Source organism: Tropicimonas sp. S265A (assembly GCF_049800835.1).
GTDB lineage: Bacteria > Pseudomonadota > Alphaproteobacteria > Rhodobacterales > Rhodobacteraceae > Dinoroseobacter.
On sequence record NZ_JBNAFU010000002.1, the window covers coordinates 327,907 to 380,939 of the forward strand.

General features: G+C 63.8%; 67 protein-coding genes (2 of these 67 only partly in view). 60 read left to right on the forward strand and 7 right to left on the reverse strand.

Annotated elements, in window-relative coordinates:
• The 6 genes from mgtE to ACP15N_RS09290 all read left to right on the forward strand — a co-directional run.
• Positions 1–1,157, forward strand: the 3' portion of a protein-coding gene (gene mgtE, locus ACP15N_RS09265; RefSeq protein WP_425091954.1) for a magnesium transporter. The gene continues 226 nt to the left of window position 1, outside the view; the window shows 1,157 of its 1,383 coding nt (coding positions 227–1,383); the start codon falls outside the window, past its left edge; it ends in the stop codon at positions 1,155–1,157.
• Positions 1,154–1,744 (forward strand): 5-formyltetrahydrofolate cyclo-ligase, encoded by a 591-nt coding sequence (locus tag ACP15N_RS09270; RefSeq protein ID WP_425091955.1) that lies wholly within the window; start codon positions 1,154–1,156, stop codon positions 1,742–1,744. The genes mgtE and ACP15N_RS09270 overlap by 4 nt, the downstream gene beginning before the upstream one ends.
• A gap of 124 nt (positions 1,745–1,868) precedes the next feature.
• Positions 1,869–2,684, forward strand: a complete 816-nt coding sequence (locus tag ACP15N_RS09275; RefSeq protein ID WP_425091956.1) for a TIGR00282 family metallophosphoesterase — start codon at positions 1,869–1,871, stop codon at positions 2,682–2,684.
• The gene (locus ACP15N_RS09280; protein ID WP_425091957.1) at positions 2,681–3,619 is read left to right on the forward strand and encodes a DMT family transporter; all 939 of its coding nucleotides are present in this window, start codon (positions 2,681–2,683) and stop codon (positions 3,617–3,619) included. Before ACP15N_RS09275 ends, ACP15N_RS09280 begins: the two co-directional genes overlap by 4 nt.
• A gap of 22 nt (positions 3,620–3,641) precedes the next feature.
• On the forward strand, positions 3,642–5,444 hold the full coding sequence (locus ACP15N_RS09285; protein ID WP_425091958.1) for an SLC13 family permease: 1,803 nt from the start codon (positions 3,642–3,644) through the stop codon (positions 5,442–5,444).
• 208 nt (positions 5,445–5,652) lie between these two features.
• Entirely contained in the window at positions 5,653–6,561 is a 909-nt protein-coding gene (locus tag ACP15N_RS09290; protein ID WP_425091959.1) for a homocysteine S-methyltransferase family protein, read from the forward strand.
• A 55-nt stretch (positions 6,562–6,616) separates the two neighbouring features.
• Here the strand turns inward: ACP15N_RS09290 and ACP15N_RS09295 are convergent, their stop codons facing one another.
• Together ACP15N_RS09295 and ACP15N_RS09300 are read right to left on the reverse strand one after the other, a co-directional pair.
• Positions 6,617–7,357, reverse strand: a complete 741-nt coding sequence (locus tag ACP15N_RS09295; RefSeq protein WP_425091960.1) for a YebC/PmpR family DNA-binding transcriptional regulator — start codon at positions 7,355–7,357, stop codon at positions 6,617–6,619.
• 144 nt (positions 7,358–7,501) lie between these two features.
• Positions 7,502–7,933, reverse strand: coding sequence for a YHS domain-containing (seleno)protein (locus ACP15N_RS09300; protein ID WP_425091961.1), 432 nt, complete (start codon positions 7,931–7,933; stop codon positions 7,502–7,504).
• Positions 7,934–8,125: 192 nt separating this feature from the next.
• Here ACP15N_RS09300 and ACP15N_RS09305 point away from each other — a divergent pair, with 192 nt between their 5' ends.
• Together ACP15N_RS09305 and ACP15N_RS09310 are read left to right on the forward strand one after the other, a co-directional pair.
• A complete protein-coding gene (locus ACP15N_RS09305) occupies positions 8,126–9,904 on the forward strand; it encodes an SLC13 family permease (RefSeq protein ID WP_425092120.1) in 1,779 nt (592 codons plus the stop codon).
• Between the two features lie 66 nt (positions 9,905–9,970).
• Positions 9,971–10,630: a DUF2306 domain-containing protein gene (locus ACP15N_RS09310; RefSeq protein WP_425091962.1), complete on the forward strand. Its 660-nt coding sequence runs from the start codon at positions 9,971–9,973 to the stop codon at positions 10,628–10,630.
• Here ACP15N_RS09310 and ACP15N_RS09315 read toward each other — a convergent pair.
• Positions 10,627–11,523 (reverse strand): LysR family transcriptional regulator ArgP, encoded by an 897-nt coding sequence (locus ACP15N_RS09315; RefSeq protein ID WP_425091963.1) that lies wholly within the window; start codon positions 11,521–11,523, stop codon positions 10,627–10,629. The two genes, ACP15N_RS09310 and ACP15N_RS09315, sit on opposite strands and share 4 nt — an antisense overlap.
• A 95-nt stretch (positions 11,524–11,618) precedes the next feature.
• On the opposite strand from ACP15N_RS09315, the gene ACP15N_RS09320 reads away from it, so the two are divergent.
• The 3 genes from ACP15N_RS09320 (at position 11,619) to ACP15N_RS09330 (ending at position 13,590) form a co-directional block, all read left to right on the forward strand.
• Positions 11,619–12,248: a LysE/ArgO family amino acid transporter gene (locus ACP15N_RS09320; protein ID WP_425091964.1), complete on the forward strand. Its 630-nt coding sequence runs from the start codon at positions 11,619–11,621 to the stop codon at positions 12,246–12,248.
• A gap of 42 nt (positions 12,249–12,290) precedes the next feature.
• Positions 12,291–13,193, forward strand: coding sequence for a DMT family transporter (locus tag ACP15N_RS09325; RefSeq protein ID WP_425091965.1), 903 nt, complete (start codon positions 12,291–12,293; stop codon positions 13,191–13,193).
• 148 nt (positions 13,194–13,341) lie between these two features.
• Positions 13,342–13,590, forward strand: coding sequence for a YdcH family protein (locus ACP15N_RS09330; protein ID WP_425091966.1), 249 nt, complete (start codon positions 13,342–13,344; stop codon positions 13,588–13,590).
• 93 nt (positions 13,591–13,683) lie between these two features.
• On the opposite strand, the gene ACP15N_RS09335 is transcribed toward ACP15N_RS09330, so the two are convergent.
• Positions 13,684–15,078 carry a helix-turn-helix domain-containing protein gene (locus ACP15N_RS09335; RefSeq protein WP_425091967.1) on the reverse strand — a complete coding sequence of 465 codons (1,395 nt, stop codon included), beginning with the start codon at positions 15,076–15,078 and terminating at the stop codon, positions 13,684–13,686.
• A gap of 45 nt (positions 15,079–15,123) precedes the next feature.
• Between ACP15N_RS09335 and ACP15N_RS09340 the strand changes: the two genes are divergently transcribed.
• The gene (locus ACP15N_RS09340) at positions 15,124–16,128 is read left to right on the forward strand and encodes an HNH endonuclease (protein WP_425091968.1); all 1,005 of its coding nucleotides are present in this window, start codon (positions 15,124–15,126) and stop codon (positions 16,126–16,128) included.
• A 50-nt stretch (positions 16,129–16,178) separates the two neighbouring features.
• On the opposite strand, the gene ACP15N_RS09345 is transcribed toward ACP15N_RS09340, so the two are convergent.
• A complete protein-coding gene (locus ACP15N_RS09345) occupies positions 16,179–17,432 on the reverse strand; it encodes a multidrug effflux MFS transporter (protein WP_425092121.1) in 1,254 nt (417 codons plus the stop codon).
• Between the two features lie 495 nt (positions 17,433–17,927).
• Positions 17,928–19,073 (reverse strand): XRE family transcriptional regulator, encoded by a 1,146-nt coding sequence (locus tag ACP15N_RS09350; protein WP_425091969.1) that lies wholly within the window; start codon positions 19,071–19,073, stop codon positions 17,928–17,930.
• Positions 19,074–19,137: 64 nt separating this feature from the next.
• Here ACP15N_RS09350 and ACP15N_RS09355 point away from each other — a divergent pair, with 64 nt between their 5' ends.
• From ACP15N_RS09355 to ACP15N_RS09420, 14 genes are all read left to right on the forward strand, one after another.
• The gene (locus tag ACP15N_RS09355) at positions 19,138–19,386 is read left to right on the forward strand and encodes a hypothetical protein (protein WP_425091970.1); all 249 of its coding nucleotides are present in this window, start codon (positions 19,138–19,140) and stop codon (positions 19,384–19,386) included.
• Positions 19,383–19,931 (forward strand): hypothetical protein, encoded by a 549-nt coding sequence (locus ACP15N_RS09360; protein ID WP_425091971.1) that lies wholly within the window; start codon positions 19,383–19,385, stop codon positions 19,929–19,931. Before ACP15N_RS09355 ends, ACP15N_RS09360 begins: the two co-directional genes overlap by 4 nt.
• Complete coding sequence (locus ACP15N_RS09365) at positions 19,928–20,230, forward strand: hypothetical protein (protein WP_425091972.1); 303 nt, start codon at positions 19,928–19,930, stop codon at positions 20,228–20,230. Before ACP15N_RS09360 ends, ACP15N_RS09365 begins: the two co-directional genes overlap by 4 nt.
• Before the next feature lie 3 nt (positions 20,231–20,233).
• A complete protein-coding gene (locus tag ACP15N_RS09370) occupies positions 20,234–20,488 on the forward strand; it encodes a hypothetical protein (RefSeq protein WP_425091973.1) in 255 nt (84 codons plus the stop codon).
• The gene (locus tag ACP15N_RS09375; protein WP_425091974.1) at positions 20,466–21,308 is read left to right on the forward strand and encodes a ParB N-terminal domain-containing protein; all 843 of its coding nucleotides are present in this window, start codon (positions 20,466–20,468) and stop codon (positions 21,306–21,308) included. The genes ACP15N_RS09370 and ACP15N_RS09375 overlap by 23 nt, the downstream gene beginning before the upstream one ends.
• The gene (locus ACP15N_RS09380; RefSeq protein WP_425091975.1) at positions 21,305–23,428 is read left to right on the forward strand and encodes a transposase domain-containing protein; all 2,124 of its coding nucleotides are present in this window, start codon (positions 21,305–21,307) and stop codon (positions 23,426–23,428) included. The genes ACP15N_RS09375 and ACP15N_RS09380 overlap by 4 nt, the downstream gene beginning before the upstream one ends.
• A gap of 97 nt (positions 23,429–23,525) precedes the next feature.
• Positions 23,526–24,257, forward strand: a complete 732-nt coding sequence (locus ACP15N_RS09385) for an AAA family ATPase (RefSeq protein WP_425091976.1) — start codon at positions 23,526–23,528, stop codon at positions 24,255–24,257.
• Entirely contained in the window at positions 24,254–24,790 is a 537-nt protein-coding gene (locus ACP15N_RS09390) for a DeoR family transcriptional regulator (protein ID WP_425091977.1), read from the forward strand. Before ACP15N_RS09385 ends, ACP15N_RS09390 begins: the two co-directional genes overlap by 4 nt.
• Positions 24,787–25,173 carry a hypothetical protein gene (locus ACP15N_RS09395; RefSeq protein WP_425091978.1) on the forward strand — a complete coding sequence of 129 codons (387 nt, stop codon included), beginning with the start codon at positions 24,787–24,789 and terminating at the stop codon, positions 25,171–25,173. Before ACP15N_RS09390 ends, ACP15N_RS09395 begins: the two co-directional genes overlap by 4 nt.
• Positions 25,160–25,411, forward strand: a complete 252-nt coding sequence (locus ACP15N_RS09400; RefSeq protein WP_425091979.1) for a hypothetical protein — start codon at positions 25,160–25,162, stop codon at positions 25,409–25,411. Before ACP15N_RS09395 ends, ACP15N_RS09400 begins: the two co-directional genes overlap by 14 nt.
• Positions 25,408–25,731 (forward strand): hypothetical protein, encoded by a 324-nt coding sequence (locus tag ACP15N_RS09405; RefSeq protein ID WP_425091980.1) that lies wholly within the window; start codon positions 25,408–25,410, stop codon positions 25,729–25,731. Before ACP15N_RS09400 ends, ACP15N_RS09405 begins: the two co-directional genes overlap by 4 nt.
• On the forward strand, positions 25,728–25,943 hold the full coding sequence (locus ACP15N_RS09410; protein WP_425091981.1) for a hypothetical protein: 216 nt from the start codon (positions 25,728–25,730) through the stop codon (positions 25,941–25,943). Before ACP15N_RS09405 ends, ACP15N_RS09410 begins: the two co-directional genes overlap by 4 nt.
• Positions 25,936–26,583, forward strand: a complete 648-nt coding sequence (locus tag ACP15N_RS09415) for a DUF3164 family protein (RefSeq protein ID WP_425091982.1) — start codon at positions 25,936–25,938, stop codon at positions 26,581–26,583. The genes ACP15N_RS09410 and ACP15N_RS09415 overlap by 8 nt, the downstream gene beginning before the upstream one ends.
• Entirely contained in the window at positions 26,580–27,314 is a 735-nt protein-coding gene (locus tag ACP15N_RS09420; protein WP_425091983.1) for a hypothetical protein, read from the forward strand. Before ACP15N_RS09415 ends, ACP15N_RS09420 begins: the two co-directional genes overlap by 4 nt.
• Positions 27,315–27,325: 11 nt before the next feature.
• Here ACP15N_RS09420 and ACP15N_RS09425 read toward each other — a convergent pair whose 3' ends face one another.
• Positions 27,326–27,619: a hypothetical protein gene (locus tag ACP15N_RS09425; protein WP_425091984.1), complete on the reverse strand. Its 294-nt coding sequence runs from the start codon at positions 27,617–27,619 to the stop codon at positions 27,326–27,328.
• Between the two features lie 68 nt (positions 27,620–27,687).
• Here ACP15N_RS09425 and ACP15N_RS09430 point away from each other — a divergent pair, with 68 nt between their 5' ends.
• The 34 genes from ACP15N_RS09430 to ACP15N_RS09595 all read left to right on the forward strand — a co-directional run.
• The gene (locus ACP15N_RS09430) at positions 27,688–28,140 is read left to right on the forward strand and encodes a gp16 family protein (RefSeq protein WP_425091985.1); all 453 of its coding nucleotides are present in this window, start codon (positions 27,688–27,690) and stop codon (positions 28,138–28,140) included.
• The gene (locus tag ACP15N_RS09435) at positions 28,137–28,397 is read left to right on the forward strand and encodes a hypothetical protein (protein WP_425091986.1); all 261 of its coding nucleotides are present in this window, start codon (positions 28,137–28,139) and stop codon (positions 28,395–28,397) included. Before ACP15N_RS09430 ends, ACP15N_RS09435 begins: the two co-directional genes overlap by 4 nt.
• Positions 28,390–28,767 carry a hypothetical protein gene (locus ACP15N_RS09440; protein WP_425091987.1) on the forward strand — a complete coding sequence of 126 codons (378 nt, stop codon included), beginning with the start codon at positions 28,390–28,392 and terminating at the stop codon, positions 28,765–28,767. Before ACP15N_RS09435 ends, ACP15N_RS09440 begins: the two co-directional genes overlap by 8 nt.
• 66 nt (positions 28,768–28,833) lie before the next feature.
• Positions 28,834–29,742 carry an N-acetylmuramoyl-L-alanine amidase gene (locus tag ACP15N_RS09445; RefSeq protein ID WP_425091988.1) on the forward strand — a complete coding sequence of 303 codons (909 nt, stop codon included), beginning with the start codon at positions 28,834–28,836 and terminating at the stop codon, positions 29,740–29,742.
• 124 nt (positions 29,743–29,866) lie between these two features.
• Positions 29,867–30,397 carry a hypothetical protein gene (locus ACP15N_RS09450; RefSeq protein WP_425091989.1) on the forward strand — a complete coding sequence of 177 codons (531 nt, stop codon included), beginning with the start codon at positions 29,867–29,869 and terminating at the stop codon, positions 30,395–30,397.
• Complete coding sequence (locus ACP15N_RS09455) at positions 30,394–30,717, forward strand: hypothetical protein (protein ID WP_425091990.1); 324 nt, start codon at positions 30,394–30,396, stop codon at positions 30,715–30,717. Before ACP15N_RS09450 ends, ACP15N_RS09455 begins: the two co-directional genes overlap by 4 nt.
• On the forward strand, positions 30,717–31,121 hold the full coding sequence (locus ACP15N_RS09460) for a hypothetical protein (RefSeq protein ID WP_425091991.1): 405 nt from the start codon (positions 30,717–30,719) through the stop codon (positions 31,119–31,121). Before ACP15N_RS09455 ends, ACP15N_RS09460 begins: the two co-directional genes overlap by 1 nt.
• Positions 31,121–31,549 carry a DUF2730 family protein gene (locus ACP15N_RS09465; RefSeq protein ID WP_425091992.1) on the forward strand — a complete coding sequence of 143 codons (429 nt, stop codon included), beginning with the start codon at positions 31,121–31,123 and terminating at the stop codon, positions 31,547–31,549. The genes ACP15N_RS09460 and ACP15N_RS09465 overlap by 1 nt, the downstream gene beginning before the upstream one ends.
• A complete protein-coding gene (locus ACP15N_RS09470; RefSeq protein WP_425091993.1) occupies positions 31,546–31,848 on the forward strand; it encodes a hypothetical protein in 303 nt (100 codons plus the stop codon). Before ACP15N_RS09465 ends, ACP15N_RS09470 begins: the two co-directional genes overlap by 4 nt.
• Position 31,849: 1 nt before the next feature.
• Positions 31,850–32,401, forward strand: a complete 552-nt coding sequence (locus ACP15N_RS09475) for a phage protein Gp27 family protein (RefSeq protein WP_425091994.1) — start codon at positions 31,850–31,852, stop codon at positions 32,399–32,401.
• Positions 32,402–32,633: 232 nt separating this feature from the next.
• Positions 32,634–34,244, forward strand: coding sequence for a terminase large subunit domain-containing protein (locus ACP15N_RS09480; protein ID WP_425091995.1), 1,611 nt, complete (start codon positions 32,634–32,636; stop codon positions 34,242–34,244).
• Entirely contained in the window at positions 34,238–35,788 is a 1,551-nt protein-coding gene (locus ACP15N_RS09485; RefSeq protein ID WP_425091996.1) for a DUF935 domain-containing protein, read from the forward strand. The genes ACP15N_RS09480 and ACP15N_RS09485 overlap by 7 nt, the downstream gene beginning before the upstream one ends.
• Complete coding sequence (locus ACP15N_RS09490; protein WP_425091997.1) at positions 35,788–36,084, forward strand: hypothetical protein; 297 nt, start codon at positions 35,788–35,790, stop codon at positions 36,082–36,084. The genes ACP15N_RS09485 and ACP15N_RS09490 overlap by 1 nt, the downstream gene beginning before the upstream one ends.
• Positions 36,077–37,432 carry a phage minor head protein gene (locus tag ACP15N_RS09495; protein WP_425091998.1) on the forward strand — a complete coding sequence of 452 codons (1,356 nt, stop codon included), beginning with the start codon at positions 36,077–36,079 and terminating at the stop codon, positions 37,430–37,432. The genes ACP15N_RS09490 and ACP15N_RS09495 overlap by 8 nt, the downstream gene beginning before the upstream one ends.
• Entirely contained in the window at positions 37,429–37,656 is a 228-nt protein-coding gene (locus ACP15N_RS09500; RefSeq protein WP_425091999.1) for a hypothetical protein, read from the forward strand. The genes ACP15N_RS09495 and ACP15N_RS09500 overlap by 4 nt, the downstream gene beginning before the upstream one ends.
• 320 nt (positions 37,657–37,976) lie before the next feature.
• Positions 37,977–39,056 carry a phage protease gene (locus tag ACP15N_RS09505; protein WP_425092000.1) on the forward strand — a complete coding sequence of 360 codons (1,080 nt, stop codon included), beginning with the start codon at positions 37,977–37,979 and terminating at the stop codon, positions 39,054–39,056.
• 1 nt (position 39,057) lies between these two features.
• Positions 39,058–39,441, forward strand: a complete 384-nt coding sequence (locus ACP15N_RS09510; protein WP_425092001.1) for a DUF2190 family protein — start codon at positions 39,058–39,060, stop codon at positions 39,439–39,441.
• Between the two features lie 10 nt (positions 39,442–39,451).
• Positions 39,452–40,345, forward strand: coding sequence for a Mu-like prophage major head subunit gpT family protein (locus ACP15N_RS09515; RefSeq protein WP_425092002.1), 894 nt, complete (start codon positions 39,452–39,454; stop codon positions 40,343–40,345).
• 11 nt (positions 40,346–40,356) lie between these two features.
• Positions 40,357–40,575 carry a hypothetical protein gene (locus ACP15N_RS09520; protein WP_425092003.1) on the forward strand — a complete coding sequence of 73 codons (219 nt, stop codon included), beginning with the start codon at positions 40,357–40,359 and terminating at the stop codon, positions 40,573–40,575.
• 163 nt (positions 40,576–40,738) lie between these two features.
• Positions 40,739–41,173: a gp436 family protein gene (locus ACP15N_RS09525; RefSeq protein ID WP_425092004.1), complete on the forward strand. Its 435-nt coding sequence runs from the start codon at positions 40,739–40,741 to the stop codon at positions 41,171–41,173.
• Positions 41,173–41,676, forward strand: a complete 504-nt coding sequence (locus tag ACP15N_RS09530) for a phage virion morphogenesis protein (protein ID WP_425092005.1) — start codon at positions 41,173–41,175, stop codon at positions 41,674–41,676. Before ACP15N_RS09525 ends, ACP15N_RS09530 begins: the two co-directional genes overlap by 1 nt.
• On the forward strand, positions 41,673–42,122 hold the full coding sequence (locus ACP15N_RS09535; RefSeq protein ID WP_425092006.1) for a phage tail terminator protein: 450 nt from the start codon (positions 41,673–41,675) through the stop codon (positions 42,120–42,122). Before ACP15N_RS09530 ends, ACP15N_RS09535 begins: the two co-directional genes overlap by 4 nt.
• Positions 42,119–43,051, forward strand: a complete 933-nt coding sequence (locus ACP15N_RS09540) for a phage tail tube protein (protein ID WP_425092007.1) — start codon at positions 42,119–42,121, stop codon at positions 43,049–43,051. Before ACP15N_RS09535 ends, ACP15N_RS09540 begins: the two co-directional genes overlap by 4 nt.
• A gap of 4 nt (positions 43,052–43,055) precedes the next feature.
• A complete protein-coding gene (locus ACP15N_RS09545; protein WP_425092008.1) occupies positions 43,056–43,535 on the forward strand; it encodes a hypothetical protein in 480 nt (159 codons plus the stop codon).
• Positions 43,536–43,558: 23 nt separating this feature from the next.
• The gene (locus ACP15N_RS09550) at positions 43,559–43,798 is read left to right on the forward strand and encodes a hypothetical protein (protein WP_425092009.1); all 240 of its coding nucleotides are present in this window, start codon (positions 43,559–43,561) and stop codon (positions 43,796–43,798) included.
• Positions 43,795–46,020, forward strand: coding sequence for a phage tail tape measure C-terminal domain-containing protein (locus ACP15N_RS09555; RefSeq protein ID WP_425092010.1), 2,226 nt, complete (start codon positions 43,795–43,797; stop codon positions 46,018–46,020). Before ACP15N_RS09550 ends, ACP15N_RS09555 begins: the two co-directional genes overlap by 4 nt.
• Positions 46,017–46,511 (forward strand): hypothetical protein, encoded by a 495-nt coding sequence (locus tag ACP15N_RS09560; RefSeq protein ID WP_425092011.1) that lies wholly within the window; start codon positions 46,017–46,019, stop codon positions 46,509–46,511. The genes ACP15N_RS09555 and ACP15N_RS09560 overlap by 4 nt, the downstream gene beginning before the upstream one ends.
• Complete coding sequence (locus tag ACP15N_RS09565) at positions 46,502–47,008, forward strand: DUF1833 family protein (protein ID WP_425092012.1); 507 nt, start codon at positions 46,502–46,504, stop codon at positions 47,006–47,008. The genes ACP15N_RS09560 and ACP15N_RS09565 overlap by 10 nt, the downstream gene beginning before the upstream one ends.
• Positions 46,977–50,198, forward strand: coding sequence for a host specificity factor TipJ family phage tail protein (locus ACP15N_RS09570; protein WP_425092013.1), 3,222 nt, complete (start codon positions 46,977–46,979; stop codon positions 50,196–50,198). The genes ACP15N_RS09565 and ACP15N_RS09570 overlap by 32 nt, the downstream gene beginning before the upstream one ends.
• A 9-nt stretch (positions 50,199–50,207) precedes the next feature.
• Positions 50,208–51,149, forward strand: a complete 942-nt coding sequence (locus ACP15N_RS09575) for a hypothetical protein (RefSeq protein WP_425092014.1) — start codon at positions 50,208–50,210, stop codon at positions 51,147–51,149.
• A gap of 10 nt (positions 51,150–51,159) precedes the next feature.
• Entirely contained in the window at positions 51,160–51,609 is a 450-nt protein-coding gene (locus tag ACP15N_RS09580; protein WP_425092015.1) for a hypothetical protein, read from the forward strand.
• A gap of 12 nt (positions 51,610–51,621) precedes the next feature.
• Positions 51,622–51,912 (forward strand): hypothetical protein, encoded by a 291-nt coding sequence (locus tag ACP15N_RS09585; RefSeq protein WP_425092016.1) that lies wholly within the window; start codon positions 51,622–51,624, stop codon positions 51,910–51,912.
• Positions 51,905–52,684, forward strand: coding sequence for a hypothetical protein (locus ACP15N_RS09590; RefSeq protein WP_425092017.1), 780 nt, complete (start codon positions 51,905–51,907; stop codon positions 52,682–52,684). The genes ACP15N_RS09585 and ACP15N_RS09590 overlap by 8 nt, the downstream gene beginning before the upstream one ends.
• A gap of 3 nt (positions 52,685–52,687) precedes the next feature.
• Positions 52,688–53,033, forward strand: the 5' portion of a protein-coding gene (locus tag ACP15N_RS09595; RefSeq protein ID WP_425092018.1) for a hypothetical protein. The gene runs 1,115 nt beyond the window's last position; only the first 346 of its 1,461 coding nucleotides appear in the window; it begins with the start codon at positions 52,688–52,690; its stop codon lies beyond the right edge, outside the window.

Here is a 53,033-nt window from a genome sequence, read left to right on the forward strand (position 1 = left end):
AGGTTCTCTCCGAACTGGATGAGAGCCTGCGTGAAGACGTCATCGCCGCACTGGAACCCGAGGCACTGGCCGATGCGGTCCGTGACCTCGACAGCGACGATGTGGTCGATCTGGTCGAAGACCTCGATGCCGCGCAGCAGGATGCGATCCTTCAGGTGCTGGAGGCGCCAGACCGGGTCGCTGTCGAACAATCCCTGCAATACCCCGAAACCTCCGCCGGGCGTCTCATGCAGCGAGAGCTGGTAATGGCCCCGGAACACTGGACCGTGGGCCAGACGATCGACCATATCCGCGCTGCGGATGATCTGCCCGATCAGTTCTACCACGTCATCCTTGTCGACCCGCGCCTGCGTCCCACCGGGTATGTCACCCTGGGCCGGATGCTGGGATCCACACGCGGCACGGCCCTTTCGGATATCACCGAAGACACGTTTCGCACGATCCCGGCCCTGCAGGATGAGGCCGACGTGGCCTATGCGTTCAACCAGTATCACCTGATTTCCGCCCCGGTCGTGGATGAAGAGGATCGGCTCGTGGGCGTGATCACCATCGACGATGCCATGGCTGTGCTCGACGAAGAGCATAACGAGGATATCCTGCGCCTTGCGGGTGTGGGCGACGAATCCGTTTCCGACACCACATGGGCAATCACGCGGCAACGCTTTCCGTGGCTGGCGGTGAACCTGCTGACGGCGATCGTCGCATCGCTGGTCATCTCGATCTTCGAGGAGGTGATCATGCAGGTGGTCGCCCTTGCGGTGCTGATGCCCATCGTGGCGTCCATGGGCGGCAATGCCGGCACCCAGTCGCTCACCGTGGCGGTGCGTGCCATCGCCACCAAGGACCTTACCGGATCGAACGCCTGGCGGGTTCTGCGCCGCGAGGTGACGGCGAGCCTGCTCAACGGTCTGGTTTTCGCGGTGATCATGGGCGGGGTCAGCCTCGTATGGTTCGGGACGCCGGTGCTGGCGCTGGTCATCGGCGCGGCGATGGTGATCAATCTCGGGGTCGCCGGGTTCGCCGGATTGCTGATCCCGCTGGCGCTCGACAAACTCGGGATCGACCCGGCACTGGCCTCTGGCACTTTCGTGACAACGGTGACCGATGTGGTGGGCTTTTTCGCCTTCCTCGGCCTTGCTTCGATGATCCTGTTGTGACGACTGCCAATCGAAAGGCGGCTGCCCGGAAGACGGCGCGCACGCGGCGCGGGATGGCGTTTGACAGCGATGCGCGCCTTGGCCGCGCGGCGGTGGAGGCCGCAACAGATCGCCTGCTCGCTCTCCTGCAGACCCTGCCCGAGGGCCCGGTCGCGGGCTATATGCCGATCCGGTCCGAGCTTGACCCCCTGCCGGCCATGACGGCGCTGGATTGGGCTGGTCGGCCAGTTTGTGTTCCAGTCGTTCAGGACAAGGGCGCAGCGCTGGCCTTTCACAAGTGGTACCCCGGGGCCGAGATGACGGACGGCGCGTACGGGGCGCGGGTGCCACGCAACCCCGTTCCGATGACCCCTCGCATCCTGATCGTGCCGCTGCTGGCCTTTGACGCGCAAGGCATGCGGTTGGGCTATGGCGGCGGATTTTATGACCGAACCCTCGCCTGTCTGCGTGCCGCAGACCCCGACACACATGCCATCGGCTTTGCCTTTGCAGCGCAGGAACAGCCCGGCTTGCCGACAGAGCCGACCGATGCCCGCCTCGATGGGCTTGTGACCGAAGCCGAAACCCTGCTCTGGCCGCGCTCCTGATCTTCATTCCAATCCGCAAGTGTCCTGGCGGCGTAGCCAAAAGCTGCGCTGGCAGAGCCTTCAAACCCGACCAGACGCCTTCCCGCGCTTGCGCCAACCGCAACAAGTGCCTAGGGCATAGAACATGAAATTGCTTTTTCTTGGCGACGTTATGGGCCGCGCAGGCCGCACTGCCATTATCGACCACCTGCCGCGTCTGCGGGCCGAGTGGCGGCTGGATTTCGTGGTCGTCAACGGCGAGAATGCCTCAAACGGCGCTGGCCTCACGCCCGAGCACGCGCGTCTGCTCCTGCAGGCCGGCGCGGATGTGATCACGCTTGGCGATCATGCCTTCGATCAACGCGATATGCTTCAGTTCATCGAAACAGAACCGCGCATCCTGCGCCCGATCAATTTTGCCAAGGACGCGCCCGGCAAAGGTGCGCGCGTCTATGAGGCCCCCGGCGGCAAGAAGATCCTCGTCGCGCAGGTGCTGGGGCAGGTCTTCATGAAACGCCCGTTTTCGGACCCGTTCTCGGCGCTCGATGCGTTGCTGCGCACCCACCCGCGCGGCGGGCTGGTCAACGCCAGCCTCATCGACATCCATTGCGAGGCCACGTCCGAGAAAATGGCCGTCGGCCATTTCTGCGCGGGCAAGGCCAGCGTCGTGGTTGGCACCCATACGCATGTGCCCACGGGGGATGCCCAGATCCTGACCGGCGATACGGCGTTTCAGACCGATGCGGGCATGTGCGGCGACTACAACTCCGTGATCGGGATGGACCCGGAGGAACCCTTGCGCCGGTTCGTGACCGGCATGCCCAAGGGCCGTTTCCAGCCCGCCAAGGGTGCGGCGACGCTGTCGGGTCTCTACGTCGAAACCGATGACCGGACCGGAGCCGCAACCCGGGTGGAAATGGTCCGCCAGGGCGGACGGCTTGCCTCGTCCGGTCCTGCGTGACGGGGCCCGAGCGGGTCCGCCTTACCGCCGTTCTGGTGGCAATCGGGGCGGGATGGGGGATCACCCAACCGCTTTCGAAAATCGCCGTCTCGACCGGGCACCCGCCCTTTGGCCTCGTTTTCTGGCAACTGGCGATCGGAGCGGTCGTGCTTGGCGCGATATGCGTCCTGCGCGGGCGCGGGCTGCCACTCGGGCCTGTCCACCTTCGGCTTTATGGTCTTGTCGCTCTGGTCGGCACATTGATCCCGAACACCGCCAGCTATGCGGCCATCGCGCATCTGCCCTCTGGTATCGTGTCGATCCTGCTGTCCTTGGTGCCGATGCTTGCCTTCCCGATCGCACTGGTCCTCGGGCTTGATCGGTTCTCCGCGCTGCGCCTCGGCGGGCTGGCCTGCGGGCTGGCCGGGGTTGCCCTGATCGTCCTGCCGGGCAGCGGTGCATTGCAGGCCGTCGCGCTTGTCTGGATTCCCGTCGCGCTGATCGCCCCGCTCTTCTACGCGGTCGAGGGCAATATCGTCGCCCGCTGGGGCACCTATGGGCTCGATCCGCTACAGGTGCTCTGGGGGGCCTCGCTCGTCGGGGCTGTCCTCGCCTTGCCCGTCACCCTGATTACGGGCGTCTGGGTGGACCCGCGACCGCCCTGGGGAGGCGCCGAAGCCGCCCTTGTGGCCTCCTCCGTGATCCACGGGCTTGTCTACGCGTCCTATGTCTGGCTCGTAGGGCGGGCGGGACCGGTTTTTGCCGGGCAGGCAGCCTACCTCGTGACTGGGTTCGGACTGATCTGGGCGATGCTGCTGCTGTCGGAACGCTACTCGGGGCCGGTCTGGGCTGCACTCGTGCTGATGTGCGCAGGACTGTTTCTCGTCCAGCCCCGCAGGAATGCCGCGCTTGCAAAGCCTGCGCCACCTGCGCAGACTGCATCCTCGGAACGCTAACCGTACGGACCCCGGCACACCTATGCTCGATCTTGGCCTGACCCCGACGCAGGAGGCCCTGACCACCCTTGCCGTGGTGCTCGGCATGTTCGTGCTGTTCGTCCGTGAGGTTTATCCCGCGGAAGTCACGGCGCTGGCGGGTGCGACCCTGCTACTGGTGCTCGGGCTCTTGCCCTATGACGCTGCCTTGACCGTGTTCTCCAACCCTGCGCCCTGGACGATTGCCGCGATGTTCATCGTGATGGGCGCGCTGGTGCGTACCGGTGCGCTTGACTGGTTCACGTCCTTTGCGCAGGACCGCGCGGCGGGTCGGCCCAAGGTCGCACTCGGCGTGCTGCTGGGCTTCGTCGCGCTGGCCTCGGCGTTCGTCTCGAACACGCCCGTTGTCGTGGTGATGATCCCGGTGTTCGTGCAACTGGCCAAAACCCTTCGCATTCGTGCGTCGAAAATCCTGATCCCGCTCAGCTATGCGGCAATCATGGGCGGCACGCTGACGCTGATCGGCACCTCCACCAACCTGCTCGTCGATGGTGTTGCCCGCGCCAACGGGCTGGAGCCGTTTTCGCTGTTCGAAATCACCCCCGTCGGCATTGCTGTCGTCGCCTGGGGCATGATCTATATCGCTTTCGTCGCCCGCCGCCTGCTGCCCGCGCGCGACAGCATGGCGGAGCTTCTGACCAACAAGTCCCGCATGAAATTCTTTACCGAGGTCGCCATCCCCGAGGACAGCCCCCTCATCGGCCGCCGCGCGCAGGAGGTGGAGATGTTTCGGCGCGATGGCGTCCGCCTGATCGACGTTCTGCGGGGGGACCTGTCCCTGCGCCGCGATATGGGCAGTGTCGTTCTGGAACAGGGCGACCGCGTCGTTCTTCGCACGGAAATGGCAGAGCTTCTGTCGATCAAGTCCAATAAGCTGGTGGAAACCTCCACCGGGCCCGAGGTCGAGGGCATCGACAAACTCAGCTCGGTCCGCACCACGACGGTAGAGGTGCTGATCACCCCGGGCTGTGGCCTTGTCGGGCGCTCGCTTGGCCAGTTGCGCCTGCGCCGTCGCTACGGCGTCTACCCGATCGCCGCGCACCGCCGGAACCAGAATATCGGTCGCCAGCTTGATGATCTGGTCGTCCGCGTTGGCGACACACTCCTGCTGGAGGGCAACCCCGAAGACATCCAGCGCCTCGCCGTCGATCAGGGGCTGGTGGACATCGCGCAACCCTCTGCGCGCGCCTACCGGCGCAGCCACGCGCCCATCGCGCTCGCGGCCATGGCCGGGATCGTTGTGCTCGCCGCGACCGGCCTCGCGCCGATCCTGATGTGCGCGATCCTCGCCGTCGCGGTCGTCCTGCTGACCCGCTGCATAGATGCCGAGGAGGCCTTTTCGTTCATCGAGGGGCGCTTGCTCGCCCTGATCTTCGCCATGCTCGCCATCGGGGCCGCGCTTGAGGCTTCGGGTGCCGTCGCCATGATCGTCGGCTGGATCGCGCCGGGTCTGTCGATGCTGCCGCCCTTCCTGATCATATGGGCGATCTACCTGCTGACATCCGTGCTGACAGAGCTTGTCTCCAACAACGCCGTCGCGGTCGTCGTCACGCCCATCGCCATCGGCCTTGCCACCGCCCTCGGCATCGACCCCCGCGCGCTGGTCGTGGCCGTGATGATCGCCGCCTCGGCCAGCTTCGCCACGCCCATCGGCTACCAGACCAACATGCTCGTCTACGGCCCCGGCGGGTATCGGTTCACGGACTTCATGAAGGTCGGAATCCCGCTGAACCTCAGCACCGGGATCGTGGCCAGTTTGGTTATTCCGCTGGTGTTTCCGCTTTAGGGGGCGAAGGGCGCCGAACCTTTTTCGATGTTTGCTGCATTGAACGAAACGTTTGAACCAAGTCATTTCTACGAAACCAAACGGACATTTGCAGATAGCGGATCTGACGGGTTTCGCTGCGCACCCGGGGAATGTCTTTGTGCCAATGGTTGGTTTTGCTACCGTCAAGAACAAGGGGTGAAGCAAACAAGGGCTTTTCATGAGACGGATGCTACCGGGCGAAAGCGACAAGCCCTACTTGGTTTATGCTGGAACCGGAACAGATCTGATCTTCAATCACGGCGTGGATATGCCGGGTTTTGCCTCGTTCCCGCTTCTGGAGACACAAGAGACCCGTTGTCTCCTCGCGGAGCAGATGGAAGCCTTGGCAAGACTGGCGGGCATCGCGAACATGGGCTGTATTCTCGATACGCCGACTTGGATGGCAAATGCCGACCGCGCAGCACCGCTAGGTTATGGTGTGGACCGGCTTGAGGGCGTGAACAAGGATGCTGCTTCGCTTATGGAGAGCGTGCGCCAGAAAGCCGATCGGAATGACATCCTCCTTTCGGCCTGTATTGGGCCACGCCAGGATCCCTATGCGGAGACCGCTGCGACGTCAGTTTCTGATGCCCGGAAATACCACGCGCAGCAGCTTAATACGTTCAAAGGAACCAGTGTCGATTTTGCAACCGCCTACACGTTCAATCGCATCGATGAAGCGGCTGGCTGCATATTGGCCGCGAAGGATGCTGGCTTGCCGATTGTGATGTCCTTGGTCGTGGAAACAGACGGTCGGCTTGACGACGGCACCCCGTTGCTTGATGCCATCGATCAGATTGATCAGCGGACAGAAAGGGCGGCCGAGTATTTTATGGTGAATTGCGCCCATCCTAGCCATTTTTTCGATGCGCTGGAGGCGCATCCAAGGTTGATGGGTGTCGTGGCAAACGCGTCAACCTGTTCACACGCGGAATTAGACGAGGCGACGACGCTGGATGACGGCGATCCCGAGGCGCTCGGACGAGAGATTGCTGACGTATTTCGGCGCAATCCTGGCCTAAGGGTATTCGGTGGATGCTGCGGGACCGACATGCGCCACATGGCTTCAATCGTGCGTTCCCTGCCCGCGCGCTAGGGATTTCCGGCGCTCGTCTTCGGTTCTGTATTTTCGCGACAGCCGAGAAAACCGCTTACAACTGCTCCATCACCTCATCCGAGGTCTCGAAATTCGCCGTGACCTTCTGGATGTCGTCGTCATCTTCCAAGGCGTCCAGCAGCTTCATAAGCTTCTGCATCTCTTCCAGACCCAGTTCGGTCGTGGTCTGCGGTTTCCAGACCAGGCGTGTCGCTTCGCTTTCGCCCAATTCGGCCTCAAGCGCGTTTGAGACATCGTTCAGGTCCGTGTCGGCGCACCAGATCGTATGCCCATCCTCGGTGCTTTCGACATCTTCCGCGCCCGCTTCGATCGCTGCCATCATGACGGTGTCGGCATCGCCGACCTCCGCCGGATAGACGATCTCGCCTTTGCGGTCGAACATGAAGCTGACCGATCCGGTCTCGCCCAGGTTCCCGCCGTTCTTGGAAAACGTGGACCGGACGGTTGAGGCCGTGCGGTTGCGGTTGTCGGTCATCGCCTCGACGATCACGGCTACGCCGCCGGGGCCGTAGCCCTCGTACCGGATCTCGTCGTAATTCTCGGCCTCACCACCCTGCGATTTCTTGATCGCACGCTCGATCACGTCCTTCGGAACCGATTGCGACTTGGCCTCTTTCACCGCCAGCCGCAGGCGCGGGTTCTTGTCGGGGTCCGGGTCGCCCATCTTGGCCGCCACGGTGATTTCCTTGGCGAGCTTGGAAAACAGCTTGGACCGCGCCTTGTCCTGTCGGCCCTTGCGATGCTGGATGTTTGCCCATTTGGAATGGCCTGCCATGGTATGCTCCCGGAGAAGGTGGGTGTCTTGGTGCGTGCCCAGATAGCGCAACTCGATCACCGGGGGCAATGGGGCGCAGGCGGGATTATCCCGTCGATCATACGCCGGGCCGCCACCCGTTTGGATGGCGACCGGGCGCTGTGCTCAGAACGGGTGGATGCGCGGCCAGTTCTCGTCGCCCGCCACGATATGCGCGGGGATATCGGCCTGCCACAACTCCTGCGCGCGGGGATGGACCTGCACATACAGTGTGTTGTCGACAATCTCCCAAACGTTCGGGTCGCCCGGCGCCTTGTAGCCCTGGCTGGCCGCCCAGGAGCAATAGCCGTCATAGGCCGGGGCGTAACGGTCCGGGTCGGCGGCAAACAGATCGCGGTTCTCGGCAGAGGTGAAATACCAGATCGCGCCATTGTGGAAGTGGTTGAATCGCGCCTCGCCCATGGCCGGTTCGCTGGTGTGGTAGGACACGGTATCATAGCCGCCGATGGCCACGGCCAGTTGGTTTCCGGCAAGCGCCGGACCGGTTGCCACGGCCAAGCCCGCTGCAACAAGGGCAGCTTTCAGAATGTGTTTCACAGAAGTGTCTCCTTTGGGATTGCAGATGCAAGCAGTGCATTGGCCAATGCTGCGGGGAGGCTAGGGGAGCGGGCGCTCACATGCACATGAACAAGCGGTCAGTGCGCGTGATCGAATTCTCACCGTCTGGTCAGCAACGCGTGATCCGCGAAACCCGTTTTCCCTGCCTTGGGTTCTGGGCTAGCGTTGGCCATGACCTCGGACCAGATCCTCCTCTTCAGTCTCTTTGGTGCTGTGTTCGCGCTCCTGCTCTGGGGGCGTATTCGCTATGACATCGTGGCGTTTTCAGCGCTCCTTCTCGCCGTCGTTCTGGGCCTTGTGCCGGCAAAGGACGCCTTTGCCGGGTTCGGGCATCCGGCAACGATTGTTGTCGCCCTCGTGCTTGTGGTCTCGGCCGGGCTGGTCCGCTCCGGCGCGGTACTGCTCATCACGCGCACGCTGGTTGACGCGTCGCGCGGGCTCGGTGCGCATATCGCGATCATGGGCGGTGTCGGGGCGGTCCTGTCGGCCTTCATGAACAATGTCGCAGCCCTTGCGCTCCTGATGCCGGTCGACATCGCCACTGCGCGCAAGGCCGGGCGGGTGGCGGGGCTGACGCTGATGCCGCTCAGTTTCGCGACGATCCTCGGTGGCATGGTCACCCTGATCGGCACACCGCCCAACATCATCATCGCCGCGATCCGTGAGGAGTCGGTGGGCGAACCCTTTGCCATGTTCGACTTCGCGCCCGTGGGCGGGGCAGCAGCCCTTGCAGGCCTTGCCTTCGTCGCGCTCGTCGGCTGGCGGCTGATCCCCAATGGCAGTGATGAGGTGCAGGCGGGCGAGGGGCTGGAGCAGTTTTCCGACTATATTGCCGAGCTCACCGTACCCGAAGGCAGCGCCCATATTGGCGAGCCACTGGAGGTGTTGTTCGAGACGGCTGAGAAAGCCGATGTCGCGATCCTCGGGGTCATCCGCGATGGCAAGCGCCGGTTCTCCGCACGCTACCTCAAGCTTGCGCCGGGTGACGCGCTGGTGCTTGAGGCGCGACCCGAAGCCCTCGATGAATTCCGCGCCGCCGCGAAGCTCGACTTTTCCGATGCCAAACGGGTTGAGGCACTCAAAGAGGCCGGATCGGGCGTCACCTTTGTCGAGGCTGTCGTCACCGACACGAGCCGGGTGAACGGCAAGACGGCGCAGGCCGTGGGCCTCGCGTGGCGGCAGCGCACCGTCCTGATGGGCGTCGCGCGGGAGGGGCGGCGCATCACCAGACAGGTGCGCAAAACCCCGCTGCGGTCGGGCGATATCCTGTTGTTGCTTGTGCCCGAGGAAAGCCGGGACGAGGTGCTCGATTGGCTTGGCGTCTTGCCGCTTGCGGACCGCAACGCGTCTGTCACGCAGGACAACATGACATGGCTTGCCATCGGTATCTTTGCCGCCGCCGTGGCCGCCGCCGCACTTGGGCTCGTCTACCTGCCCGTGGCGCTTGGCATCGTGGCCATGGCCTACGTGCTTCTGAAAATCCTGCCGAAGTCCGAGCTTTACACGCATATCGAATGGCCGGTGGTGGTCCTTCTGGGCTCCATGATCCCGCTCGGAGCCGCGCTTGAGGCATCGGGCGGCACGGAACTGCTGGCGGGCGGGTTGCTGACCCTGACCCAAGGCTGGCCCGCATGGGCTGTGCTGACCGCGCTGATGGTGGTGACGATGACGCTGTCGGATGTGCTGAATAACACCGCCACCACCATCGTTGCCGCCCCCGTCGGGATCGAAATGGCGCGTGTGCTGGGCGTGTCGCCCGACCCGTTCCTGATGGCCGTCGCGGTCGCGGCCTCGGCGGCGTTCCTGACGCCCATCGGGCACAAGAACAACACGCTCATCCTTGGGCCGGGTGGATATAGGTTTGGCGACTACTGGCGCATGGGTCTGCCGCTTGAGGTATTGATCGTTGCGGTATCTATCCCGGTTTTGTTGGTGGTCTGGCCGCTCTAGGTGACGCTGCGCCCTTGGTTTTTGTAGGGATCGAGGTATTTTTACACAAAAGAAACAGAGGCTTGTGTGCGACGAGACAAAATCCTCCGGCGTTTCGGGTTAGGACTGCTTCTGGTGCTGGTATCGCCTTTTGTTCTGTATGCCGTGCAGTTCGGTTGGCGGGGGCTGACGCGCGATCTGAGCGCGGAGACCTATTTGTGGGTTCCCGGTCAGTTGGACGTCACACGCGGCCTGATGGTGCACATGATCGCGGGTGGGTTGATCACGCTTTTCATCCCTGTACAGGCCGCGCTCGGGGCATGGGGGCAGGTGCCCCATCTGCACAGATGGACCGGGCGCGTATTGGTACCGCTCGCACTGATCACAGCGGCAGGCGGGCTCGCCTTCATTGCCTATGTGGGGACGATCGGTGGACGTCTGATGGATGTGGGGTTCACCCTTTACGGCGCGTTGATGCTGCTTTGCGCCTTGAAACTCTGGCAACGCGCGACAGAGAAAAACTGGACGGCGCATTCCGAATGGGCGATGCGACTGGTGGTCCTCGCACTCGCGTCGTGGATTTACCGGGTGCATTACGGGCTTTGGTATCTGTTGACCGATGGCTGGGGGTCGGAGCCGGATTTCAGCGGGCTGTTCGACCAGGTGCAGGTCTTTGCCTTCTATGTTCCGTATCTTCTGGTGCTGGAGCTCTGGTTGCGCCGCCGCCGCCTCCTCCGCGCCGCCTAAGGCTCCAGCAGGCGTGCGCGCGCGGTTTTGCGCAAGGCCAGCGTCAGCGGGGCCAGCAGGTCCGCATGCAGGCGCGAGACATGCCAGTAGAGCCGCGTATCCAGCGGGACGCCGGGCCGGAGTTCAACGAGGTGGCGGTTGCGCAGCGCCTGGGTCACGAGCGGTTCCGGGTTCAGGCCCCACCCCAGCCCGGCGAGACAGGCGTCAACGAACCCGTGGGTCGAAGGCAGTTGATGCGCCGGACCCGGGCGCGCGTGATCACCCAGAGCCAGACGCGCCCATTGCGATTGCAGCGTGTCCTTGGTGTCGAACTGCAGGGAGGGGGCTTTCGCCATCGTCTCGACCGTAACGCCATGGAAAAAATGCGTTTTCATGAAGGCCGGGCTGGCCGTGGCGCGGTAGCGCAAGCGCCCCAGCGCATACCCATCCGTCCCGGTCCCGGGTTTGCGCGTGGCGCTGATCGCCCCCAGAACAGCGCCGCGTGTCAGCCAATTGGCGGAATGGTCCTGATCGTCAACGACCAGATCGAACACCATGCCCTTGATCTGCGCGAGCGCGGGCAGCACCCATGTCGCAAGGCTGTCAGCGTTCACCGCGATCCGGACATGGGGGGTAGCGGCCGGGCCGAGGCTGGGCAGGTCCTGGGCCAGTTCAGCCTCCAGCAGGGCAACGGCATCTGCGTGGCGCAGCAGGCGCAGCCCGGCTTCGGTGCCGGTGCAGGGGCCACGATTGCCGCGGCTGCGGTTGACCAGAAGTGTGCCTGTCCGGTCCTCCAGCGCTTTGAGCCGGATGGAGATCGCGGCGGGGCTGACGCCTTCGTCGCGGGCGGCGGCCTCGAACGAGCCGGTGCGCAAAATGGCGGCGAGCGCGCGAAGGTTGGGATCACTAAACATTAGAATCTCTAATTAACTCTCAAACTCTTTAACTATACTAAACAATTCGAAAGCCCTAGCAGGGGGCGAAACGCGCCGAGGAAGACGCCCCCGATATGGACAGCATGACCGGCCTCTGGACCGCGGCGATTGCCGGTTTCGCGGTGAGCTTGCAACTGATCCTCGCGATCGGGGCGCAGAACGCGTTTGTCCTGCGGCAGGGGTTGCGGCGGGCGCATGTCGGCGCAGTCGTGGCGACCTGTATCGTGTCGGAAATCCTTCTGATCGGGATCGGGGTGACGAGCTTTGCGACGGTCGAGGCGCGCTTCCCGGCGGTAGGTCCGATCCTGCTCTATGGCGGGGCGGCGGTTCTGATCTGGTATGGTATCAGCCACGCACGGGCGGCATGGCGCGGCGGGGACGCGCTGACGCCGGAGGCCGGCGGGCCGGGCAGCTTGCGCGCCGCTGTGCTGACCTGCCTCGCGATCACGTGGGCGAACCCGCATGTGTACCTTGATACAGTCATCCTGCTGGGGGCGCTGTCGCGCGGGTTTCCAGGCGCGGAGGTTGCCTTCGGGATGGGTGCGGCAACTGCCTCGGCGCTGTTTTTCGTGCTGCTCGGCTACGGCGCGCGGCTGCTGGCGCCGATCTTTGCGCGCCCCGCTGCATGGCGGGTGCTGGATGCGGTGATTGCTGTGACCATGTGGGCGATTGCCGCCAAGCTGCTCTATTTCGGGGTGCCGTGATCGGACTTGTCCGTCCCGAGCCGTCGTGTCAGGGCTGAACGCATGAGCGCCCCACCTGCCAAACCCCTTGCCGGGATCCTCTGGATGGTTGTCACCGGCTTCTGTTTTGTCGGCGTCACCGCACTGGTCAAATCCATCGGCGACGCGATCCCGGCGGCGCAATCGGCGTTCCTGCGATATATCCTTGGCCTTGTCTTTCTGATCCCGATTGCCGGGCGCCTGATACAATTGCGCCTGTCGCGTACGGAGATTGGTCTCTTCACGGTGCGCGGCGTGGTCCATAGCGGCGGGGTGATCGCGTGGTTTTACGCGATGACCCAGATCCCCATCGCGGAAGTGACAGCGATGAACTACCTCAGCCCGGTTTACGTCACGCTGGGCGCAGCGCTCTTCATGGGCGAGACTTTGGCGGCGCGCCGGATCGCGGCGATCTGCGTGGCGCTGCTGGGCGCGCTGATCATTCTGCGGCCCGGATTTCGGGACCTGAGCCCCGGCCATATCGCGATGGGGTTCACCGCGCTGAGTTTCGCGGGCAGCTATCTGCTGGCCAAGAGCCTGTCGGATCGCGCCGACCCCAGCGTGGTCGTGGCGGGGCTGTCGATTGTCGTGTCGATCTGCCTTGCACCCTTTGCGCTGGCGGTCTGGGTGCCGGTCACGCCGGGGCAGTTGGGGGTGCTGTTCGGGGTCGCGTGCTTTGCGACCGCGGGGCATTACACCATGACGCTGGCGTTTCAGGCCGCGCCGCTGACGGTGACGCAGCCGGTGACGTTCCTGCAACTGGTCTGGGCCACAGCCCTTGGCGCGGTGGTCTTCGGCGAGGCTGTGGACGCGTTTGTCCTGCTGGGTGGCGGGCTGATCGTGGCGGCGATTTCGTTCATGTCGTGGCGCGAGGCGCAATTGCGCCGCCGCGCGCGCACCCCGTCCGTGCCCGAGACCAAGGGATAGGCGCGAAATCGCGGGGCTGGGATGAAAACGTGCATTTTTGGTACAATTTATGTACCGTGACTCGACGGCTGTTTGACCCGGATCAAGGTCCGCCGCGCCGAGGGGCATAAGAATGCCCCCAAGGACCGCGAACAAAAGGGAGAGAGTCATGTCCAACACGCCCCATGAACTGGCCGAGGAATTTCCGGACAAGGTTGCCGTGATGTCGACGCTGAAGGCCGAGGATGCGCATTTTGCCCGGCTTTTTGACGAGTATCACGAGGTCAACCGGGCCGTTCACCGGGCCGAGACGCGGGTAGAGGCCATTTCGGATGCGGCAGAGGAAGAGCTGCGCCGCACCCGCATGCGCCTGAAGGATGAGATCTGGACGATGATCTGCGCAGCCGAAGCGGCCTGAGGCAGATTTGCCAGTGCACCGGCGGCCCCGGCCGAACGGGGCCGGAACGACCCCCGCCCGGGCCTCGGTCCGGGCGGCGCTACGTTGCCGGGTTCAAACCTCTTCCACGGTATAGGGGAGCACGCCGCGCGTGCCGGGATCAACGCTGAGACGCCGTTCCAGCGGCGGCACGGAGCGTTGGTGGCAGTTGCGCCGTTCGCAAATTCGGCAGGAGATGCCGATCGGCTCGAACCCTTGCGTAAGGTCCAGCCCGTCGGCGTAGACCAGACTGCCGGCATGGCGCACCTCCACGCCCAGACCGATGGCGTAGCGGCGCGTGGGTGCGCCCCAGCTGCGACCTGATTTGGACACCGCGCGGGCCAAGCACAGATACCGGACACCATCGGGGGTTTCGGCAAGCTGGCGCAGGAACCGGCCCGGCGTTTCAAATGCCTGATGGACATTCCACAAGGGGCACGCCCCGCCGAAGCGCGCGAATTGCAGGCGCGTTGCCGAGTGGCGCTTGGTGATCGTACCGGCCTGATCGACCCGGACAAAAAAGAACGGCACGCCCTTCGCCCCGGGGCGTTGCAGGGTCGAGAGGCGATGCGCGACCTGCTCGATCGAGGCTCCGAACCGGTCGGCGAGACGTTCGAGGTCATGCCTGGTTTCGACGGCGGCGTGCTGGAACGCGGTATACGGCAGCAGGGCCGCACCGGCGAAGTAATTGGCCAGCCCGATCTTGGCGATGGCACGCGCCTCGTCGGTACGAAAGCGGGCCAGATCAAGCGTCGCCTCCAGCAGGTCGTTCTGGCCGGCAAGTCCGAGCTGCACCAGGAGCTGGAACCGGCGGGTTTCGGGGGCGGCTCGGGTCGACAGGGTCAACACGCCGGACTTGGCGTTGAACTCGCGGATATCGGCACGGTCGGCGTATTGCACCGCGACCCCGTGGCGGGCCAGCAACTTGCGCGCGCCGGGTTCCAGGTCGCCGTCGATCTGGTTGGCGGTATGCTCCGCTGCGCGGTCCACGGCGTCGATGTAGTTGTCGCAATAGTGGAAGAAATCGCGCACCTCCTCCCAGGCCGAAGGCTGGAGCGTCGCATCTTCCCGCCCCAGTGCCTCGTCCAGCGAGGCGAGGCGTTCGTGGGTTTCGCGGTACGCGTGGTGGAGTTGCAGGAACGCCCGCGCCAGGGCAGGTGCGTTGGAGGCCGCGAGCCGCAGGTCGGCCAGTGGCGGCGCCGCCCCGTCGAAGACCGGATCGGCCAACGCCTCGCGCATATCCGTCACCATCCGCTCGCTCTCGCCCGCGCTCAACTGGGTGACGTCAAATCCGAACTCCTGCGCCAGCGCCAGCAATACCGTGGTGGAGACGGGGCGATTGTTGTTCTCCATCTGGTTGAGGTAGGGCAGGGACACACCGAGCTTGCTGGCGAAGTCCTTCTGCGTGAGGCCAAGGCCCGTGCGCGTCTCGCGCAGCTTGGCCCCGGCATAGAGTTTCTGCGCGGGCATGGCGGCTTTCCAAGTTTGCTGACTTCGGTTTTAGGATTTGCAAACTTGGGCGTAAAGAAAAAGCTCAAGGTTTGTTCATCGACTAAGTTCTTGCGCAAAGCAAAGAAAGAAGTGTTTCGTTTAAGCATGGTAAAGCTGGTTCTTTTGCATAAAGCAGATTCGATTTACGACGATGAACCGGACGTCATCTACGATTTCCCACGAGTTTACCTTCGCGCTGTACAGGCGGCAGTTGGTGACTGGATAGTCTACTATGAACCTGTAAAGGCAGGCCCGCGTGGCTACTATGCGGTCGCCAAGATCTCCAAAGTCATTCCCAAGCCGAATGTTGATGGACGCTTCCTGGCGTTGATCGAGCCGGGTAGCTTTCTGCAATTTGATACAGGAGTTCCGCGCCTGATTGACGGTAGTCCAATAGAGAGCGCTTTGGCCGAAACAGATGGATCGGCAAAAAAGGGCGGAGCCGTGCAGCTTGCTGTTCGAAGACTGCCAGAAAAAGAGTTTGCGCGGATCGTCGACCTTGGTTTGCCTGCCAATCTCGTAGAGACCGAGGCCACTCGATACGACCCTGAGACAAACGCTATGTGGGACAAAAGCGCGACTTTTGAAAGGCCCATAATGGAGCGGCTCACACGTCGACCGTACCGCGATGTCGCGTTTCGCCGAATAGTTAGAGAAGCTTATGGCTATTGCTGTGCCATGTCAGGGCTAATGCTGCGAAATGGAGGTGGAAGACCAGAAGTACAAGCGGCTCACATAAGGCCGGTAGAACACAAGGGAAGTGACTCTGTTAGAAACGGTTTAGCGCTTTCTGGGACACTTCACTGGATGTTCGACCGAGGGCTGATATCTGTGGCTGACGATTGTAAGACACTTCTTGTTTCGCAAAACAAGGTGCCACGCGACGTCATCGAACGTCTGCTGCCTTCGGATGGCAAACTGCTATCGCCTAGTGACCCGCGCAATACGCCCCATCCTGAGAACCTTCGTTGGCATCGCGAGAACGTCTTCGGACAAGTAGATACGAGCGATTTCCTACCCCCACATTAGACCAAGCAAGCTCTATCCAGCAAAAAGTAATGCTTCCTGTTCTGTTCTTGTTATCCGAATGCCAGTTGCCGCTCGCGCCGGATGACGTAGAGGATCGCGCCAACGGACGCGGCGGAGGTGGTCAGCATCAGGGCCTGCAGCGGGTAGGGTCCCGTGCCCGGCCCCAGAACGACCCCTGCCAGCACCGACATCGCAGCCCCGCCGCCGATCATGAACGCCCCGCCAAGCCCCGAGGCGGTGCCGGCAAGATGTGGGCGCACCGACAGCATCCCGGCATTCGCGTTGGGCAGGGCCATGCCGTTGCCGAAGCCGACGGATGCGACGAGGCCAAAGAAGGTCAGCGGGTGTTTCAGGCCGCCCGCGTAGAGCAGGATCGACAGGGCAAGCCCGGCGGTTGTCAGGATCGTCCCCCACAGGATCATCCGGTTCACCCCGATCCGCCGGGAATACCGGCCCGCGATGAAGTTGCCCGCCACATAGCCGAGCGCGGGCGTGGACAGGTAGAGGCCGAGCGTGGCGGGCTCAAGTCCGAAATGCACGGTGCCCAGATACGGCGCGCCCCCGAGGAAGGCGAAAAACGCCCCCGAACAGAACGCGGCACAGGCCACATAGCCCCAGAACCGGCGGGCGCGCAGCAACTCGGGCGTCTCCTGCATCTGGTCGCGGAAGCTGGCCGAGGTGTGGCGCGCCGTCTCGCCCAGATCGGCCCACAGCAGCGCCCACATCCCGAGTGCACAGATCATCAGCAGCGAGAAAGGCGCGCGCCAGCCAAAGGCCTGATCCAGCAGGCCCCCCACCCCCGGCGCGACCAGGGGCACCAGCGCCATGCCCATGGTTACGTAGCCGATCATCGACGCGGCCTCGTCCGTGTCGAACAGATCGCGCACGATGGTCCTGCTGAGCACGAGCCCCGTCGCCACCACGGCCTGCGCCATGCGAAAAACCAGAAAAACCTCTACCGTGGGGGCGAGGAGCGTGCCGAGGGTGGCCAGCGCGAAGAGCGCCGTCGACCAGAGCAGAACCTTGCGGCGGCCGAACCGGTCCGACAGCGGGCCAACGATCAATTGCAATACTGCGACCGCCATCAGGTAGACCGAGACGCTCAGCTGCATCACCGCGTAATCCGTGGCGAAATAGGACGTCATCCCGGGCAGCGAGGGCAGGAAGATGTTCATCGACATCGCCGCCAGCCCCGCCACCAGCACCAGCGTGATCAGGTGCGGGGGCGTTGTGCGGTCCAGAAAACACGCGCGGCCAGAGCACGGCTTGAGATGAGACTGCGAAGGGGGCGGGGCATCGGACATGAGAGCGGCGTACGCCTCCGGCGCGGCCATGACAAGCGCGCCAGCGCGCAAGGGGGTGTGCAGGAGAATGCGGGATGTTACGTGACACTTATTCCTGCAGTGAAGGCGGAAGAGGGCGGGGGATGGCGGAAGAGTGCGGATGAGCCAACAAAAAAAGGGCTCTGCGGAGGGCGATGATGGGTCGTCACGTAGGAGGCACTTGTCCTGCAGTGCGCACGAAAACGGGCTGAATGCAGGGTCGCTGCAAGGTGTGGCCGCGCCTAGACGCCCACGAGGCCAAGCGGGCGCAATCCCCATTTAAATAAGGTTCAAACGGTCTTTGATGGTCGTTTGAACGCGTAAATCGCGCCACATCTCGAGCCGGTAACTGGGACGAAAGCGTCCCAGTTTGTCGTCAGCGTCCCACTTAGACAAATATCACAACAAAATCAGAGGCATGGCGATTTCACCTGGTCGGCATCATCGCCCTCTAAGTGGGACGGTTTGAGCGGCGGATCAGGATGCTCTCGTGTGCCAAACGATGCGGCCGAGGACGGGCAGTTCCTTATGCAATGTCGGCTTCCCGCCATTGGCTGGCTCTATCAGGAAGCCGCCTCCTTCGATCGGAACGACGCGTGCAAGGCGGACACCATCAGTCGTCGGGAGAACGTAGAAGCCGACACGATCCGGTTTGGTCGTGGAGGTATCGAAGAGCGCAGTTGCATGTGCCGGAATGTCGGGGGCGAGGCTGTTGTCCACCACATGGACGAGCTGGCACTTTGCGGCGTCGAGGCCCTGAGAGCGAAGCCAGGCATCGGGAAGGGCCATCGCCGCGATGACGTTGGTGTGAGAGAAGTCAGTCGGTTGCGCGTCCGTCGCCTCGATCATGCGCAAGCCCCGAGCTGCGAGCGCGTCGTCGCTCAGCCCGGTTGTGCGAGGGTCCGGGATGGCCTTGACGGGCCGCTCGTCAAGGTTCGGCTGGCCGTCAAACACTGCAATGATCGGGTGCAGTGACCGGACATACTTGAGCCGTCGCTCTTCGTCATAGCTTTTCTGAGCGCCGCCCTGGTTCGGCATCCACCCGCGCAGGCTAACCCAATCATCGGTTAGCTTGGTGATACGCTTGATCGCGAGCTTTCCTTCGTGGTCCTCGATCCAGACCCGGTCGCCTTCGACTGGCTTGCGACTGGGGGAGACCACGCAGTATGCGCCCGGCGGGATACCCTCGGGCCGCATGCTGTCCCCACGTGCGACCGCATAGAACGCGTCAGGATCGTCGATCCAGTCCGGTGCAGGCAGCGGGTCTCGAATGGCGTCCGTATCGGCCCAGCCCTGGAGCGAGCATTTGGCCAATCCACGGTGGGGAAGGGTTGCCTTGGTGAACTGAAGCTCGCTGAGGGTCGGGCGGCTACGTCTTGGCCCAAAGTAAAACTCGAGGCCTAGCGCCTCGCCTATAGCGGCAAGGTTCTCAGCAGATGGGGAAGATCCCCTTCGGATCGATTGGATCGCGGACGTGTCCTTCCGCTTAAACGCACGCTGGGTCACCTCAGCTTGTGACAAGCCGAGTTCCGCGCGCCGTTCTTCGATGATGGCCAATATGTGTTGGGGGGTCCACATGGTGTAAAAATGCACCGAAAACGAGTGCGACGATAGTACCGACATGAAAAATTCCTAAAAGTGTAAATTTACATTGCTAATACGGTGTAATGACCGTAAGAGTGTAAATATGCACTATTCGGATCAGATCAAGCTCGCTGAAACTTACGTTGCCCACATGGGCGGCAGCACAGCGACCATTTCCAACAAGATCGTTGGGCACGCGCGGCATTTTAAACGCCTTAAGGAGGGCGGCGGCTGCACGCTCACCAACGCGAAGAAAGTCACTGATTGGTTCGACGCGAACTGGCCAGCGGACCTCGAGTGGCCAGAGGGCATCCAGCGGCCCTCGGCCAAGAAGGTGGAGGACGCGGCATGATCAGGCGTTTGTCCACGCAAGAAGCCGTCCTGAAGCTCACAGAAGGGGCGTCCGAAGGCGAGCGTGTCGAGATCGGCCAAATGCTGCTGCTGTCGACGAAGCTACACGAAGCGGTCAAGCCACTGCGCCAGACCCTTCCCGTGATAGAGCGCCACGCTGGCGATATCGAGGACGCGCATTACCGCCACCTCGAAACCGTCCACAGATCCCGCAACCCGAAGAACCCAACTTCATACCCAGATGAAGCCCCTTCGGCGCGGGCAACTCCCCCGGAGGGCACCGCAGAAAGCGGCTTAGCCTCCGGGGCTTTTTCGTCCCGCTCGCCCGCCGTTGTCCCACTCACGGATCACCACCCGGACGGCGAGCCTGCGACCAGAGGGACCATCCTCCCAAGCGGCACCTCCTCCCGCCGCACCTCCCTCTGGTCGCGCTTCTTAACCTGGTCAAACCGGGTCGATCGATCCTGGACGGGATCGGTCTTCGCTGCCGTCTTCTTCTTCGGAGGGTGGGCGGCTCTCTTCATCATCTCAGGAGTTCTTCAATGACCAATGCCCCCACTTTGGACGCCGCTGCAGCGGTGGCCGAGCCCGCGCTGATCGGATGCGATCTCAGCTTCGACGAGCTGTGTGCCCACTACACGACCATGCGCCAGGCGATGACGCGGATGTCCCTGCTGAACCTGCAGCTCCGCCAGAACAACGGCGATGCGCAGGCAGACGAGCTGCTCAACCAGTTTGATCGCGCCTGCGATGACTTTCTGGCGTCAAACGCGCCTCTGGAGATCGCTGGCCTCTGGCGCATGAAGGATGAGGCGTACCTGCGCACGGATCAGGCTGTCACCTGACCCATGAACGCGGCGAGCCTCAAAAGGAGCCCCCGCCTGCAGCGCACCTTGCGTGTGCTTCAGCGCGGCGGGGCGTTCACCACAAGAGACCTCGTTCGCAAGGCCCGCATCCTAGCCGTCAATTCCGTCATCGCGGAGCTGCGGCAGAACGGATGCGTCATCGAGTGCCGGACAGAGACCCTGAAGGGGCAGCGCCGGTATTTCTATCAACTGATCAGCAGCCCGGAGGGATGGGATGCGAAAAGCAAAACTGATTGAGAGTATTTCAGAAGTGCCCGTTGCGGAGATTTTGGCCGAAGACCGGTTGAGACCGGTCGTTGAAACGGGTGTTCAAAGCCTTATTGAAAGCATCGAGAAACTCGGTGTCCTGAAGGACCCGATCCACGTCCGCAAGGTCAAGCACAAGAAGGGTCAGCTCGTCCTGATCGCAGGCGCGCATCGCTTGGCAGCCGCCAAGGCGCTGGGCTGGAAGGTGATCCCCGCCAAGGTCTGGGATTGCACCGACGACTGGGCGTCGCTGATGGAAATCGACGACAACCTGTCGGGTGCGGATCTCGACACCATCGACCTGTGTGTGTTCCTCGCGGAGCGGAAGCGCGTCTATGAGCGCCTGCACCCGGAGACGAAGAAGGGCGGCGTGCGAGGCAACCAGCACACCGGCGGGAGGCAAACGGACACGATGTCCTTTTGCCAAAACGTCGCTCAACAGCGCGACCTCACGGACCGCCAAATCCGTCGACTGGTTGCCGCTGGAACGGCACTCGGCCGAGACGAGGTCAGCCGCCTGAGAAACGCGCCCAGCAAGGTCACGCTGGCCGATCTTCAGGAGATCGCCAAGGCCGGGCCTGTGGAGCGCTACGACATCGTCGCAGCGCTGTCGGTGGGAAAGGCAAAAACCGCCAAAGAGGCGCTGTCGCAAGCCAAGGGCGAGGTTGAAAAGCCTTCCCGAACAGATGCCGCATTCTTGAAGCTGCAGGATGCCTGGGCGCGCGCGCCCAAGGAGGCGCAGCGTTCGTTCGTATCTGAAAACCGCTCCCTTCTTGTTGAGCTTCTTTCTGCCGAAGGAGAGAGCTCATGAGGGCAGCATCTCCGTCCAAAATGTGGTGGTCCGTCGCCGATCTCGAAAAGAAGAACCTGCCGGGGTTGCCTAGCAGCAGGAGACGCATCGGGCAGTATGCGGTCTCGAACGGCTGGCAGGATCATCCAAAGCTTGCGAGGCGGCGCAGGGGCCAAGGTGGGGGTTGGGAGTACCACTGGAGCCTGCTCCCTGTTGCAGCGCAGCGCAAGCTCATCAGTGAAGAGGACGTGCGACCGAACCCTGCTCTCGCAGAGCGTGGTGATGCCTGGGCCGCTTTCGAGGCTCTGCCCGAAAAGACAAAAGCGAAGGCGCGCGACAGGCTCGAGATAATCAATCGCGTGATGCTCTTCGAAGCAGGGGGCATACCGAGGACCCACGCCGTTCAGGAAGCCGCCAACATTTCCGGTTGTAGCGCGCGCGCGATTTGGAACTGGTTTGAACTGATTGAAGGCATCGCGCACGAAGACCGGCTGGCACATCTCGCGCCGCGTCATCGAACCTCGCCCCGAAAGGTCGCGAAGGCGGGGTGCGATCAGGCGTTCTGGGATTTGCTCAAGTCCAACTTTCTCCGCCTCGGCGAGCCGACGTTTCGGAAATGCTATGACGATGCGTGCGAAGTGGCCGTTTCGAAAGGCTGGCAGGTGCTTCATTACCGCACCGCTCTGCGCCGCATGGACTGCGAAGTGCCGCAGGTGGTGCAGGTCTTCGCCCGCCAGGGCGAGGCAGGGCTCGCGCGCAAGTTCCCCCCTCAGATCCGCGACAAGACGAGCATGGTCGCGATGGAGGGGGTCAACGCCGACTGCCACAAGATCGATGTCTTTGTCGAATGGCCCGACGGGACCGTGAACCGCCCCCAGATCGTGGCGTTCCAGGACCTCTACTCTGGTAAAATCCTGAGCTGGCGGGTGGATCACGCGCCCAACAAGGTCGCGGTGATGGCCGCCTTCGGCGAAATGATCGAGCGCTACGGCATCCCGCGCCACTGCACGTTCGACAACGGGCGCGAATTTGCCAACAAGTGGCTGACGGGCGGTGCCCCGACGCGGTTCCGCTTCAAGGTGCGCGACGACGAGCCGCTCGGCATCCTGACCCTTCTGGGGATCGAGGTGCATTGGGCCCGCCCTGGGCACGGCCAAGCCAAGCCGATCGAGCGGGCCTTTGGGGATATCGCGCAGCGGATCTCCAAGGATGCCCGGTTTCAGGGGGCCTATGTCGGCCACAAGCCCGATGCCAAGCCCGAGAACTACGGCAGCCGCGCGGTGCCCTCGGGTGAGTTCCTGCGGGTCCTGGCCGAAGGGATCGAGAAGCACAACGCGCGGGCGGGCCGATTGACGGAGACCGCGAACGGGCGCTCGTTCGACGAGACCTTCGCGACCAGCTACGCCAACGCACCGGTCCGCAAGGCCACCGAAGAGCAACGCCGCCTTTGGTTGATGGGGCAGGAGGTGCGCAAGCTGCACGCCACCCACGGCACGGTCACGCTTTTCAAGAACGGGTACTGGTCGGACTGGATGAGCGAGTGCGCGGGTCAGGAAGTGGTCCTGCGGTTCGATCCGGATCACCTTCAGGAAGGCCTCTACGTCTACGACAAGGACGGGGCCTATCTGGGGTTCGCAGCCTGCCGCGAGAAGGTGGGCTTCTACGATCTGACCGGTGCACGGGAGGCCGCGCGGCTGGAGCGCAAGCGCAAACGCGCTGTGCGCGAGCTGGAGAAGCTGCACAGACCGATGTCGGTCGATCAGGTGGCCGCGCATCTGGACGCGGCGTCGCGCCCCACGAGCGCGCCGGAGGCGCTGGAGGCCAAGGTCGTGGCCCCGGATTTCAGATCGGGTCCGCGCAGGCCGCAGGTTTCAAGTCCAGCCTATGAGCCCGAGCAGACAGACGAGGAACGCGCCGCCCGCGAGGACTTCGTTGCCCAGTTCCCGACCAAGACCGCAGCACCTGTCGAAGAAGACCCGCGCGCGCTCTTCAAGCGCATGCTGGCGCTGGAGCAGGCCGCAGAGGCCGGAGAGCGCCTTGGCGAGGTCGAGGCCCGCAAGCTGCGCGGATACCAGCAGACGGCGGAGTACAGCGCCTTCAAGAAGCTCTTCGAGCAGTTCGGAGAGGAGGCACTGGGATGACAGTGGAGCTTCAACACACCCCAAGAAACGAAAAACCGCGCCCGGCTGGTACCCGGAGCGCGGCTGGAACCATGAGCAGTCACTCACAGGAGAAACTATGACAGAGCAGACCCCCAGCATCAAGCCTCTGCGCAACGTGGCCGCGATGGCCACGCTGATGCAGCGCCTTGAAACCCGACTGCCCGGCCTCGAGGGCATGGCAGTCTTCTACGGACCCAGCGGGTACGGCAAGACCTTCGCCGCCACCCATTGCGCCCTGGTCGACCCCTACGCCATCCACGTGGTGGTGCAGGACGTCTGGACCAAGCGCAGCTTCTGCGAGGCGATCCTCGTGGAGCTTGGGATCAAGCCGAAACACACCGTCACCAACCTCGTCAACCAGGTGCAGGAAGGTCTGATCAACTCGGGTCGCCCGCTGATCGTGGACGAGGCCGACCGCGCGGCCAAGCGCGGCATGATCGAGATGATCCGGGACATTCACGACAACTCGGGCTGCCCGATCATCCTTGTCGGCGAGGAGACCCTGCCGCAGGCGCTCATGAAGTGGGAGCGGGTGCATGGGCGCATGCTCGACTGGGTCGCGGCCGAGCCTGCGGACCTTCAGGACGCAAAGCTGCTGGCGCAGCACTACGCCAAGGGGGTCGAGGTCGGCGAGGATCTGTTGAAGAAGATGGTGGTTGAGACGCGCGGATCGATCAGGCGCATCACCGTGAACTGCGCGCAGATCCGCGAATTCGGCATGCGGCAAGGCCTCGACGCGGTCGGTGTGGCGGAGTTCACAAAGCCGCTCTTTGTGGGCGAGCCGCCCAAGATGCGGGGCCTGTCATGAGCGCACCGGATCTGACCACCGACGGGCAGAAAGCGATCTGGGACGAGATCACGAAAGTCGGCGCGTTGAGCGTCCATGAGATCGCGCAGGTGACGGGATACTCCAACGCCTCGGTGCGCAGGTATCTCAGGAAGTGGGTGAAGGAGGGACATCTCGAGCGACGCGAGCGCGATGGTGTCACGCTCTGGCTTCGGTCCAACGGCGTCGCCCGTCCCAAGTCAGCGGCCCCGCAAACCCCGCAGGAGGCCATGTGGCGCATCCTGCGCATTCGCAAGGCCTTCGACCGCAATGACCTGCGCCTTGATCTGTCGCAGGCCGGGATCGAGGTCTCCGACAGCCTCATGGACGGGTTCATCCAAACGCTTCTGCGCGCGGGGTATCTGAAGGTCGAGATCCGGGCCAACCAGAGCCGTGTGGCACGCTACCGGCTGGCGCGAGACACCGGGCCGAAGCCGCCCAAGACCGCGCGCCGCGAGATCGTCATCGATGACAACACCGGCGACCTGATGCACGTGCAGGGGGTCGAGCTATGAGCGAGCGGATGGAACGTGCCCTCGACGGATGGGGCCCGCAGCTTCCCGATTGGATCTTTGTCCTGGTGGAGCAGTGCGAGATCGCGAGCCAGAACAAGGTGGCCAAGCGGATCAGCTACACGCCCGCCGTGGTCAGTCAGGTGATCGGCAATTGCTATGCGGGCCAGATCGAGAACGTCGAGCAGCGTGTGCGCGCCGTGTTCATGAACCCGGCCCACAACTGCCCCGCAATGCTCGAAGAGATCAGCGCCGAGACCTGCCTGCACTGGCAGCTCAAGGCCACGAAGCCCTTCCGCGCCGGACCGCCGCTGATGGTGCGGATGTATCGGGCCTGTCCGCGCTGCGCGCATTTCAAACAAGGAACATCCCATGCAGGTGATTGAGGATCTGAAGGCCGCAGCGGATGCGTGTCTTGACGAAGAGGCTCTGACGGAGCTGGCGGTAACCTTGGCAGTTGAGGCTGCCAATCACGAACAGTTGCATCGTGCATTGTTCGGAGCCGTCGCAGCCCTGATTTCCGCCCCGGAATACACCGACGAAGAGAGCAGCAAGATGCTGGACGGCATATCGACCGCAGTGTCCAAGTGGAGGGCTATCGAAGCAGCCGGAGGCACCGCATGAGCCCGCTTGCTCCGATACTCGATCCGGTCGAGGTGACCGTGCTGCGCGAAGAGGTGCGCAAGAGGTTGCATCTTGCCGTGGCGCAGCGTGGTGGCGTGGCCGCTCAGTTTGCGCGTCGCGGCGGGGTCAGCGAGCAGTTGCTCTGGCAGGCCATGCGCGACGAGGGCTTCTCGTCGCCCCGAGCTGACACCATGGCCGGGCTCTGCCTTGGCAACAACGTCGCGCCGAGCTGGCTGCTGTTGGGCGTCGGGCCCATCGCGCTGGACCACGTCTGGCGTCCGTGCCCGGTCTGCGTCCCCCGGCTGGAGGGCGTGGCATGAGCAGGTTTTCCGCCGATCAGATGTGCGAGCTTGCCGACGAGGCGATCGCGTCGATCGACAAGCGGGGCCGTCGCGGCACCTCGCTTGTCACCTACGACCAGATCGAGGCGATGGCCTGCCTGATCGTCGCCCTGCGCGACGAGGTGCAGCGGCTGCAGCCGGTCTGGGACGAAGACCCCAACGAACAAACCGAGGAGAGCACAGATGACTGAGAAACCCGGTCGTATGATCCACAACGGCGAGGAATACATCGCTGACGCACACGGTGGCATGATGCCGGTTCGCCTGGTCAAGCCCCAAGACCTGCTGGAGGACGAGGTTGTCCGCAAGATCATGGGCTACGCCGAGGAGCTGAGCGCGCAGGTCGCGCGGTTCAAGGGCCACACGTTCGACGACATCGGCGGCTTCGACGCGCTTCTGGCGCAGGAGTATGGCGCGAGCAAAGGCGGGGCCAAGGGCAACAAGACGCTGATGTCCCATGACGGGCTGATGAAGGTCTCGGTTCAGGTGCAGGATCACATTGATTTCGGGCCGCAGCTCCAGATCGCCAAGTCCCTGATCGACGAATGCCTGAACGAATGGTCCGCCGACAGTCGCCCCGAGATCCGCGCGATCGTGACCCGCGCGTTCAACACCGACAAGGAAGGTCAGATCAACCGCGCCGAGATCTTCATGCTGTTGCGGCTGGAGATCGCCGACAGGCGCTGGCAGGAGGCCATGCGCGCAATCCGGGATGCCATGCGCGTGGTGGCGACCAAGACCTACGTGCGGTTCTACCGCCGCCCAGTGCAGGACGCGCCCTGGGAGGCTGTGACGATCGATATGGCGAAGGCCAAGGAGGTGGCGTCATGAGCTTCTACGCAATCGAAGACGACGAGCACGGTGCGGTCGTGATGGAGATCAAGCAGGTGCGCATCGCCAAGTTCGAGCTGCGAACGCACGCCGAGCTGTTCGTGAAGGCGCTGCAGGACAAGGAACCTCAACCCCCGATGGAGGTGTCGGGTCTGGTAATGACGCAAACGCAGGAGGGTGCTGCGATCAGCAAGGACCCTGCGGCCGCACCGCCCCCGTCGCTCGAAGAGATCGCGACGGATGTCGAAGGCAGGACAGCGGCGGCGGCTGTGCTGAAAGAGGCACGCGAACGCCGCTCTCCCCCGTCGCTCCCGGTAGTGCCAAAGGGCGCAGAAGCCGTCCCTGTCGAACAGATGGCGGACCCCAGCCGCCCGAAGGCCAAGGTCGTGGACAGCGAGGAGGCCGCCTACAAGACGGCAATGTCGCGCCTCGAGAATGGCGAGAAGTGCGCTGAGGTGGCCGACGACATGGGCCTGCCCTTTGGCAGGCTGCGCGCAAAGTGGGCGTCTCGAAAGCGGCTGCAGGCCAAGGCCGTGGCAGAGCGCCCGGACAAGGTGGCGCGCAAACCAGCCAAATGGACCGACGAGCTGGAGCTGGAGCTGCTCTGCACCAATGGCGACGCCGAGAAGATCACCGCCTTCGCCGACACCAATGGAATAGCCCGCCCGATCGTTCAGGCGAAATTCGACGCGATGATCAAGGACACCGAGAACGCGTTGGGGCAGGACTGATGGGGAGCCACTCAGCCTTGCTCGCGCGCGGCGCTCATAGCCTCTCGGATAGTGCGGTTCATGTCGGCCTCGCACGCATCGATCATTGCGTCGATCAGCGCAAACTCTCGGGTCGGATCGACGTCCCCGGCCACGCCAGCGGTCAGCCCGTCGAGAGCGGCCCCGTAGTAGTTGGCGACAGGTTCAGCGAAGAGTTCGGGGTCTTGAAGAAACACCCCGATGACAAGGCAGCTCTTGTCCAGCAAGTCTTCGGCCAGGGCGGTGGTCGGCATCAAAAGGGCCAGAGCGATCAAAAAGGTCTTCATGAAAAATCTCCTTCGCCTTTAAAGGTGGTGGGTGCGGCCGGTTTTTGCAATCCCTTCGGTGCACTCCAATGAGCGCCCTGCGCCGCAAGATCTTCGTCGGGTGCCGGGAGCTGAGGCTGGACGATGACACGCGCCGCGAGCTGCAGTTGCAGGTCACCGGCAAGGCGTCCCTGTCGGACATGACCGAGCCCGAGTTGAAGAAGGTCGTCAAGGAGCTCGAAAAACGGGGCTTCAAGCCCGTTTCAAAGGGCCGCAAATACCGGCCCGCGCCGCGCGCGGACCTGCGGCTCTGTCACAAGCTCTGGGGCCTCTTGGGGGAGGCAGGGGCGCTGGATCAGCCGGGACGAGCCGGGCTCAACGCCTTCGTGCGCAAGCAGTTCGGCGATGCCTGGTCCAGCGTGCCTGCGGATATCGACATGTTGCGCGACGCCGAGCAGATCAATGCGATCGTGCAGGCGCTGATGGCGATGTGTCGCCGCCATAATGTGCCGGGCTATGACGAAGGGCGGATGCGCCGATGAAGAAGCCCCGCAGCCGCGTCACCGATCATACCCTGGTCAAGTATGTCGAGCTTGTCGAAGGCTTGAGCCTGGACGAGATGCGCGCGCACATTGCGAAGCTCGTCGAAACAGGGGTCGAGGAGAAGGCGACGGGCGTTCGCGTGGGCAAGTTCATCTACCGTCTTTCTGGAAACCGGGTGGTCGATATCTACCCCGCCTCCCTCCCGAACAAACGCACCGGCTGCGTCAAGCATCCCAAGGTCGACCGCGATGCTTGAAGGCGTCGCGGGCGAGATCGAAGGCGTGATCGGGCTGGAGAGCGCGCTGCGTCTCTTCGACGTGGTCGGCGGTCTCGACATCGACATCCCCAAGGCCCCGCACGGCTCCAAGCTCGCCCAGATCATCGGCGAGGATGATTGCCTGCGCATGATCGCCTATTTCGGGCACGGGCGTCTGAGTGTGCCCATGGGGCCCGACAAGGGGCTGAAGGGGCGGCGCAGGAAAGGCTATCGCATGCTGCGCGACGGTGCTACGCATACCGACGTGGCCCGCGCCTGCGACGTGCACCTGCGGTCTGTCGCCAATTGGGCGCGCGAGCTTAGATCCACGGACAGCTCCCCGGACCAGCTCCCCCTCGACCTCCCCTGAAACCTTTCAGGGGGTATTCCCTGAACCGGCTGCGGCAATCTCCCGAAAAAATGGAGCTTGCCCCCAATGCCCGACATCCCGAAAACCGTTCCCGGTATCCCGTTTCGTGAGGCCAACAATATCGGCGGCCTGATCGTGCCGGAGATCGTGGTGATCCACGACACCGCGTCGCGGATCGAGAAGGGCAATGCCGCCCGCTACCTGCGCAACAACAGCGCACCTGTCAGTGTCCACTTCGTGATCGAGCGGGACGGGTCTGTGGAGCAACAGGTCCCGCTTTACAACGAGGCCTGGCACGCGGGCCGGTCGCACTACCACGGGCGCGACGGGGTCAACGAGTTTTCCATCGGGATCGAGCTGGTCAATCCCGGCCGCATGACCGACGCGGGATCTGACGCGGCGCGGACTTGGTTTGGTGAGCCGGTGCTGAAGAGCGGCCCGCCGCACGAACGCGCCATTTTCGCCGAAACACACGAACACGGCTCTGGTTGGTGGATGGGCTACCCGCAGGCGCAGCTCGACGCCCTGATCGATCTGCTGGAGCGGCTGTTCGTCATGATCCCCGGCCTGCACGATATTCGCGGGCACTGGTACATCTCGCCCGGCCGCAAGGTGGACCCAAACCCGCTCTTCCCGATGGAGCAGATCCGCACGCGCATCCTTGGCCGCGATCGGGCTGACGCCGAACCCGAGGTGGACGAGGGCAAGAACGTCTGGCTGTTCGAGGAAGACTATGACGAGCCTATGGTCCAGATCGAACTGGGCCAGATCATGCGCGACGACAAACTCAACATGCGCCGCTGGCCGTCCTTCAATCCGAACGTGATTGCGCAGATCCCCGACGGCGCGGTCGTGCCCGTCACCCGGCAAGGACTGTTCGACGGGCGGAGCTGGCTGCGCGTTACCTATGCCGGGCAGGAGGGATGGATCGTGGCGCGCTACACCGCGCCGATCCGCGTGGAGGAAGTGTCTTGAACGGCGGGGCCGACGGCGTGGTCGTTGCCGTGAGCTGGCGGCAGATGTGGGGGCATCTCAGACGCCGGGGGGGTTTTGCCCTCGCCCCGCCGTTCAAGGCAATTCGAGCAAAAGGAGATCGCCCGTGAGCGACAGGTTCCAGAAGCTGAAAGAGATCCTGGGCGCGGTCGCGCCAACCGTGGCGACTGCACTCGGCGGGCCGCTGGCCGGGCTCGCCACCAAGGCCGTAGCCGAGAAGCTGACCGGCAACCCCGATGCGTCGGAGGAAGACCTTGTCGCCGCGATCAGCAGCGGCGAGGACCTGATCAAGCTGAAGGAGCTCGAGCTGGAGTTCAAAACGCAGCTCCAGAACGCGGGTATAAAGCTGGAGGAGATCGCCGCCGAAGACCGTGACAGCGCGCGCAGGCGCGAAGTCGAAACCGGTGACCGGACGCCAGCGATCCTCGGCGCGGTGATCCTCGCGGGTTTCTTCGGGGTTCTCGGGCTCTTGTTCTTCCAGGGCCTGCCCGAGGCCGGGGGCGAGATCGTCGTCGGTGTCATCGGTATCCTGGGCGGTCTGTGCGCACAGGTCGGCAACTATTTCTTCGGCTCGAGCGCCGGGTCGAAGTCCAAGAACGCGATCATCGCGGATCTTAAGGGAAAGGTGGCCGCATGAAAAAGCCAAACCTGATCGATACGCTGATCATCGGGGCGCTCGTCTTGATCACGGCCTGCGTGATCATGACCGCGCGTGCCTACGCCCTGGTGCCGTGCACCAACCGGGAGGCGGTCGTGGAGCGCCTGACGACCGTCTATGGCGAGATGCAGGTCGCCACGGGCATTGCTGCGAACGGCAGCGCCTTTGAAGTGTTCGTCTCGCCCTCCGGGACCTGGACGGTTTTCACCAGCTCGGGAGAGGGTAGCGCCTGCATGCTGGCCTCCGGCACGGACTGGTCGCGGTTCGGGATCGTGCCTGAAGACCCGGAGGCGCACTGATGGACATGGGCTATAACGGGCTTACCGTCGCCAGTCATACCGTGATGGTGATGCTCCTGATCCTGATCGCGGCGCGTGGATTGCACGGTCTCAGCACGATCCGCGTGGACCGACATGTCCTTGACCGAATGGGGGTCGCGCTGGCGATCGCCTGCCTGGCGATCGGGATCGAGCGTGCCTACTACGTCATGGCCCGCCTGCTCGCGCGCTACGGCGAGGATCTCTGGCAAGCGCACCCGTTGCCCGAGGTTTTGAGCCTCGTGATGTCGCTTGGGCTTTACGGGCTGATGGTGCCGATCATGCTCCACACGTTCGAGACCCGGAATGCCGCCATCCGGCGGATCTGCCTCGAGCTGAGTGGTCTCGGCCTGCTCTGGCTTGGTCTTGCGTGGGCGCTGTTCTAATGGAAGTGCTGGACTGGCTGAAAGCAACCGAGCTGCTGGTCGGGCTGGTGCTGACCTTCTTTGGCGGGGGCGTGGGCGCGATCTTCTGGATACAGCGCCGCATCAAGGCGAGCGCGCAGGAAACGCAAGCCGAGCTCAAGGAGCCTCTGAACGAGAATGGCCGCCGTATCGCCGAGATCAAGGTGAATATGGATCGCCTGACCGGGGAGGTCAGCGCGCTCGACAGTCGGCTGAAGGTGGTCGAGAGCGACGTTCGCCAAGCGCCCAGCAAGGACGATGTTCACCAGCTCGAACTGCAGCTTGCGGGCATGTCCGGTGCCCTGCGCGAGCTGGGCGCAGACATGCGCGGGACCAAGGACCTGCTCGGCAGCGTCAAGGCCGCGCTCGACCGTCAGGAACAGTTTCTTCTGAACAAGGGTGGGACATGACCAGCTACCTTGACCACATGCGCCAGCATGCCCGCATTGCGATCCTGCGGTTTCTGGAAGGCGCGCCCAGCTACACCAGCAACGCCTCGATGCTGGCCGGGCTGCTGCCCCAGGTGGGGATCAGCTACACCCGCGACCAGATCGTTGGCGAGCTGACATGGCTGGAGGAGCAGGGGCTCGTTTCGACCAAGACGCATTCGGACGATTTCGTGATCGCGACGGCCACGCAGCGCGGTGTCGAGGTCGCCACCGGGGTCGCAACCTATCCCGGTGTGCAGCGCCCGCGACCGGGGAGCTGACATGCCCTCACCGAAGAAACTGGACCTGATCCCCGTCGAACTGAAGGACCGCCTCGCGCAGGAGCTTGCAACGCGCGGTTTCGGCGACATCGTGGACGTGACCGAGGCACTCAACTTCTGGCTTGAGGAGGAGGGGCTGGAGATCCGCGTCGGCAAGACGGCCGTCGGAGAGTTCTCCAAGGCGCTGAAGGATCAGCGCGAGGCGTTCTCGATGGCCGAGACGCTTCTGGCGGATATGGACATCGAGCAGGAGAGCGATCTGCACAAGGTGCTGATGCAGATGATCGCCACCTCCGCCGTGCAGATGATGAAGGCCGTACGCGAGCAGGACGGGCATCTCGAGGCCAAGGAGCTGATGTCGCTCGGCCGCATGCTCAAGGACCTGATGCAGTCGGCGGGTATCCGCGAGAAGATCATGTCCGACGAGCGGGAACGGATCGCGGTCGAAGCTCGCAAGAACGCCGCTGACGGCGTGGCCAAGAAGTCGACCGAGCTCGGCCTGTCGGCAGATACCGTCGAAGCGATCAAAGCGCAGATCCTTGGTGTGAGTTGATGGAACGTGTCACCTGCCTCTGTCCTGGTTGTAGGCGAACGACTGGGAAACCCTGCAGCGAGTACATCTGCGGTAAGCACTGGACCACCGTGCCACGTCGTCTCCGCCGCCGGTGGTTCAAGTATCGCGATCGGGCTCGGCGGGATGACCGCTGGTGGGGTGTCGCCATGAAGTGCTGGGGGCGCTGCAAGAAGGCAGCGATCGACGAGGCCCTGATGGGGGTTCATTTCTGATGGACGGAGCGCCGATCACGAAAGAAGAGTGGCAGGAGCATCGCGACGAAGCGCGCCAGACGCTCCCCGACGAGCTCAAGAAGGCCGAGAGCCTGCCCGCAGTGCTTTTGTCATATCAAGCCAAGTTGCTGGCGACGACCGCGCTGCATCCTCTGGTCATCTGCGAGAAGTCGCGCCGGATCGGGATGACGTGGGCGGTCGCGGCCGATGCGGTTTTGTCGGCTGGCGCATCACGCTCTGCCAAGGGCATGGATGTCCTTTACATCGGCTACAACCTCGACATGGCGCGCGAGTTCATCGACACGTGTGCGATGTGGGCCAAGGCCTTCATGCCTGCGGCCTCAGGCGTCGAAGAGTTCCTTTTCAAGGATCAGGACGAAGAGGGCGCAGACAAGGACATCACTGCGTTCCGGATCCGCTTCGCATCCGGGTTTGAGATCGTGGCGCTGACGTCGAAGCCCCGGTCGTTGCGCGGTCGTCAGGGCTATGTGATCTTCGACGAAGCCGCGTTCCATGACGCGCTAGAAGAGCTGTTGAAGGCGGCAGTCGCACTCCTGATGTGGGGCGGCAAGGTCTTGGTGATCAGCACGCATGACGGCGCTGACAACCCGTTTAACGAGTTCATAAACGAGATCCGCAGCAAGCGCCGTGATGGCGAAGTGCTGAAAGTCACGTTTGACGACGCGATCGCGGACGGGCTCTACGAGCGCATCGCCATGGTCAGAGGACTTGAGCAAACGCCAGAGGCTCGGCTCGAATTCGTCCAGCAGATACTCGGCTATTATGCCGACGACGCGAACGAAGAGCTTCATTGCATCCCCAAGGCGGGCACCGGTGCTTTTCTGTCGGGCGCATTGATCGAAGCGTGCATGTCCAAAGAACATTCTGTCGCGCGCCTCGAATGCCCCGATGGTTTCCAGCTCCGCCCAAAGCATGAGCGGACGGCCTATGTCGATAAATGGCTCGACGAGAATGTCGGCCCCGCGCTCCTGCGCATGGACCCGGATCTGAGATCGGCACTGGGGGAAGACTTTGCGCGCACGACTGACCTGAGTGTTCTGGCGATCGGGCAGGAGGCAAAGAACCTCGATCTGATCGTGCGACTGATCATCGAGATGAAGAACACGCCGATCCGCGAGCAGAAGCGGGTGATCCGCTACGTGATCGAGCGCATGCCGCGGTTCAACGGCGCAAAGTTCGATGCGACCGGCAACGGTCTCGGTCTAGCAGAGTGGGCGCAGGAGAAGTTTGGGTATCACCTGATCGAAGCCGTCACGATCAACGTTGCGTGGTACCTAGCGATGATGCCGCCGCTCAAAGGCCGGTTCGAGGACCAAACGATCTCCTTGGTGGCCGATGCCGACGTGAAGTCAGACCTTCGCGCGCTGCGCCTTGTCCGAGGCGTTCCGACACTACCAGACACGCGGGAGAAGGGGCGACATGGCGACGCCGCGATCGCACTGGCAATGCTCGACGCGGCGATCGCGGCCGAGCCTATGGAATACGCCTATGAAGGCGGTTCAAACGTCGGTCAAAGCCCGCTGTTCTCCGGCAAGGCGGACGATGACGACGACAAATGGAAAAGCCCGGCGGAGTTGGGGACATGGTAAAGCTGCTCGATCAATACGGCCGGGACATGAAGCGTCCGGCGGCGCGGGAACTCGACGACGAGATCGCGGCACCGGGCTTCGGGTCGGTTCGTCAGATCACACAAGGCCACCCGGCGGATGGCCTGCGGCCGCAGCGTCTGGCGGCGATCCTCAAGAACGCCGAGGTGAACGACGCGACCGAGTTCCTGCAAATGGCAGAGCAGCTCGAGGAGAAGGATCTGCACTACGCTGCCGTCCTTGGCGTGCGCAAGCGTGCCGTGCGCAATCTGGAGCTGGTGGTCGAGGCCGGGGGCGAGACCGATGCCGACCAGGACGCGGCCGCCCTGGTGCGCGCCGAGCTGGAGAAGCCGGTCGTGCGCCGGGCGCTGCCGCATATCATGGACGCGCTCGGCAAGGGGTACTCGGTCAACGAGATCCTCTGGGATCGCACCAAGGAGCCCTGGACGATCCGGGCGATCAAGTTCCGCGACCCCACGTGGTTCAAGTATGACACGGTCGATGGGGAGACGCTGCGTTTGCGCGACAACACCGGTGAGCTCGATCTGCCCTTCGGGCGGTTCGTCTATCACCGGGCGGAGCTCAAGTCTGGCCTGCCGATCCGTGCCGGTCTCGCGCGGCTTTGTGCCTGGGCCTACATGTTCAAGAACTACACCCTGCGCGACTGGGCGATCTTTCTGACCACCTACGGCCACCCGGTGCGCGTGGGCAAGTACGACACCAGCGCCACCGAAGAGGACAAGCGGACGCTGCTGCGTGCGATGCGTCAGGTCGGCACCGACATGGCGGCGATTATGCCGCGCTCGATGGAGGCCGAGTTCATCAATGCGGCCGTCACGGGCGGCGACAAGATGTTCGAGACCTCCGCACGGTATTGGGACGAGCAGTTGTCCAAGGCCGTTCTGGGGCAGGTCGCCACCACGGACGCGATCGCGGGCGGGCATGCCGTGGGCAAGATCCACGAGCTGGTGCGCTCGGACATCCGCGATGCCGATGGCGAACAGCTCGCCGCCACGCTCGAGGCCGACATCGCCCGGCCGCTGGTGGTCTGGAACCACGGGCCTAACGTCGCCTGCCCGGCGATCTCGCTGGTCTCGCCGAAGGAGCACGACCCTGCCCAGATGATGCAGGCGATCAATACATTCGGCCCGAAGGGTCTGAAGGTCCCTGTCGCCGTCGTGCAAGAGACCTACGGCATCCGGGAGCCGGAGGAGGGCGAGGCGCTGCTCGATTTCTCGCGGGCGGTCCCACGTGGTGGTGCGCTGGACGACAGCACGCCCGATCCGTCGGACGTCACACAGCGCGAGGCATCCGCCGCGATCAGCGGTCTGATCGATCAGGTGCGCGACGGGCCTTACGCGGAACCGGGCGACGAGCTGGTCGAAGCGTTCCTTGAGGCGCTGGAGGGCGCGGAGACGCCCGAGGAGGCGCGCGATATCCTGGAAGACCTGATGACGCAAACGCCGCCGGAGAAGCTCGCAGAGTTCCTGGCACGTCTGGCCTTCAATGCACGGCTCGCTGGAGAGCTGGGCGCGGACATCGGCTGATGACGGAATTAGAGTTCGTACAGTCCTGGCTCAGGGATATCGAGGAGGCCTCCGGGGTCAATGCCGCTGACGCGGAGATGATGCGCCTGATCGAACAGCGTTTGAAGAACGGTCTGACCCCGCTCTTTCGTCCCGGCATGTCAGTCCGGGTCGCTGAGGATATTTGCGGGATGGTCGAATGCGTGCGCTATCAGCGCGGTTTCTCTTTTGCGCAGTACCAGGTGAGCTGGTGGTGTGACGGCGCGCGCGTCTACGAATGGTTCGTCGAGCCAGACGTGAAAGCGATCGATGCCTGAGCGTGTCGAGCTCGCACCCCGGAGTCCGCGCGAGGCGGTCGAGTATTTCCGGTCCAAAGGGTACGCACCCAGCACCCAGCGGTTTGACTGGCGCGACGTCTGGCGCGAGGAACACGCGCGCATGTTCGTCGTGGCCAAGGCCGCGCAGGACGATGTCCTGACCACGATCCGATCCGAGCTGGACCTTGCCCTGGCACAGGGGCGCACGCTCGACCAGTTCCGCACCGATCTGCGCCCCCGGCTGCAGGCGGCGGGCTGGTGGGGCAAGGCGATCGAGGCAGATCCCCAGACGGGTGAGGCGCGCGAGGTCCAGCTCGGGTCCAACCACCGCCTGCGCGTGATCTATGACACGAACATGCGCACGTCCTACGCCGCCGGGCGGTGGGCGCGCATCCAGCGGACGAAGGCGGCGCTGCCGTTCCTGCAGTACCGGCAGGTGCAGCGCCCCTCCCGACGCGACGAGCACGAGCCCTATCACGGGATTATCCTGCCCGTGGATCACCCCGCCTGGGCGGCGATCTATCCGCCAAACGGGTGGTTTTGTGCCTGCAGCGTGCGCCAGCTCTCGCGCCGCCAGATGGAGCGCGAAGGCCTGCGCGTGACCGAAGACTTCGAGCTCGACACGTTGCCCTGGATAAACCCGCGCACCGGCGAGACCTCCGAGCTGCCCCTGGGCGTGTCGCCGGGGTTTGACAGCAACCCCGGCATGGCATGGCTCGACATGCGCGCGGCTTACGATGCGACCAGCGTGGATCTGGCACAGGACTTTCGTCCGATGGACCGGGCCCTGGTCGAGGAGGTGCGCGCGCGGGGCGTGCGCGACGGCGTCGAGAGCCTTGCCGTCTACGATCTTGCGGCAGACGCAGAAGACGGGGTGCTCGACTGGAATGCAGGCAACCGTGGCAATGTCGGCTTTACCCCGGCGATGCGGGCCGCGCTGAGGCGCGACGGAGCCAAGGGAGTTGCGATCCACAACCACCCATCGTCCACCGCGTTCAGCCCGGCCGACTTCAAGGTCATGCTCGGTTCACGCGGGCTCGACACGCTGGTGGCGGTGGGTCACGACGGCAGCCTGTACCGCGCATCGAGGCGGACGGCCAAGGTTGTGCCCGCAGAGTTGATCGACGAGGTGCAGCTTGTCGCCCGTGAGCTGCTGGCGGCCGCGCGGGCCGAGGGATTGGTGAGCGGAGTTGATGCGCAGCACCTGCTCCCCCATATACTAAGCCTGACGATGGATCGCGTCGGAGCCGTCAGATATCGGTTCTCGCTGAGCTTTCGGATGCGTCAGGCGATCGACCAGAATGAGCTGTTGATCGAACAAGTCGTGGAGGCTTTGACACGGGCATGACCGAGGTGCAGGGATGGACAGAAGGACCGGTGTCGTTCGACATCGAGGTCTGGCGGCAGCATCTGGCTGACCTGAAGGCACGCCGCGATGACATCCCCGACTACGACCGTGCTGTGGCCGAGGCGGAACGCACCATCGCGATCCTTGCCGGAGAGCCACGTCCGCAAGGCGGCGAAAGCCCGGCAGCGGCCCTGCGCGCCTTTCTGAACGCCGAAACCCCCTAGAGCCGCTCAGATGCCCCAGAAACCGCCGAGCCGGTCTTTCGGGCGTCGTCATCCGTGAAAACCCGACTTGGCGCTGTGGACCCGTTTAATAGGTATTCAAATCGCGTCCTGACGCCAGCAGGTGGCGCGCATTTGCCGCCAGCGGTTGCAGCACGGCGATTTCTTCCCTTTTCGTGAAATGTCAGATCCGGGATCAGGACTGTTGCGCGAACGCGCTCACCTGGTCCATGCTGTGCCCACGCTCCCCCGTTTTCCGACCTGCATTCCCCCTGAAACCTTTCAGGGGTCAGGCGCATATTGCGCGCGCCTATGGTCGCCCCATGACTATCGAAGCGAACACCAAGCACGGCGACCCGATCGTCCTGGCCAGCCTTGAGAGCGGAGCGGAAAGCTCCGAGATCGAGATCATGCCGGTGGGCGAGGTGCGCCATAGCGGCGAGAAGAAACCCTTCTTCGTCAGCGATCCGGAGGCTTTGATCCGGGCCAGCTTCCAGGACCTGCCAAACGGCATGAGCGAGCTCGCTATCGACTTCGACCATTCGTCCGACAAGCCGGATGTCAACAAGACACGGCAGTCCACCCGCGCGGCGGGCTGGATCTCGAAGATGGAAGTGCGCGACGGCAAGGTCATTGCGACAGTCGACTGGACACCTGTTGGTCGCGCGGCTGTCGAGGGTCGCGAGTACCGCTCGATCTCGCCCGTGTTCCAGGTCCGCAAGTCGGATCGCCAGATCGTTCGCATCACGCGCGCCGCGCTCACCAACACACCGGCAATTCGGGAGCTGTCCCGGATTGCCTCAGATCCCACTGAAGAAGGAGAACAGGGCATGTCACTAGCCCGGATTGCGAAGGCCCTAGGCCTCGCTGAGGACGCGGCCGAGGACGTGGTTCTCGCATCGGCTGCGACGGTCATCGCGAAAGCGAGCCAGTTGGACACCGTCCTGGAGGCCGCAGGCCACGAGGGCGAGGTCACCGACGAGGCGATCGCCACGGTGACCGCGAGCCTGAAGGCCGAAGGCGGCGAGCCGGACCCGAGCAAGTTCGTCTCGATGACCGAGTACACCAAACTCGCGGCTGAGGTTGCGACGCTGACCAAAGACACGGCAACCGACAAGGCAGAGGCGGCGGTTACGGCTGCTTTGAAGGGCGGCAAGATCACCCCCGCGATGAAGGACGTCGCCACCAAACTGGCTTCGTCCGACCTGAAGGCGTTCAACGACTGGATTGCCACCATGCCGACATTCGTCACCGATGGCGAGGTGATCTCCGGAGTGAAGGCCGCAAAGGTCGACGGTCAGTTGACCGAAGCGCAGAAGACCGTCTGCGCCTCGATGGGCCTGTCGGAAGACGCCTATCTCGCAACACTGTCGGGCAACGCGCCCGAGAAGAAGGAGGCCTAAGATGGCACCTCTGACCAAAGATCGCGCGCACGGCACGCATGACGGCATCCAGTTCGGCGATCCCGTCGCGGCGGGCGCTGTCATCTACGCGGGTGCGCTCGTGCAGCTCGACGCGGCGGGCAATGCCCTGCCTGCCGTCGCAGGCGGCAACACCGTGCGCGGCATTGCAATGGTGCAGGCCAACAACGCAGGCGGCTCGGCTGGCGACATCACCGTCGAGATCCGCAAGGGCACCTTCCGGTTCGCCAACAACGGCCTGACGCGCGCCGACATCGGCACGATCGTCAAGGTCACCGATGACCAGACCGTGGGCGGCGCAGGTGCGGCGGACGCGGGCGAGCTCGTCGACATCGATGCAGGCGGTGCCTGGGTCAAGATTTCCTGAGGAGACAGGCATGGACTTCAACACAGACACCCTTGAGGCGGTCAACGCCGGGATCGTCACCGCCTTCAACCAGTCGCTGACCGGCGCGGAGACCACCTACGGCCGCGTGGCCATGACGGTACGCTCGACTTCCAAGGCCAACGTCTATCCAAAGCTGTCGGACATTCCCGGCATGCGGAAATGGGTCGGCTCGCGTCACGTGCACCGGCTGGAAAGCGACGGCTTCGTCATCCAGAATGACAGCTACGAGAACACGATCGCCGTTGCGGTGAACGACATCGCCGATGATGAGATCGGCCTTTACTCAATGCTGGCGGCTGAGTTCGGTCAGGCTGCCGCAGAGTTGCCAGACGAACTCGTCTGGCCCCAGCTCGAAAGCGGGTTCACAGAAACCCACTACGATGGGCAGTTTTTCTTCGACACGGACCATCCGGTCGAGGACGAGAACGGCAACGAACAGTCGGTCTCCAATTTCCAAGGCGGATCGGGGGCTGCATGGTATCTGATGGACACACGACGGGTCATAATGCCGATCATCTTTCAGGATCGGCTGGCCGCGCAAATCGTGGCCATGACGAACCTGACCGATCCCAACGTCTTCAACCTGGACGAGCTGCAGTGGGGCGCAAAGCGGCGCTGCGCCACCGGGTTTGGGGCATGGCAGTTGGCTTTTGCTTCGAAAGAGCCACTGACCCCTGAAAGCTACGCAGACGCCAAAGCGCAGATGCAGGCCATGCGTGGGCACAAGGGCCGCAAGCTGGCGATGCGCCCAAGCCTTCTCGTTGTCGGCAACTCGAATGAGAGTGCGGCCAAGGAGCTGCTCAAAATTGAGCGGAAAGAGGGCGGGGCGGGCAACATCCACTTTAACGATGTGGACCTCCACGTCGAAACCCGCCTGAGCTGAGGAGCCTTTCCATGACGGACAGCAAACAGACCACACAAGCGGCCGCCAAGGCCGCGAAACCCGCCGCCGTCTATGTCGTGCATTGCCACGCCAAGGATGGACGCCGTCGCGGCGGCACGCGCTGGGACCACGGCAAGACCGAGGTGCCCGCGAGCAAGATGACCAAGAAGATGCTGGCGGCGCTCGAAGCCGATGGCCTCTTCAGCGTGATGGCGCCGCCCGAGGGCTGAGCGGAATACACCGCAGAGCGGGCAGTGATGCGAGATGGGAAACGCCGGGGCGCCTGTCTTGAAGAGCCATTAAAGGCCCCGGACCCTAACACCGCGAAAGGGTTTGTCGCGAGCGTGAGACACGCTCGCCCGGTGGCCCTTTGTCCGCAACCGGAGACCCCGCATGAGCTACGCAGCCCCCGCCAACCTCAAGGCGCGTATCCCCGCCCGTGATCTGCGGTTGCTGACCGATCGGGACGGCGTGGCCGACACCATCGACGATACTGTCCTGCAAGGGGCGCTCGATGACGCCACTGCGACGATCAACGGATGGATCGCCAAGCGGGTGGCCTTGCCGCTCGATCCGGTTCCGCAAACCCTTGAAACCATCTGCTGCGATCTGGCGCTGGAGCGCCTCTATCTGAACGCAGGCGCGCCGATGCCTGAGGCAGTCACGACCCTGTCGGAGAACGCCATGAAGTTCCTAAAGGCCGTCTCTGAAGGCAAGGCCTCCCTCGGGGACGAGACCGGTGGCGAAGAGGTTCAATCCTCCCCTGGTGTCGTGCTGAGCGAGGGCGAGGACCCGGTCTTCAGCCGCGAGACGCTGAAAGGCTTCTGATGGCGGTCACGCTCACATACGAGCTCGACCTCGGGCAGTTGCGCGGCGCAGGTGACAGGCTGGCTGCCGCCGCGACCGACATGACGCCCCTGATGGATGCGATCGGCGCGCTGCTGGAGCAGAGCGCGCGGGACCGGATCGAGGACACCAACACCGCGCCCGATGGCACGCCCTGGCCGAAGTCGCTGCGGGTGGAGATGAACCAGGGCGGCAAGACCTTGCTGGACAGCGGGCGGCTTGCCGCGTCGCTCACGCATATCGCATCGCGCGATCAGGCAGAGATCGGGTCGAACCTGATCTACGCAGGCGTGCACCAGCAGGGTGCGGAGATCCGCCCGACCTCCGGCAATGCCCTGCGGTTTCAGTTGCCCGACGGCAGGTTCGTGACCGTGGGCAAGGTGACGATCCCCGCGCGCCCCTATCTGGGCGCGTCCGAGGAGGACGAAGCGGAGATCCGCGAGCTGACGGCCGACTACTTCGGCGGCGCTTGGGGGGATCTGTGATCATTGACATCGATATCGGCCCGATCCGCGAGGAGATCGCCGCGACTGACACCGGGCTCGTGGAAGTGGGCACCGCAAAGACCCTTGGAGCGGCCCGCGCCGATGCGCTAACCACGCCTTCGGCCTTCGTGATCCCGTTGGCGGAGAACGCCGGGCCCAACATCTACCAGAACAGCGCCGGGCCCCTGGAGCAACCCGTGACCTTCCAGTTCGGGGTGGTCCTGGTCGTGCGCGATGTCGCCTACCGCTCCGGCGATCCGGCTTTGTCTGAACTGAGCGGCATACGGCGCGCGGTCATGCCGCTTCTCTGTCGCTACCACTACCCCGGCGCAAAGGACGTCTGCACGCCTGTGCGAGGGGCTCTCGTTTCCAACATCGACCGGGACGGCCGGATGATCTGGCAGGACACCTATCGCATCGAGTTCTTCAGGAGGATCGATCCATGAGCTTTAAATACCGCATGATCCGGGCGCGTGACGCGGCCCTGGGCGGCGCAGTCGGACCTACGGACTATGTCCTTTGCCGAGATCTGCAGATGAACCCGATCGACGGGGAGTACACAGCGCAGGACTGGGCGGACGGGCAGGAGGGGGCCAAGCCCGAGGAACTGTTCAACCCCCGTTCGTCGCTGCAGTTCAACGTGGATGCCGGTTGGGGGCAAGCCGCCGGTACCGCACCACGCATCGCGCACCTCTTGAAGGCCTGTGGCATGAGCGAGACCGTCGTGGCCGACACCTCGGTAACGTATCAGCCGGTCGGCTTCGGTGCCGCGTTCGGAGCGGTCGACGTGGAGACGTACCGCAACGGCAAGGTGCAGGCCCTGGGCGAGGTGCGCGGGTCCCTGACCTTCACCGCCAACTCGGGCCAGCGCCCGATGTTCGGGTTCAACATGGTCGGGCGGTATGCAGCGCCGCAGGCTGGCGTGTTCGGCGCGCCGGATCTGACAGGCTGGCAGTATGCGCCCGCTGTGGTCCCCAGCCAGATGCAAACCTTCACGATCGGCGGCGTGAACCTGTGTGCGACGCAGTTTACGTTCACCGACGGCCGGACGCCGCGCGTGGACAAGTACATGAACTGTGCGGGCGTCGATATCGCTGAACGCCGGGTGACCGGGCGGGTGACCGTCAAGGAGGTCGATATCGCAACCAAGGCCCTGGTGGAGGAATGCCGCACCGGTGTGACCTCGGCCATCATCTGGGAGCTCAACCAGGAGCAGGCGGCGCTTGGGGCCATGCGGATCGCGGCCCCCCGCGTCCAGATCAAATGGGGCGGTGAGGTCAACATTGAGGGCGACATGGGCGTCAACCTGGACCTCACCTTCATGCCCGACCAGGGCGACGACGACGTGGCGATCATCTTCAAGGCGCAGGAGTAGGACGATGTTCGTGTTCACTGAGCGCCCGAAGTTCACCCATCCCGTGACCGTGGAAATGCCGACAGAGAATGGCATGGAAAGCCTCTCCTTCATCGGGCGGTTCCAGATCGATCCCGACGAAGAGTTTCTCGCGGCCGGGTTCTCTGGCGTGGCCGGTCCTGGCGGCGAGGCGGAGATCGATGCCCTGATGGAGGTCTTCATCGGCTGGGACGAGGGCGAGATCGGCGTCGAGGGCGGCGGGACGCTTGAGCCGACCGACGAGAACATCCGTAAGGTGCTCGCGCAGGTCCCGACCCGCTTGGGTGTTGCCCGTGCCTACGTCGAGGCCACGCGCGGAGGCGCTGTGCGACAGGGAAACTCACTGCGGTCGCCCGGTACATCTGGGGCGGCCAAACCTCAAAAGGCGAAACAGACGCCGTCGTCGAAGACCTGGTCGCGTTCGGGCTCAGCCGCGAAGAAGCCCAAGCCCAAGCCCAAAACCTGAGCGACCCGGAGCCGGAGCCCCCGATGATCGAGATCCTCGCAGACCTGAAAGACGTTGTGATGCTGGCCGTGGCCAACGCCAACCGTCTGTCTGTGATCCCGGCGGGTCTGGGAGCGCCGATCATCACCGGCTTTGACCTGTTGCAGCTCGAGGCCGCCGCGCGGCTGAAGAACATCGTTCTGACGGACGGCATCTTCGAGGATCTGAGGGTCATCGAGGAGGAGCTTGTCGCGATCTTTCGGGAACGGAGCGCGCAGCCATGAGTGATATGTCTGCCCGCTTCATCGTGACCGCTGACGCCAGTCAGGTGGTGACCGCCGGGCGTCAAACACAAGGCGCAATGGATACCCTCAAGCGCGAGACCCAAGAGCTCAACCGGGAAACCACCAGGACCGGCGCTGCCACCGCGCAGATGGCTGCAAACATGCGCGAGGCTGAGCGGTCGGCTGTGGCGAATGCGCTTAGCCTCGATGGTGTAGGCAAGAACGCCAATGCGGCATCCAGCAAATTGGGTGGGTTTCAAGGGTCATTGCGGAATGTCGGCCTGCAGATGAACCAGGTCGCCCAGCAAGGTGCGATCACCGGAGACTTCCTCACCGCACTCGCGTTCCAACTCCCGGATATTCTTCTCGGCTTCGGCACGGCCGGGGTCCTGGCGGGTACTGTCGCCGGTTTCCTGACACCGTTGGTCACGAGCATGTTTGAGGCGGAGGAGGGTGCGGAAGCATTCGAGAAGGCGTCCGATCGACTGCAGGGCGCGTTGGACCGGTACCGCGAAAGCTCGGACCTGTCGCGCATGTCCACCGAAGAACTGACCGACCAGTTTGGCAGCGCATCGGTCGGATTGGCAGCAACTTTGGCGTTGCTGCGCGAGATCGAAAGCAGCGAGGCGCAACGCGCGCTCGACGAGGTTGCGACATCGGTGTCTGATCTGCTGGGGGTGCGTGGTGCGGGCGATCGCAGGAGCGGCGTCGCGGACTTTTTTGATCTCAACATCATGTTCGCCTTCACCGATAGCCAACGCGAGGCGCGGAAAGAGGCCCGAGCGCTGACGGCTGAATTCGTCAATCAACAGACCATCCTGCAAAACTCTGCAGGGAGCGTTGAGGAACAGGTCACCGCTCTTCAGAAACTGGTCGAAGTGACAACCACGCTGGTGGATCTGGATGGAGAGCGCTCCGCAGAAGAGGAGGAGCTGCTCCGGTTCATGGCCGAGACGCTTCTGAGTGCTCAGGAGCTTTCCGGCATCGACACAGCGCAACCGTTGGCGGACGCGGCCGATCAGGCGGAGCGCTTGGCGGATGAGATCGGCCGTGCGGTCGATGCTGCGGATCGACTGGCGGCGAAGTCGCTGAGCGGGTTGGCCGAGAGCCAGATCCGGCTCGACAACTTCGGCGATCCAGTGGCCACGGCGGTCGCCCTCGCAGGCGCAGAGTTCGACGCTGCTGCAGGACCCGCGCAGGGTGTTGATCCGATCCTTCAGAGAACCCTAGATCGGCAGCGCGCTACGGTCGTGAACAGCGCCCGCACGCAGGCCGAAAACGAGCAACAACTGGCTGAGCTGCGCCGCCAGAACCGCTCACGCCGTGGCAGTGGCCGGGGCCAGACGGATCTGGACCGCACTGTCAGCGGCATCGAGCGCGACCTGACACGCCTCGCGCCTTCCTACGAGGCGTCCATCGAAGCCGCCAATAGCTGGCGCGCACGTACCCTTGATGTGCTCTCGGCGTCGGGCGAGGCCTACGAGAAGTGGGCCGATGACGTCGAGCTGATCTACGGCGAAAGACTGATCGAGGCCTATGAAGCTGATCTTGACCGCCGCGATGACTGGCAGGCCGGGATCGAGCGCGGCTTGCGCGACGTCGAGGACGAGATGGCGAACTTCGCTGCGACGACAGAGGACCTGCTCGTCGGTGGTCTAGAGCGCGGGGAGGAGGCGTGGCTGGACTGGACTTTGACTGGGAAGGCGAGCCTTGGCGACTTGGCGGACTTCGCGCTGGAGCAGTTCGCGCGCATGGCCTACCAGCAATCCATCCAGCCCGCGTTGACGGCCGGGTTTGACCTTCTTGCAACCGGCGCGGAGAGCCTTCTGGGCATCCGCTCGCATTCCGGCTCCACGGTGGGCCACTCGTCGGTCATGTCCAGCCAGCGGATGGGCGCTGGCGACCAACTGGCCGTCGTGCAGCGCGGACAGACGATCTTCACGCCGCGCCAGCTCGACAATGCCGATGCGATCCTGTCGCGCCTCGCCTCGATGGCCGCGCAGCCCGCGCAGGTGGCGCAGGGAGCGCCGAACGTGACGGTCAACAACTACAGCAGCTCCCGCGTCGAGGCGCGCCCTGACGGACAGGGCGGTGTGCAGATCGATGTCATGGACCAGATGGAGCGGGACATGGCGGGCCGTATGCGCCGCCCGAACAGCCCGATGAACCGGGCGCTGCAGGATCTCGGTGTGCGGCCTCCCTATGGCGGAGGCCGGTCATGAGCTACCCGACGCTCCCCGCCGCCATTCCGGCGCTTGCGCTGCGCGAGAACTGGTCCTCTCAACCGATCGATCCGCTCGTGCGAACCGATCTCGACGATGGCGGGACCGCGCTGGAGCGCAAGTTCAGCAGGGTGCCGGTCCTCTACTCGCTCGCGTGGCGGCTCGATGGCGGTCAGTACGATCTCTTTATGGACTTCTGGCTGCGGGATCTCGACGCGGGTCGGCACTGGTTCTTGTGCCCCATTGTCGAGGGGCTGAGGGAGCGGATGCAGGTGGTGCGCATTTTCGGCGAGCCGCCCAGGGCCGGGTCGCCCGCAAATGGCATCTTCGAGGTGTCGTTTCAGGCGGAGCTGCGCGAACTTGAGGGACTAAACTTTGCCGAGCGGATCGCGCTGGATGCGTGGATCGTGTCCGACCGGGATGTCACCGACTTGATCGCCGATCTGACGCCGGTCGTCGCAGCGCTGGAGGCGATGCCCCGATGGCCCTGAGTTCCGAGGAGCGACGCGAGCTGGCCCTGGCAGAGGCTTACCAGCACCGGCCTTCGGGCACGCAGGTGGTTCTCACACTGCAGTTCGATCACCCGTCTTTTGACGTGCCTGCGCGTGTGGTGAACGATACCGCGCCGCTTGATGCAATGCTGGAAACCGGAGAGCAGGCGCATTTCATCGCGGCGCTCTTTTCGGCCGCACTGCCCGCTAACGGCGACGGGCGCTGGCCGGAGATCGATCTGTGGGTCGATGTGATCGGTTCCGAGCTGGAGGCGGCGCTCGACCAGTCTCTGGGCGCGACCGAGCCGGTCGTCGTTACTGCGCGCGAGTACATCCGCGAAATCGCCGACATGGGCCCGTCCTTCGTTCTGCCCGCCCTCGAGCTCGACAGCTCGTCCACTTCTGACCTGATCGTGCGTGGTCGTGCGGGCTACTTCGGCCTCGATCGACGCTTTGGATATACCTATGACCCGTCTGACTACCCCGGCATTGCGTGATCCGGATCACGTGATCGACGATCTGATCGGTCTGCCCTGGCTGGAGCTGGCGGCGGGTCCGGAGGCGTTCGATTGCTGGGGCCTTGTTGTGCACTTTCACCGCGAGGTCTTCGGACGCAGTCTGCCGCTCTCCGACAGCTTCGTCGATGACGGCAATAGCCTGCGCGAGATCATGATGGCGATCCGCGCCAACCACCTCTGGCAGAGCTGGGTGCCGGTGGAGATGCCCGCGCATGGTGACATCGTCCTGATGGCGCAGGGGCATGCGTTCAACCATATTGGCGTCTTTGTCGAGACACCGGCGCGCAGCGGCATCCTGCACGCCTGCGAGGGCGAGGGTGTGGCGCTGGATTGCCTGGCACAGGTGACCGCCCGCTATAACCGCGTGATATTCGTGCGCTATGCCGAGGGCGCGCTGTCTTCGCTGCGAGACGTGACAGCCCCGTCCATGGTGCCGCCGGGAAAGGCGCTGGCGGTCTGTGTTACAGACGCTTTAAACCCGCTTTTGAACGCGTCGATCCAAGAGGTCGAACCGGGTCAGACCGTGGCCGAAGTGCTGGTCGGAATGCCGCCGCGTCCTGGCACCTGGGTAGTTCTGAACAAGGTGCCTCTTTTGCGCAAGCATCCGGTGAGTGGGAACAACGAATACCTTCGGGAAATCATGGCCGGAGATGTGTTGTGGGTGCTGCCTGCGCTCCCGCTTGGCGGTGGTGGCGGGGGAAGCCGGGTTCTGGCGTCTGTGCTGTCAATCGTCGCCGTTCTGGCCGCCCCATTTATTGCTGGGTTCATCGCACCCGGACTTGCCGCCGGATCGTTTGGCGCAAAACTCCTGACGGCGGGCATCGCCGTGGGGTCGCAGGCACTGATTTCAACTTTCGTGCCCAAGCCTGCGGTAATCGCGCCGCTGGCGCAGCCCGATCCGACCTACTCGTTCTCTCGCTTTGGCAACCAGCTCCGCCCCGGCGCGCAGGTGCCACGCCCTTATGGCACGATCAAGCGCGAGCCGGATCTTCTGACTACCCCTTGGGCTGAATATGCCAGCAACGAACAGCTTGCCCACGTGTTGCTGCACGCTGGTTCTGGCGCGCAGGAGGTTCTGGAGTTCGGGTTTGACGACACGCCGGTCTGGACTTCCACAGCGGGCTACACCGGCGTCGTACAAAGCGTTGTCCACCAAGTTGCTCAGCCGGGTCAACGCATCACGCTGTTCCCGACAGCCGTCGAGGTGAGCTCGGAGGTGGAAGGCATTGAGTTGCCCGAGCCGGTTGGTGGCACGCCGGTCGCGATCGGGCCGTTTGCGGCTGTGGCGGCGGGCGAACGCGCAACAGAGATCGTGATTGACCTGGTCTTTCCGTCGGGCCTGTTCAGCGTTAACGAGGCCGGCCTGCAGCCTGCCTCGGTCCGGTGGCTGATCGACATTCAGCGGATCGACGACAGTGGCGCGCCCCTTGGTCCGGTCCTGAACTTTGAAAACCGGCTTTACGCGAACGCAACGGCCACACAAATCAGGCTGACACGGCGTTTTGCCGTTGAAGCAGGGCGCTACCAGGTCAGCGTGACCCGGTTCTCAGCGTCCACGGCAACCGGATCCGGGGCGCAAGACAGCCTTTTCTGGGCATCACTGCGGGCAAAGCGTGCCGATCAGGACCCCTACACTCATGATACGGCCCTGGCGATCCGGGTGCAGGCTGATGCTGTGTCCTCAAGGTCGATCACGAACTGGTACGTCAAGACGCGCGCGGTGCTGCCGCACTTCAATGTGTCGACCGGAGAGCTGGTGACCGGACCGACCGAACAGATCGATGCGGCCGCCCTGCACATAGCACGCGGAGAACACGGGTTGGCGCTGCCTGACAACCGCATCGACCTTCCGGCGCTTAAGCGGCTGGCGCAGACATGGAACGCGCGCGGCGACGTGTGCTGCACGGTGCTCGAGGCGGAAATGACCGCGTGGGAAGCGTTGGAGATGGTTCTTGCGGCAGGGCGCGCGAAGCCGGTCTTTCAAAAGGGCATGCTGACCTTCGTGCGCGACGAGGCCACACCGCCGACGCGGGTGATCACGCATGCGGACATGGTGCGCGGGTCCTTCGAGGTGGAGCGGGTGCATTTCAAGCGCGAGAGCCCGTCTGCCGTGCGCATGGTCTACCGCGATCGGGACGGCCAGATGCAAAGCCTGATCTGCCCTGCCGGGGCGCCGGCAGCCAGCGCGGCCGAGGTGCGCACGCAAGTGATGGTCGATCGCGGTCAGGTGTGGCGCGAAGGGTCCTATCTGGCGGCGTCCAGCAACACGCGTCGCCGGTTTCCAAGCTGGGTCGGTCTGCCGGGGGCCAAGAGCTATCTGCCTGGTCAGACCGTGTCAGTTTCGCACCCAAGGCCGAATTACGGCCGTCCGGCGCGGGTGGTCGCCCTGCACGGTTTGACGATGACCTTGTCGGCCGCCCACGGTCTCGCTGAGGGCGAGGCCGGTTGGCTGAGCCTGGTGCGGCGCGACGGCTCGCCCTGGGGGCCTGTGCGCGTGTTGCCGGGCGATACGGCAGTTTCCGTCATCATCGATGGCGCCGATTTCGACAACATTCTGTCCGGCATTGGCGATGACCTCTACGACCTTGATTTTCGGACCTGGCTGATCTCCGAGGAGATGGCGACGGTCGAGCAAGACGCGGAGTTCATGGCCGGTCAGCAGGCCGAGCCGACACGTGCTGTCGTGGGCACGGACGCCTCGCGGATGCTGACGTGCAAGATTGTCGGCACCACGCCGCAGGCCGGAGGACGCGTCGAGGTTCTGGCCGTCGAAGACGATCCGTCCGTTCATACCGCCGATCAGGCCCCGGTGCCGCCTGCGGCAACGGGCGCGCTGCCGATTGGAAACAGCAATGGCATTCCCTGGGAGGGCGTCAGCGTGGTGGGGATCGAGCGCGCGGGCGGTGGTGTGTTCGACTTTACCGTCAGCGGCCCGGCCTACCCGGCGGCTGTGGGGTACCTGGTCGAGACCAGCCCGGACACCGTCCCGCAGGTCTGGACGGAGGTTGGCAGTGCGAACACGCCCTTGATCAGTCAGCCCGAGAATATCAGCGAGAACATCCTCGTGCGCGCGGCGATCCGGTTCGACGTGCTGCGTGGGCAGTGGACAACGTTTCGTATCGATCTGGCCACCGCCGAGGGCGGTGTCGTCACAGCAAAAGAACTCTAGGAGCCCTCGATGCCGTCTCAATGGAATGATGATCTGTCCACCCTGACCGCCCTGATCGCGGCGCTCAACGCGAACGGACCCAAGCTGCTGGCCAACGATATCTCGTTTCCGACCATTGCCGCGCTGGAGGCGGACGCGGTGATGACGGCCGGTCTTGTCGATGGCACGTTTGTGCGGGTTCTGGCACATGGCGGGACGGTTCTGAAGAAGGTCTCCGGTGCGACGTTTGACTACGAGGCTGCAAGCGGGGCGCGTTTTGTTGTCGAGATGGAGGTCGTGCGCCCGGAAATGTTCGGGGCCGTTGGCGATGACGACGGATCGACCGGGACCGATGACCGGGCGGCCCTGGACGCAGCTATGGCGTCGGGCGCGCGGGTCCTGGATCTGGCGGGCGGGCGGTATTTCTACGATGCGGCCGCGTTCACTCCTTCAATTGACGTGACAGGCGGGCGCGTGCGCGACCAGTCGATCGAGCACGACTATCGCCCCGCGCGGAGCGTCCCGGCGATGATGTCGATTGAATATGCCTTGGCCTCCGGCGTGGCGGGCGCTGGGTTGGGCATTGGCTGGAACACGGTTCCATTCAACACGACAGTGCGCAACACCATTGTCGGTGCCAGCCGTGTCGGGGCGGCGGTCACGTTGCCTGCGGGGGTCTACGCAGTCAGCTCGTCCGTTGGTGTGCTCAGGAGCGGCACCACTCGGGGAAGGCTTGCCAATGGCGCGGGCAGCGAAGTGCCTGGCTTTGCGATGTTGACGGGCTATGCCGACAACAGCCCCGCCCAGTACGCGCCTCTGGTCGGTTCGGGGCTGATTACGCTTGCGGCCCCGGAAACGTTGACCTTCGCGATCTCTTCAGGCGTGGCCAACCCGGATAACGGCTTTGGCTTCCCCTCTACAATTGGCGGAACCAACCGGTTTGCACAGGCCCATTTCACCAAGCTGGCATAGGAGCAGGGACATGGCTGTCACACGCATTATAGACGGGGTCGCGGTGGAGGTCTGGCACGACGTGGCCTCGATCGCAGAGCTCGCCGCGCGCGAGCCGCTGGAAGGGCTGACAGAGGAGTATGTTGCTCTTATGGGGCAGCCGGGTCAGGTCTTCGACGGCCAGAGCTTCTCCGACCCTGTAACGGCCGCGCCCAGCCCGGACCTCGTCGACATCGAGGCCAACCGCCGCGTCGGCCTGATCATGGCGCAGGAACAGCAGCTCGCCGCCGTCGCCCGCGCCAACCAGCTCTTGCGCAAGCGCATCGAGGACGGGTCCTGGACCGCGGCCGAGGAAACAGAAGCAGACGCGCTGGATGCCGCCGCCAGCGCGATCGGCGCGATCCGCGTGGCGGCCGAGGCGCTCAAGACCAATCCGGTGGGCATCCCGGCGGATTTCACAGACGACAGTCACTGGCCTTAAAGGAGGCATTTAATGGCACGCGATCAGATCGAGATTACGCTCGGAGACGAGTGGGAGGAGCTGACCAACGCGGATGCGACCCACGTGTCCTGGCAAGTCACCAGTGGAACGATGGAGACGCGCGCGACCACCGTCGCCAATGCGCCCGATGGCAATGCTGCAGGTTTTGTCTATCGGGCACCAGAAGGCGAGGCCGACTGTGACATCGAGCGGCATTTTGGCCTGCCCTTCGCGCGGAGGGTCTATGGTCGCGGCCTCGGAGCTGGTACCGCGACGGTAGTTGTGGCGCATTCCGATGCGTAGGATCAAAGGTCTGCGGGGACTTTCGTCGCAGATCGCAACGAGCAGAGAGCCCTTCCAACCGGTCGGCCCCACCGTAACCGCATTGCCGAGTGTCCTGCCCGCAGTGCCCGAAGTCGGCGTGCAACTGACCGCTACCGAAGGGCAGTACGATCCGCGCGGTGCGGGCGGGGAGGTGTCAGTTGGTGGAAAACGCTGGCTGGTAAATGGGGTCCAGGTCGGGACCGGTGCGACCTACACGCCGACCGCGGCCAACATCCTTGGCACCTTGGTTTACCAGGAAATTGCCACCGAAACGGGCGGTGAGTTTGACGGCACTTCAATCGTAAGACAAGCATCCGCCGGAATTGTGCCGATCATTGCGCCCGCACCATACGGCCCAGGTGACTGGACCGCATCCTCACCCGAGCCAAACCAGATCGCTTTCCAGATCGTCAATGACCCCGAAATGCACGGGGGAACGTTGGTGCGTCGCGAGTTGCGCGTCGGGCTTTCCGTTTACGATATCGGCTTGGACGCGCAAGGCACCGTTGACGACCTGGAAGAAGCGGGCACCGAAGACGTGCAGATCCGCGCTGTAAACGAGGTCGGACCATCAGAGTTCTGGTCGAACGTAATTCGCGTCGACGTCACGGACCCGTCAGGCTGGTCGATCCTGCCGGGCGACGGCGACGCAACGATCAATTCGTATCCGGATTTCTCCGGGACGTGGGTAATCACGCCAGGCGACGGCGGGGCAACCATCTCCCAATACCCAGATTTGCCAGGAGTTTAACTGATGCCTGATAAGTTCCTGATCCTGCCTGCCGCAGACTGTGACGCGAACGGCCTCCCGACCACGCTCGACAATGCCGTGATCGATGACACAGACCTGACCGGTCTGACCAACGGCACCACCTATCGCGCGCTGGTTCTTACCGATCCGTCCGATCCCTTTACGCCGGTTCTGTCCAGTTCCGCACCGGTCATCGCGGGGCCGCCTATTCTTTCAGGCACGGCTATACAGGGTCAGACGCTCACCGCAGTGTTGCAGGGCGTCACGGGCAACCCGACACCGACGCGGGCGCTTCAATGGCTGCGCGATGGCGTGGCGATCACGGGCGCAACCAGCTTGTCCTATGTCC

Bases quoted from the DNA above. Each gene is read 5' to 3' on its own strand.
- ACP15N_RS09590 (WP_425092017.1), top strand. From the start codon at position 51,905: ATGCGTAGGATCAAAGGTCTGCGGGGACTTTCGTCGCAGATCGCAACG.
- ACP15N_RS09275 (WP_425091956.1), top strand. From the start codon at position 1,869: ATGAAATTGCTTTTTCTTGGCGACGTTATGGGCCGCGCAGGCCGCACT.
- ACP15N_RS09520 (WP_425092003.1), top strand. From the start codon at position 40,357: ATGACGGACAGCAAACAGACCACACAAGCGGCCGCCAAGGCCGCGAAA.
- ACP15N_RS09440 (WP_425091987.1), top strand. From the start codon at position 28,390: ATGCTTGAAGGCGTCGCGGGCGAGATCGAAGGCGTGATCGGGCTGGAG.
- ACP15N_RS09555 (WP_425092010.1), top strand. From the start codon at position 43,795: ATGAGTGATATGTCTGCCCGCTTCATCGTGACCGCTGACGCCAGTCAG.
- ACP15N_RS09420 (WP_425091983.1), top strand. From the start codon at position 26,580: ATGAGCTTCTACGCAATCGAAGACGACGAGCACGGTGCGGTCGTGATG.
- ACP15N_RS09545 (WP_425092008.1), top strand. From the start codon at position 43,056: ATGTTCGTGTTCACTGAGCGCCCGAAGTTCACCCATCCCGTGACCGTG.
- ACP15N_RS09400 (WP_425091979.1), top strand. From the start codon at position 25,160: ATGCAGGTGATTGAGGATCTGAAGGCCGCAGCGGATGCGTGTCTTGAC.
- ACP15N_RS09410 (WP_425091981.1), top strand. From the start codon at position 25,728: ATGAGCAGGTTTTCCGCCGATCAGATGTGCGAGCTTGCCGACGAGGCG.
- ACP15N_RS09510 (WP_425092001.1), top strand. From the start codon at position 39,058: ATGGCACCTCTGACCAAAGATCGCGCGCACGGCACGCATGACGGCATC.
- ACP15N_RS09480 (WP_425091995.1), top strand. From the start codon at position 32,634: ATGGACGGAGCGCCGATCACGAAAGAAGAGTGGCAGGAGCATCGCGAC.
- ACP15N_RS09345 (WP_425092121.1), bottom strand. From the start codon at position 17,432: ATGTCCGATGCCCCGCCCCCTTCGCAGTCTCATCTCAAGCCGTGCTCT.
- ACP15N_RS09370 (WP_425091973.1), top strand. From the start codon at position 20,234: ATGAACGCGGCGAGCCTCAAAAGGAGCCCCCGCCTGCAGCGCACCTTG.
- ACP15N_RS09550 (WP_425092009.1), top strand. From the start codon at position 43,559: ATGATCGAGATCCTCGCAGACCTGAAAGACGTTGTGATGCTGGCCGTG.
- ACP15N_RS09395 (WP_425091978.1), top strand. From the start codon at position 24,787: ATGAGCGAGCGGATGGAACGTGCCCTCGACGGATGGGGCCCGCAGCTT.
- ACP15N_RS09560 (WP_425092011.1), top strand. From the start codon at position 46,017: ATGAGCTACCCGACGCTCCCCGCCGCCATTCCGGCGCTTGCGCTGCGC.
- ACP15N_RS09505 (WP_425092000.1), top strand. From the start codon at position 37,977: ATGACTATCGAAGCGAACACCAAGCACGGCGACCCGATCGTCCTGGCC.
- ACP15N_RS09290 (WP_425091959.1), top strand. From the start codon at position 5,653: ATGCTACCGGGCGAAAGCGACAAGCCCTACTTGGTTTATGCTGGAACC.
- ACP15N_RS09515 (WP_425092002.1), top strand. From the start codon at position 39,452: ATGGACTTCAACACAGACACCCTTGAGGCGGTCAACGCCGGGATCGTC.
- ACP15N_RS09475 (WP_425091994.1), top strand. From the start codon at position 31,850: ATGCCCTCACCGAAGAAACTGGACCTGATCCCCGTCGAACTGAAGGAC.
- ACP15N_RS09305 (WP_425092120.1), top strand. From the start codon at position 8,126: ATGACCTCGGACCAGATCCTCCTCTTCAGTCTCTTTGGTGCTGTGTTC.
- ACP15N_RS09390 (WP_425091977.1), top strand. From the start codon at position 24,254: ATGAGCGCACCGGATCTGACCACCGACGGGCAGAAAGCGATCTGGGAC.
- ACP15N_RS09530 (WP_425092005.1), top strand. From the start codon at position 41,173: ATGGCGGTCACGCTCACATACGAGCTCGACCTCGGGCAGTTGCGCGGC.
- ACP15N_RS09575 (WP_425092014.1), top strand. From the start codon at position 50,208: ATGCCGTCTCAATGGAATGATGATCTGTCCACCCTGACCGCCCTGATC.
- ACP15N_RS09285 (WP_425091958.1), top strand. From the start codon at position 3,642: ATGCTCGATCTTGGCCTGACCCCGACGCAGGAGGCCCTGACCACCCTT.
- ACP15N_RS09355 (WP_425091970.1), top strand. From the start codon at position 19,138: ATGCACTATTCGGATCAGATCAAGCTCGCTGAAACTTACGTTGCCCAC.
- ACP15N_RS09320 (WP_425091964.1), top strand. From the start codon at position 11,619: ATGGACAGCATGACCGGCCTCTGGACCGCGGCGATTGCCGGTTTCGCG.
- ACP15N_RS09365 (WP_425091972.1), top strand. From the start codon at position 19,928: ATGACCAATGCCCCCACTTTGGACGCCGCTGCAGCGGTGGCCGAGCCC.
- ACP15N_RS09580 (WP_425092015.1), top strand. From the start codon at position 51,160: ATGGCTGTCACACGCATTATAGACGGGGTCGCGGTGGAGGTCTGGCAC.
- ACP15N_RS09455 (WP_425091990.1), top strand. From the start codon at position 30,394: ATGAAAAAGCCAAACCTGATCGATACGCTGATCATCGGGGCGCTCGTC.
- ACP15N_RS09570 (WP_425092013.1), top strand. From the start codon at position 46,977: ATGACCCGTCTGACTACCCCGGCATTGCGTGATCCGGATCACGTGATC.
- ACP15N_RS09540 (WP_425092007.1), top strand. From the start codon at position 42,119: ATGAGCTTTAAATACCGCATGATCCGGGCGCGTGACGCGGCCCTGGGC.
- ACP15N_RS09380 (WP_425091975.1), top strand. From the start codon at position 21,305: ATGAGGGCAGCATCTCCGTCCAAAATGTGGTGGTCCGTCGCCGATCTC.
- ACP15N_RS09360 (WP_425091971.1), top strand. From the start codon at position 19,383: ATGATCAGGCGTTTGTCCACGCAAGAAGCCGTCCTGAAGCTCACAGAA.
- ACP15N_RS09565 (WP_425092012.1), top strand. From the start codon at position 46,502: ATGGCCCTGAGTTCCGAGGAGCGACGCGAGCTGGCCCTGGCAGAGGCT.
- ACP15N_RS09425 (WP_425091984.1), bottom strand. From the start codon at position 27,619: ATGAAGACCTTTTTGATCGCTCTGGCCCTTTTGATGCCGACCACCGCC.
- ACP15N_RS09295 (WP_425091960.1), bottom strand. From the start codon at position 7,357: ATGGCAGGCCATTCCAAATGGGCAAACATCCAGCATCGCAAGGGCCGA.
- ACP15N_RS09415 (WP_425091982.1), top strand. From the start codon at position 25,936: ATGACTGAGAAACCCGGTCGTATGATCCACAACGGCGAGGAATACATC.
- ACP15N_RS09335 (WP_425091967.1), bottom strand. From the start codon at position 15,078: ATGCCCGCGCAGAAACTCTATGCCGGGGCCAAGCTGCGCGAGACGCGC.
- ACP15N_RS09430 (WP_425091985.1), top strand. From the start codon at position 27,688: ATGAGCGCCCTGCGCCGCAAGATCTTCGTCGGGTGCCGGGAGCTGAGG.
- ACP15N_RS09375 (WP_425091974.1), top strand. From the start codon at position 20,466: ATGCGAAAAGCAAAACTGATTGAGAGTATTTCAGAAGTGCCCGTTGCG.
- ACP15N_RS09500 (WP_425091999.1), top strand. From the start codon at position 37,429: ATGACCGAGGTGCAGGGATGGACAGAAGGACCGGTGTCGTTCGACATC.
- ACP15N_RS09470 (WP_425091993.1), top strand. From the start codon at position 31,546: ATGACCAGCTACCTTGACCACATGCGCCAGCATGCCCGCATTGCGATC.
- ACP15N_RS09325 (WP_425091965.1), top strand. From the start codon at position 12,291: ATGAGCGCCCCACCTGCCAAACCCCTTGCCGGGATCCTCTGGATGGTT.
- ACP15N_RS09330 (WP_425091966.1), top strand. From the start codon at position 13,342: ATGTCCAACACGCCCCATGAACTGGCCGAGGAATTTCCGGACAAGGTT.
- ACP15N_RS09585 (WP_425092016.1), top strand. From the start codon at position 51,622: ATGGCACGCGATCAGATCGAGATTACGCTCGGAGACGAGTGGGAGGAG.
- ACP15N_RS09465 (WP_425091992.1), top strand. From the start codon at position 31,121: ATGGAAGTGCTGGACTGGCTGAAAGCAACCGAGCTGCTGGTCGGGCTG.
- ACP15N_RS09315 (WP_425091963.1), bottom strand. From the start codon at position 11,523: ATGTTTAGTGATCCCAACCTTCGCGCGCTCGCCGCCATTTTGCGCACC.
- ACP15N_RS09485 (WP_425091996.1), top strand. From the start codon at position 34,238: ATGGTAAAGCTGCTCGATCAATACGGCCGGGACATGAAGCGTCCGGCG.
- ACP15N_RS09445 (WP_425091988.1), top strand. From the start codon at position 28,834: ATGCCCGACATCCCGAAAACCGTTCCCGGTATCCCGTTTCGTGAGGCC.
- ACP15N_RS09435 (WP_425091986.1), top strand. From the start codon at position 28,137: ATGAAGAAGCCCCGCAGCCGCGTCACCGATCATACCCTGGTCAAGTAT.
- ACP15N_RS09385 (WP_425091976.1), top strand. From the start codon at position 23,526: ATGACAGAGCAGACCCCCAGCATCAAGCCTCTGCGCAACGTGGCCGCG.
- ACP15N_RS09525 (WP_425092004.1), top strand. From the start codon at position 40,739: ATGAGCTACGCAGCCCCCGCCAACCTCAAGGCGCGTATCCCCGCCCGT.
- ACP15N_RS09490 (WP_425091997.1), top strand. From the start codon at position 35,788: ATGACGGAATTAGAGTTCGTACAGTCCTGGCTCAGGGATATCGAGGAG.
- ACP15N_RS09405 (WP_425091980.1), top strand. From the start codon at position 25,408: ATGAGCCCGCTTGCTCCGATACTCGATCCGGTCGAGGTGACCGTGCTG.
- ACP15N_RS09350 (WP_425091969.1), bottom strand. From the start codon at position 19,073: ATGTCGGTACTATCGTCGCACTCGTTTTCGGTGCATTTTTACACCATG.
- ACP15N_RS09495 (WP_425091998.1), top strand. From the start codon at position 36,077: ATGCCTGAGCGTGTCGAGCTCGCACCCCGGAGTCCGCGCGAGGCGGTC.
- ACP15N_RS09460 (WP_425091991.1), top strand. From the start codon at position 30,717: ATGGACATGGGCTATAACGGGCTTACCGTCGCCAGTCATACCGTGATG.